The 56,169-nt window shown below is 66.6% G+C and carries 56 protein-coding genes and 1 riboswitch (2 of these 57 cut by a window edge); of the genes, 34 read left to right on the top strand and 22 right to left on the bottom strand.

Translation table 11 applies throughout. The features are described from left to right. A protein-coding gene (locus ACPXCG_RS01465; protein WP_425788416.1) for a phosphotransferase family protein crosses the window boundary here: on the bottom strand, positions 1–252 show its beginning. The gene continues 867 nt to the left of window position 1, outside the view; 252 of the gene's 1,119 nt are visible here — the first part of the coding sequence; its start codon is at positions 250–252; its stop codon lies beyond the left edge, outside the window. 189 nt (positions 253–441) lie between these two features. On the opposite strand from ACPXCG_RS01465, the gene ACPXCG_RS01460 reads away from it, so the two are divergent. The 5 genes from ACPXCG_RS01460 (at position 442) to ACPXCG_RS01440 (ending at position 7,327) form a co-directional block, all read left to right on the top strand. Continuing rightward, positions 442–1,632, top strand: a complete 1,191-nt coding sequence (locus tag ACPXCG_RS01460) for an oxygenase MpaB family protein (protein ID WP_425788414.1) — start codon at positions 442–444, stop codon at positions 1,630–1,632. Positions 1,633–1,674: 42 nt separating this feature from the next. After that, positions 1,675–3,990, top strand: a complete 2,316-nt coding sequence (locus tag ACPXCG_RS01455) for an MMPL family transporter (RefSeq protein ID WP_425788412.1) — start codon at positions 1,675–1,677, stop codon at positions 3,988–3,990. Continuing rightward, positions 3,944–4,705, top strand: coding sequence for a TetR/AcrR family transcriptional regulator (locus tag ACPXCG_RS01450; protein WP_425788410.1), 762 nt, complete (start codon positions 3,944–3,946; stop codon positions 4,703–4,705). The genes ACPXCG_RS01455 and ACPXCG_RS01450 overlap by 47 nt, the downstream gene beginning before the upstream one ends. A 34-nt stretch (positions 4,706–4,739) precedes the next feature. Then, the gene (locus ACPXCG_RS01445; protein WP_164306958.1) at positions 4,740–5,597 is read left to right on the top strand and encodes a Bax inhibitor-1/YccA family protein; all 858 of its coding nucleotides are present in this window, start codon (positions 4,740–4,742) and stop codon (positions 5,595–5,597) included. A 200-nt stretch (positions 5,598–5,797) separates the two neighbouring features. Then, positions 5,798–7,327 (top strand): MDR family MFS transporter, encoded by a 1,530-nt coding sequence (locus ACPXCG_RS01440; protein WP_425788407.1) that lies wholly within the window; start codon positions 5,798–5,800, stop codon positions 7,325–7,327. 63 nt (positions 7,328–7,390) lie between these two features. Here ACPXCG_RS01440 and ACPXCG_RS01435 read toward each other — a convergent pair whose 3' ends face one another. Beyond that, complete coding sequence (locus tag ACPXCG_RS01435) at positions 7,391–8,614, bottom strand: acetyl-CoA C-acetyltransferase (protein ID WP_425788405.1); 1,224 nt, start codon at positions 8,612–8,614, stop codon at positions 7,391–7,393. A gap of 9 nt (positions 8,615–8,623) precedes the next feature. Then, on the bottom strand, positions 8,624–9,586 hold the full coding sequence (locus ACPXCG_RS01430; RefSeq protein WP_425788403.1) for an SGNH/GDSL hydrolase family protein: 963 nt from the start codon (positions 9,584–9,586) through the stop codon (positions 8,624–8,626). A gap of 87 nt (positions 9,587–9,673) precedes the next feature. On the opposite strand from ACPXCG_RS01430, the gene ACPXCG_RS01425 reads away from it, so the two are divergent. The 3 genes from ACPXCG_RS01425 to ilvA are packed head-to-tail and all read left to right on the top strand — an operon-like array spanning position 9,674 to position 13,484. After that, the gene (locus tag ACPXCG_RS01425; RefSeq protein WP_425788401.1) at positions 9,674–11,068 is read left to right on the top strand and encodes a cystathionine beta-synthase; all 1,395 of its coding nucleotides are present in this window, start codon (positions 9,674–9,676) and stop codon (positions 11,066–11,068) included. Positions 11,069–11,079: 11 nt separating this feature from the next. Beyond that, positions 11,080–12,252, top strand: coding sequence for a cystathionine gamma-synthase (locus ACPXCG_RS01420; protein ID WP_425788399.1), 1,173 nt, complete (start codon positions 11,080–11,082; stop codon positions 12,250–12,252). Between the two features lie 32 nt (positions 12,253–12,284). Further along, entirely contained in the window at positions 12,285–13,484 is a 1,200-nt protein-coding gene (ilvA, locus tag ACPXCG_RS01415) for a threonine ammonia-lyase (RefSeq protein WP_425788397.1), read from the top strand. Between the two features lie 182 nt (positions 13,485–13,666). Here ilvA and ACPXCG_RS01410 read toward each other — a convergent pair whose 3' ends face one another. Next, positions 13,667–14,179 carry an SRPBCC family protein gene (locus ACPXCG_RS01410; RefSeq protein ID WP_425788395.1) on the bottom strand — a complete coding sequence of 171 codons (513 nt, stop codon included), beginning with the start codon at positions 14,177–14,179 and terminating at the stop codon, positions 13,667–13,669. A gap of 60 nt (positions 14,180–14,239) precedes the next feature. On the opposite strand from ACPXCG_RS01410, the gene ACPXCG_RS01405 reads away from it, so the two are divergent. Beyond that, positions 14,240–17,521 (top strand): BTAD domain-containing putative transcriptional regulator, encoded by a 3,282-nt coding sequence (locus tag ACPXCG_RS01405; protein WP_425788393.1) that lies wholly within the window; start codon positions 14,240–14,242, stop codon positions 17,519–17,521. Between the two features lie 4 nt (positions 17,522–17,525). On the opposite strand, the gene ACPXCG_RS01400 is transcribed toward ACPXCG_RS01405, so the two are convergent. The 3 genes from ACPXCG_RS01400 to ACPXCG_RS01390 are packed head-to-tail and all read right to left on the bottom strand — an operon-like array spanning position 17,526 to position 20,724. After that, positions 17,526–18,365 (bottom strand): ABC transporter permease, encoded by an 840-nt coding sequence (locus tag ACPXCG_RS01400; protein WP_425788391.1) that lies wholly within the window; start codon positions 18,363–18,365, stop codon positions 17,526–17,528. After that, on the bottom strand, positions 18,365–19,360 hold the full coding sequence (locus ACPXCG_RS01395; RefSeq protein WP_425788389.1) for an ATP-binding cassette domain-containing protein: 996 nt from the start codon (positions 19,358–19,360) through the stop codon (positions 18,365–18,367). The genes ACPXCG_RS01400 and ACPXCG_RS01395 overlap by 1 nt, the downstream gene beginning before the upstream one ends. A gap of 56 nt (positions 19,361–19,416) precedes the next feature. After that, positions 19,417–20,724, bottom strand: coding sequence for a hypothetical protein (locus tag ACPXCG_RS01390; RefSeq protein WP_425788387.1), 1,308 nt, complete (start codon positions 20,722–20,724; stop codon positions 19,417–19,419). Between the two features lie 94 nt (positions 20,725–20,818). Here ACPXCG_RS01390 and ACPXCG_RS01385 point away from each other — a divergent pair, with 94 nt between their 5' ends. Further along, complete coding sequence (locus ACPXCG_RS01385; RefSeq protein ID WP_425788385.1) at positions 20,819–21,664, top strand: phosphatase PAP2 family protein; 846 nt, start codon at positions 20,819–20,821, stop codon at positions 21,662–21,664. Here ACPXCG_RS01385 and ACPXCG_RS01380 read toward each other — a convergent pair. Then, on the bottom strand, positions 21,607–21,927 hold the full coding sequence (locus ACPXCG_RS01380) for a hypothetical protein (RefSeq protein ID WP_425788384.1): 321 nt from the start codon (positions 21,925–21,927) through the stop codon (positions 21,607–21,609). The two genes, ACPXCG_RS01385 and ACPXCG_RS01380, sit on opposite strands and share 58 nt — an antisense overlap. Before the next feature lie 125 nt (positions 21,928–22,052). Here ACPXCG_RS01380 and ACPXCG_RS01375 point away from each other — a divergent pair, with 125 nt between their 5' ends. Both ACPXCG_RS01375 and ACPXCG_RS01370 read left to right on the top strand, forming a co-directional pair. Further along, the gene (locus tag ACPXCG_RS01375) at positions 22,053–22,931 is read left to right on the top strand and encodes a hypothetical protein (protein ID WP_425788382.1); all 879 of its coding nucleotides are present in this window, start codon (positions 22,053–22,055) and stop codon (positions 22,929–22,931) included. A 140-nt stretch (positions 22,932–23,071) separates the two neighbouring features. Beyond that, a complete protein-coding gene (locus tag ACPXCG_RS01370) occupies positions 23,072–24,196 on the top strand; it encodes a nitronate monooxygenase (protein WP_425788380.1) in 1,125 nt (374 codons plus the stop codon). Between the two features lie 47 nt (positions 24,197–24,243). On the opposite strand, the gene ACPXCG_RS01365 is transcribed toward ACPXCG_RS01370, so the two are convergent. Next, positions 24,244–24,510 (bottom strand): hypothetical protein, encoded by a 267-nt coding sequence (locus ACPXCG_RS01365; RefSeq protein ID WP_425788378.1) that lies wholly within the window; start codon positions 24,508–24,510, stop codon positions 24,244–24,246. Between the two features lie 358 nt (positions 24,511–24,868). On the opposite strand from ACPXCG_RS01365, the gene ACPXCG_RS01360 reads away from it, so the two are divergent. Genes ACPXCG_RS01360 through ACPXCG_RS01345 form a run of 4 tightly spaced genes read left to right on the top strand, consistent with a single transcriptional unit; the run spans position 24,869 to position 26,364 of the window. Beyond that, entirely contained in the window at positions 24,869–25,099 is a 231-nt protein-coding gene (locus ACPXCG_RS01360; RefSeq protein ID WP_425788376.1) for a helix-turn-helix domain-containing protein, read from the top strand. Further along, positions 25,096–25,602 (top strand): HipA N-terminal domain-containing protein, encoded by a 507-nt coding sequence (locus ACPXCG_RS01355; protein WP_425788375.1) that lies wholly within the window; start codon positions 25,096–25,098, stop codon positions 25,600–25,602. Before ACPXCG_RS01360 ends, ACPXCG_RS01355 begins: the two co-directional genes overlap by 4 nt. Continuing rightward, entirely contained in the window at positions 25,517–26,131 is a 615-nt protein-coding gene (locus tag ACPXCG_RS01350; protein WP_425790421.1) for a HipA domain-containing protein, read from the top strand. Before ACPXCG_RS01355 ends, ACPXCG_RS01350 begins: the two co-directional genes overlap by 86 nt. Further along, positions 26,128–26,364 carry a hypothetical protein gene (locus ACPXCG_RS01345; protein WP_425788373.1) on the top strand — a complete coding sequence of 79 codons (237 nt, stop codon included), beginning with the start codon at positions 26,128–26,130 and terminating at the stop codon, positions 26,362–26,364. The genes ACPXCG_RS01350 and ACPXCG_RS01345 overlap by 4 nt, the downstream gene beginning before the upstream one ends. Before the next feature lie 327 nt (positions 26,365–26,691). Here ACPXCG_RS01345 and greA read toward each other — a convergent pair whose 3' ends face one another. The 3 genes from greA to ACPXCG_RS01330 form a co-directional block, all read right to left on the bottom strand. Next, the gene (greA, locus tag ACPXCG_RS01340) at positions 26,692–27,186 is read right to left on the bottom strand and encodes a transcription elongation factor GreA (protein WP_425788371.1); all 495 of its coding nucleotides are present in this window, start codon (positions 27,184–27,186) and stop codon (positions 26,692–26,694) included. Positions 27,187–27,311: 125 nt separating this feature from the next. Continuing rightward, positions 27,312–28,028, bottom strand: a complete 717-nt coding sequence (locus ACPXCG_RS01335; protein ID WP_425790419.1) for a queuosine precursor transporter — start codon at positions 28,026–28,028, stop codon at positions 27,312–27,314. Between the two features lie 38 nt (positions 28,029–28,066). Then, positions 28,067–28,537 carry a DUF4307 domain-containing protein gene (locus ACPXCG_RS01330; RefSeq protein WP_425788369.1) on the bottom strand — a complete coding sequence of 157 codons (471 nt, stop codon included), beginning with the start codon at positions 28,535–28,537 and terminating at the stop codon, positions 28,067–28,069. Between the two features lie 48 nt (positions 28,538–28,585). On the opposite strand from ACPXCG_RS01330, the gene mca reads away from it, so the two are divergent. From mca to ACPXCG_RS01300, 6 genes are all read left to right on the top strand, one after another. Next, complete coding sequence (mca, locus tag ACPXCG_RS01325; RefSeq protein ID WP_425788367.1) at positions 28,586–29,482, top strand: mycothiol conjugate amidase Mca; 897 nt, start codon at positions 28,586–28,588, stop codon at positions 29,480–29,482. After that, on the top strand, positions 29,479–29,865 hold the full coding sequence (locus ACPXCG_RS01320; protein WP_425788365.1) for a hypothetical protein: 387 nt from the start codon (positions 29,479–29,481) through the stop codon (positions 29,863–29,865). Before mca ends, ACPXCG_RS01320 begins: the two co-directional genes overlap by 4 nt. Then, positions 29,840–31,903, top strand: a complete 2,064-nt coding sequence (locus tag ACPXCG_RS01315; protein ID WP_425788363.1) for a thioredoxin domain-containing protein — start codon at positions 29,840–29,842, stop codon at positions 31,901–31,903. Before ACPXCG_RS01320 ends, ACPXCG_RS01315 begins: the two co-directional genes overlap by 26 nt. Before the next feature lie 269 nt (positions 31,904–32,172). Next, the gene (locus tag ACPXCG_RS01310) at positions 32,173–33,144 is read left to right on the top strand and encodes a GDSL-type esterase/lipase family protein (RefSeq protein ID WP_425788361.1); all 972 of its coding nucleotides are present in this window, start codon (positions 32,173–32,175) and stop codon (positions 33,142–33,144) included. Positions 33,145–33,275: 131 nt separating this feature from the next. Continuing rightward, a complete protein-coding gene (locus ACPXCG_RS01305; RefSeq protein WP_425788359.1) occupies positions 33,276–33,662 on the top strand; it encodes a YciI family protein in 387 nt (128 codons plus the stop codon). 6 nt (positions 33,663–33,668) lie between these two features. Continuing rightward, complete coding sequence (locus ACPXCG_RS01300) at positions 33,669–34,934, top strand: RNA polymerase sigma factor (protein ID WP_425788357.1); 1,266 nt, start codon at positions 33,669–33,671, stop codon at positions 34,932–34,934. Positions 34,935–34,964: 30 nt separating this feature from the next. On the opposite strand, the gene ACPXCG_RS01295 is transcribed toward ACPXCG_RS01300, so the two are convergent. Further along, positions 34,965–35,606 carry a histidine phosphatase family protein gene (locus tag ACPXCG_RS01295; RefSeq protein WP_425788355.1) on the bottom strand — a complete coding sequence of 214 codons (642 nt, stop codon included), beginning with the start codon at positions 35,604–35,606 and terminating at the stop codon, positions 34,965–34,967. Next, positions 35,603–37,708 (bottom strand): ornithine--oxo-acid transaminase, encoded by a 2,106-nt coding sequence (rocD, locus tag ACPXCG_RS01290; RefSeq protein ID WP_425788353.1) that lies wholly within the window; start codon positions 37,706–37,708, stop codon positions 35,603–35,605. Before rocD ends, ACPXCG_RS01295 begins: the two co-directional genes overlap by 4 nt. A gap of 97 nt (positions 37,709–37,805) precedes the next feature. On the opposite strand from rocD, the gene ACPXCG_RS01285 reads away from it, so the two are divergent. The 3 genes from ACPXCG_RS01285 to ACPXCG_RS01275 all read left to right on the top strand — a co-directional run bounded on the left by ACPXCG_RS01285 (position 37,806) and on the right by ACPXCG_RS01275 (position 40,068). Continuing rightward, positions 37,806–38,252: an Lrp/AsnC family transcriptional regulator gene (locus ACPXCG_RS01285; protein WP_425788351.1), complete on the top strand. Its 447-nt coding sequence runs from the start codon at positions 37,806–37,808 to the stop codon at positions 38,250–38,252. 475 nt (positions 38,253–38,727) lie between these two features. Then, on the top strand, positions 38,728–38,859 hold the full coding sequence (locus ACPXCG_RS01280; RefSeq protein WP_425788349.1) for a hypothetical protein: 132 nt from the start codon (positions 38,728–38,730) through the stop codon (positions 38,857–38,859). 138 nt (positions 38,860–38,997) lie between these two features. Continuing rightward, positions 38,998–40,068 carry a 3-deoxy-7-phosphoheptulonate synthase gene (locus ACPXCG_RS01275; RefSeq protein ID WP_425788347.1) on the top strand — a complete coding sequence of 357 codons (1,071 nt, stop codon included), beginning with the start codon at positions 38,998–39,000 and terminating at the stop codon, positions 40,066–40,068. 126 nt (positions 40,069–40,194) lie between these two features. Here ACPXCG_RS01275 and ACPXCG_RS01270 read toward each other — a convergent pair whose 3' ends face one another. Both ACPXCG_RS01270 and ACPXCG_RS01265 read right to left on the bottom strand, forming a co-directional pair. Then, positions 40,195–41,667, bottom strand: coding sequence for a PepSY-associated TM helix domain-containing protein (locus tag ACPXCG_RS01270; RefSeq protein WP_425788345.1), 1,473 nt, complete (start codon positions 41,665–41,667; stop codon positions 40,195–40,197). Positions 41,668–41,786: 119 nt separating this feature from the next. Continuing rightward, on the bottom strand, positions 41,787–42,314 hold the full coding sequence (locus tag ACPXCG_RS01265; protein ID WP_425788343.1) for a hypothetical protein: 528 nt from the start codon (positions 42,312–42,314) through the stop codon (positions 41,787–41,789). A 46-nt stretch (positions 42,315–42,360) separates the two neighbouring features. After that, positions 42,361–42,574, top strand: a riboswitch (cobalamin riboswitch). Between the two features lie 90 nt (positions 42,575–42,664). Between ACPXCG_RS01265 and ACPXCG_RS01260 the strand changes: the two genes are divergently transcribed. The 4 genes from ACPXCG_RS01260 (at position 42,665) to ACPXCG_RS01245 (ending at position 45,894) form a co-directional block, all read left to right on the top strand. Further along, positions 42,665–43,702 (top strand): FecCD family ABC transporter permease, encoded by a 1,038-nt coding sequence (locus ACPXCG_RS01260; protein ID WP_425788341.1) that lies wholly within the window; start codon positions 42,665–42,667, stop codon positions 43,700–43,702. Then, the gene (locus ACPXCG_RS01255; RefSeq protein ID WP_425788339.1) at positions 43,702–44,478 is read left to right on the top strand and encodes an ABC transporter ATP-binding protein; all 777 of its coding nucleotides are present in this window, start codon (positions 43,702–43,704) and stop codon (positions 44,476–44,478) included. Before ACPXCG_RS01260 ends, ACPXCG_RS01255 begins: the two co-directional genes overlap by 1 nt. After that, the gene (locus ACPXCG_RS01250) at positions 44,475–45,479 is read left to right on the top strand and encodes an ABC transporter substrate-binding protein (RefSeq protein ID WP_425788337.1); all 1,005 of its coding nucleotides are present in this window, start codon (positions 44,475–44,477) and stop codon (positions 45,477–45,479) included. Before ACPXCG_RS01255 ends, ACPXCG_RS01250 begins: the two co-directional genes overlap by 4 nt. Positions 45,480–45,546: 67 nt before the next feature. Then, the gene (locus ACPXCG_RS01245) at positions 45,547–45,894 is read left to right on the top strand and encodes a helix-turn-helix domain-containing protein (protein WP_425788335.1); all 348 of its coding nucleotides are present in this window, start codon (positions 45,547–45,549) and stop codon (positions 45,892–45,894) included. Between the two features lie 29 nt (positions 45,895–45,923). Here the strand turns inward: ACPXCG_RS01245 and ACPXCG_RS01240 are convergent, their stop codons facing one another. The 4 genes from ACPXCG_RS01240 to trhA all read right to left on the bottom strand — a co-directional run bounded on the left by ACPXCG_RS01240 (position 45,924) and on the right by trhA (position 49,631). Then, positions 45,924–46,514 (bottom strand): ClpP family protease, encoded by a 591-nt coding sequence (locus ACPXCG_RS01240; RefSeq protein WP_425788333.1) that lies wholly within the window; start codon positions 46,512–46,514, stop codon positions 45,924–45,926. Beyond that, positions 46,511–47,125, bottom strand: coding sequence for a ClpP family protease (locus tag ACPXCG_RS01235; RefSeq protein WP_425788331.1), 615 nt, complete (start codon positions 47,123–47,125; stop codon positions 46,511–46,513). Before ACPXCG_RS01235 ends, ACPXCG_RS01240 begins: the two co-directional genes overlap by 4 nt. Positions 47,126–47,215: 90 nt before the next feature. Next, the gene (locus ACPXCG_RS01230) at positions 47,216–48,832 is read right to left on the bottom strand and encodes an alkaline phosphatase D family protein (RefSeq protein ID WP_425788329.1); all 1,617 of its coding nucleotides are present in this window, start codon (positions 48,830–48,832) and stop codon (positions 47,216–47,218) included. Between the two features lie 127 nt (positions 48,833–48,959). After that, a complete protein-coding gene (gene trhA / locus ACPXCG_RS01225; protein ID WP_425788327.1) occupies positions 48,960–49,631 on the bottom strand; it encodes a PAQR family membrane homeostasis protein TrhA in 672 nt (223 codons plus the stop codon). 46 nt (positions 49,632–49,677) lie between these two features. Here trhA and ACPXCG_RS01220 point away from each other — a divergent pair, with 46 nt between their 5' ends. After that, positions 49,678–50,460, top strand: a complete 783-nt coding sequence (locus ACPXCG_RS01220) for an isoprenyl transferase (RefSeq protein ID WP_425788325.1) — start codon at positions 49,678–49,680, stop codon at positions 50,458–50,460. A gap of 30 nt (positions 50,461–50,490) precedes the next feature. Here the strand turns inward: ACPXCG_RS01220 and ACPXCG_RS01215 are convergent, their stop codons facing one another. After that, positions 50,491–51,969: a PLP-dependent aminotransferase family protein gene (locus tag ACPXCG_RS01215; protein WP_425788323.1), complete on the bottom strand. Its 1,479-nt coding sequence runs from the start codon at positions 51,967–51,969 to the stop codon at positions 50,491–50,493. A 97-nt stretch (positions 51,970–52,066) separates the two neighbouring features. Here ACPXCG_RS01215 and ACPXCG_RS01210 point away from each other — a divergent pair, with 97 nt between their 5' ends. Together ACPXCG_RS01210 and ACPXCG_RS01205 are read left to right on the top strand one after the other, a co-directional pair. Beyond that, on the top strand, positions 52,067–52,822 hold the full coding sequence (locus tag ACPXCG_RS01210; RefSeq protein WP_425788321.1) for an SDR family oxidoreductase: 756 nt from the start codon (positions 52,067–52,069) through the stop codon (positions 52,820–52,822). Then, the gene (locus tag ACPXCG_RS01205) at positions 52,819–53,304 is read left to right on the top strand and encodes a carboxymuconolactone decarboxylase family protein (RefSeq protein WP_425788319.1); all 486 of its coding nucleotides are present in this window, start codon (positions 52,819–52,821) and stop codon (positions 53,302–53,304) included. The genes ACPXCG_RS01210 and ACPXCG_RS01205 overlap by 4 nt, the downstream gene beginning before the upstream one ends. Positions 53,305–53,306: 2 nt before the next feature. On the opposite strand, the gene coaA is transcribed toward ACPXCG_RS01205, so the two are convergent. Then, on the bottom strand, positions 53,307–54,248 hold the full coding sequence (coaA, locus tag ACPXCG_RS01200; RefSeq protein WP_425788317.1) for a type I pantothenate kinase: 942 nt from the start codon (positions 54,246–54,248) through the stop codon (positions 53,307–53,309). 51 nt (positions 54,249–54,299) lie between these two features. Between coaA and ACPXCG_RS01195 the strand changes: the two genes are divergently transcribed. Continuing rightward, entirely contained in the window at positions 54,300–55,538 is a 1,239-nt protein-coding gene (locus tag ACPXCG_RS01195; protein WP_425788315.1) for a DUF885 domain-containing protein, read from the top strand. Between the two features lie 41 nt (positions 55,539–55,579). Continuing rightward, a protein-coding gene (glyA, locus tag ACPXCG_RS01190) for a serine hydroxymethyltransferase (protein WP_425790417.1) crosses the window boundary here: on the top strand, positions 55,580–56,169 show its 5' end (the start). Its footprint extends 688 nt past the window's final position; only the first 590 of its 1,278 coding nucleotides appear in the window; the start codon lies at positions 55,580–55,582; the stop codon falls past the right edge of the window.

The raw sequence follows: 56,169 nt of genomic DNA, 5'->3' as shown, positions 1-56,169 counted from the left end.
CGGATCGCTCACGGCGAGTGGGGCGACGCGGACCACGAGCTGGTGTTCGGTCTCATCCCACAGGGCGTCGAGGACGATCGTCTCGCTGGACATCCCGTTCGCCGACGGGATCTCCAGCCGGGTGACGGTCACCGGCGAGTCGACGACGGTGTTCAACCAGTCGTCGAGACGGGCGCGAAGCCAGTCGGGGTCGCGGCGCGACGATGTTGGGCGTGCGACCTCGTTGGGGTCTGCTGAATCGGTATCCGGCATAAGGCCATCCATCGGACGAGTGCGGGTGGGGCGGACAGAATTAGAACACGTTCCAACCCGCCTTGTCTGCCGACTCGGTGAGATCGTCACTGGAGCGGTCGACTGCACCGAGCGACCCACACGACACGCTCGTCCGCCATCGCCGGATGGTGCTTGACCTGCGCACATGCAGTGGTCACCATGGGTGGTATGGACGCCGCGTCGGTCACCGGGGCGCGCAACTGGGATGCGGTCCGGCAGCGTCACCCCGAGATGGTTGATCGCCTCGAGGTCGGTCTGTCGCGATCCGATGCGCTCGCGGATGCAGTGATCATGCAGATGCACGAACGCGGCGTCTCGTGGATGCCGTTGCTCGCGTCCGTAGAGGCCGGCGCCGACGGTCCGGAAACGTTGTCGACGCTCGCGGATCTGATGCGGTCGGCGAGTGAGCCTCCGCCGTGGTTCGACCGTGCGCTGGCGGAAGCCGGTGCGCGTGCGTGGTGGCGGTTCGGCACGCTGCAGTCGTCGACGCTGTATCAATCGCTGATCTATGGGTACAAGGCGCAGGGGTTCGTCAGGCCCTTGGCCGCCACGGGCCGGCTCGGCGACGGGACGCTCGAGCGGGTCCAGAACACGGCCCGTTGGGTGGCCGAGGCGACCGCGCCGGGGGCCATGCGTCCGGGCGCCCCCGGGTGGGTGGCGACCATTCGGATCCGCTTGCTGCATGCGTTGATCCGTGACCATCTACTGGCCGACCGGGGTGGCACGGGGGAGGTCTGGGACACCGACTCCTGGGGTGTGCCGATCAACCAGACCTATTCGGCCCTGACCATCGGCGGGGGATTTCTCGTGCTACCCCTGATCGTCGCGCGCGACCTGGGAATCCACTACAGCAGCGCCGAGCGAGAGGCGATCACCCATCTCTGGCGATGGATCGGCTGGGTGATCGGCGTCGACGACCGATGGTTGCCGGCCGACTTCGTCGGGGCCCGTGAACTGTTCGCCGTCGCGGCCCAGTTCGAGCTGGAACCCGATGCGGTCTCGAAGACCTTGACCCGTGCTCTGTTGCGGGACGGCTTCGATCTGCAGAACGCGATCCCGCTGCCCGGGCCGGTGGTGTCGATGATGGGGCTCGTGATCAAACCGGTTCTCTCCACGTCGTTCTCGTCGATCAGCACCCGCTGGATGGAACAACCGGCGGCGGGGGCCATGGGGTTGCGCCGGACTCCGCTGCACCACCTGGTGGACGTGGCCCGGCCGGCCGTTCGCCTGCGCGAGGTGTTGCGTGCGACCGGTCTGCTGGGTTCGGAGACCGCCGTCGTCCGTCGGGAACTGCGGACGGTACGCCGAGGTCTCGGGATGCCCGCTCTGGACTCCGGGCCGTTGACCGAAGTCGGTTAATGTTGATAACTTAACGCCGATAAGCGACCGGTGGGAGAGCGTATGTCGGCGGGACTGACCCGGCTGATCATCAGGGCGCCGAGGGCGGTGCTTGCCGGCGCCGTTCTGGTCTTGGCGCTTGCGGGTCTGTACGGCGCGACGGCGGCCCAGCATCTGCTGGCCGGCGGCTACAGCGATCCGAACTCGGGGTCGGCGCGCGCCGACCGCGTTCTCGACGAGACCTTCCATCGCGGCGGGCTGCAGGTGGTGATCAAACTCGACGGGCCGGCCGGGATGAACATGGCGACCGATCCGATCGCACGGGAGGTCGGCGGCGGAATCGTCGACGAGCTCGAACGTCGCGATGATGTGCAACGTCCGATCATGTCGATCTGGCAGGACCCGAACCTGGCCCCGGGGTTGGTGAGCCGGGACTCCACATCGACCCTGATCGTCGCGACCCTCGACGGCGGCGAGGAGCTGGCGCCCGAGCGTGCCGAGCAGATCGCCGACCTGGTCTCCGGTGAGCAACAGGGGATCTCCGTCCGCGTCGGCGGGCAGGGGCTGGTGTTCAGTCAGGTCAACGCACAGACCACGAAGGACCTGGCCAAGGCCGAGGCGATCGCGATCCCGATCAGTTTCCTCGTCCTGATCGTCGTGTTCGGTGGCCTGGTGGCGGCCGCGCTCCCAGTGGTCATCGGGATCGTCGCGATCGTCGGCACATTCGCATTGCTCCGCCTGATCGCGGAGTTCGCCGATGTCTCGATCTTCGCCCTGAACCTCACCACCGCGATGGGGCTGGCGTTGGCCATCGACTACACGCTGTTGATCGTGACGCGATATCGCGAAGAGGTCGCAGCGGGTGCGCGACGTCCGACCGCGATCGCGACGACGATGGCGACGGCCGGGCGGACCGTGGCGTTCTCGGCGGTGACCGTCGCACTCTCGCTCGCGGCTCTGGCGATCTTCCCGATGTACTTCCTACGGTCGTTCGCCTATGCCGGTATCGGCGTCGTACTGGTCGCCTCGCTGGCCGCGTTGATCTTGACCCCGGCGATCCTGCTGGTGCTCGGAGACCGCGTGGACGCGCTCGACGTCCGCAGGCCGGTCCGCAGGCTCTTCCGCCGACGGGAGCCGACGCCGCAGGCAATCGAGGAGACCCGGTGGTACCGATCGGTGCAGTTCGTTCTCCGGCACGCGGTGCCCGCCGCCATCGCGGTGACGGCACTGCTCCTCGTGCTGGGAGCGCCGTTCTTCGGGCTCCGCTTCGGTTTCCCCGACGATCGGGTGCTGCCCTCGTCCGCGTCGTCGCATGCGATCCAGCAGGAGATCCGGGAGGACTACCCGCAGAACCTGTCATCGTCGGTGACCGTCGTCGCCTCGGGAGTTTCCGACCGAGCCGCTCTCGCCCGGTACACCGGAGCGCTCTCGAAGGTTGCGCAGGTGAACTCGGCGATGTCGTCGGCGGGCACGTTCGTCGACGGTCGATCGGTCGCCCTCGGCAGCGCCGACGACACGCGCGGCGAAGTCTCCGTCGTCACCGTGTCGACCGATCTGGAGCCCATGCGGGACGACGGTCTGGCGCAACTCGACCAGTTGCGTGACGTCGCTGTCCCGGAAGGTGCGAACGTGCTGTTCACGGGCCTCGCGGCCACCAACGCGGACACGGTCGATGCCATCTACGATCACCTGCCGTGGGTTCTGGCGACCATCGCGATCGCCACCTTCATCCTGCTGTTCCTGTTCACCGGCAGCGTCGTCCTGCCGTTGAAGGCGCTCGTCCTCAATGTGCTGTCGCTGACCGCGACCTTCGGTGCGATGGTCTGGTTCTTCCAGGACGGGCATCTCGGCGGGTTGGGTACCACCGCGACCGGCTACCTCGTCGCGACGATCCCGATACTGATGTTCTGCATCGCTTTCGGTCTGTCCATGGACTACGAGGTCTTTCTCCTCGGACGTATCCGGGAGGAGTGGCTGGCATCGGACGGAAGTCGCGCGGCGAGCGACCATGCGGTGGCGGTCGGCCTGGCCCGGACCGGACGGGTGGTGACCGCGGCTGCGCTCCTGATGAGCATCGTGTTCGCCGGCATCGCAGCGTCTGAGGTCTCGTTCATGCGTATGTTCGGTGTGGGGCTGACCCTTGCCGTCCTGATGGACGCGACCCTGATCCGGATGGTGCTCGTGCCCGCGTTCATGCGATTGGCCGGGCGCGCCAACTGGTGGGCCCCGGGCCCGCTCCGACGCCTGCACGATCGGATCGGGTTGTCGGAATCGGTCGTTCCGCAACCATCCGACACCGATGCCTCAGGACAGATGTCGACCCAGGAGAACAGTGCACAGCTCGACGAAACGAACCCGGTCACCCCGCGGGTCCGGTGAGCTCCTCGCCGAGGAGATCATCGCCTCGGCCACCGCTCTTCTTCTCGAAGAGGGAGATGATGCCGCGGTGTCCATCCGGGCGGTCGCCGGCCGCGTGGGGGTGACCCCGCCGTCTATCTATCTGCACTTCGCCGACAAGGACGCCTTGCTCGACGCGGTGTGCGCACGATATTTCGAGCAGCTCGACGGCGTGCTGGGTGAGGCGTCAGAAGGCATCGAGGACCCGCTCGAGCGAGCTCTCCAGCAGGGGTTGGCCTACGTGCGATTCGCGGTGTCGACACCCGTTCTGTACCGGCTCGCGTTTCGGCAGGCGCCTCCCGGCGGGGCCTCGAAGGTCGACGAGGTGTTGGCGGCCTCCGCGTTCGCCCGGATGTCGGCGACCGTGACCGAACTGGCCGGCGAGGGTTTCTTCCCGATGTCCGACGTCACCGAGGTGGTGCTCGAGTTCTGGACGGCGGCCCACGGGGTGGCGTCGCTGATGCTCGCCAAGCCCGGTCTGCCATGGGGCGATGACCTGGCTCTCGCCGAATCCCTGATGCGTTCGGTCTGCCTCGGACGCGCTTCGATGGGCGTTCTGGGGGCGGCGAGCGAGCCGTGCGACGTGCGTGCATGGTTGGGCAGGCAGCGTTTCGACAATGGTGACACTGAGGCTGTCGCACGACACGAAAGTCAAGAGAAGGTAAAGTCGGAACTCGATAGCAGTCGTACCCGTTGACAGGGCAGCCACCACAAGCAAAAGGAGCACGTACGTGCGAGAGAGCAGCAATCCGGTTATGCGCGGCGTCGTCCGCGATAACCAGACCGGCTACGCCGGTTTCGGCGCCGGAGCGGCCGCCGCCGGTCAGGGTGCCATGTGGAATCAACAGGGGCAGCAGACCGATCCATACACGCGTCCGGCCGCGCCGGTCACCCGCCAGCTGACGATCGACGATGTGGTCACCAAGACCGCGATCACCCTCGGCGTGCTGACCATCTCGGCCATCGCAACCTACTTCCTGGTCGACCAGAACGTCGGACTCGCCTCCCCGCTGATGCTCGTGGGTGCGCTCGGTGGCCTCGCACTGGTGCTGGTCGCCTCGTTCGGCCGCAAGCAGGACAACCCGGCGATCGTGCTCGGGTACGCGGTCTTCGAAGGCCTGTTCGTCGGCTCCATCTCGTTCGTCTTCGCGAACATGGTGGTCGCCAACGACACCTCCGCCGGAGCGCTGATCGGGCAGGCGGTGCTCGGCACGTTCGGTGTGTTCTTCGGCATGCTGCTGGTCTACAAGGTCGGCGCGATCCGCGTTACGCCACGGTTCACCCGCATGTTGTTCGCCGGCATGATCGGCGTCATCGTCCTGATGCTGGGCAACCTCGTGATCGGGCTGTTCAACGGTGGAGAGGGCTTCGGTCTCCGCAACGGCGGACCACTGGCGATCATCTTCTCGCTGGTCTGCATCGCGCTCGCCGCATTCAGCTTCCTGCTCGACTTCGACGCTGCAGACCGGCTCATCCGGGCCGGCGCACCCGAGCGCGCTGCCTGGGGTGTCGCACTGGGTCTGACCGTCACGCTGGTCTGGCTCTACGTCGAGATCCTGCGCCTGCTCAGCTACTTCAACTCGGACTAGCCTCACAGACCGAAACCCCGCGCCGCGTACTGCGGCGCGGGGTTTTTGTGTGGGGGCCAGGATCCCGCCGAAAAAACCACTCGCCAGGCCCGATCGGCGTTGATAGCGTTCTGATCCATGTGGTGAGCAGCAGGAGCGCGGCCGATGAGTTCTGCCGCGGTACCCGGTCAAACAATCCATCGCCATCGACCCGTCGGTCGATGGCTTCTTTCCGGAAAGGACTCCCAGTGACTGCCACCGACACGTCGTCACCCACCGACGACCGACTGTCGCGTCAGAACCTGCTCCTGATCGGCGTTCTGCTGGTCGCCTCGTTCGTGGTGATCCTCAACGAGACCGTCATGAGTATCGCGATCCCGGTGCTCCAGGAGGACTTGGGCGTCGACCCCAGTGTGGGGCAATGGCTGACCACGGCCTTCCTCCTGACCATGGCCGTCGTCATCCCGCTCACCGGCTTCCTGATCCAGCGCGCGGGAGCCCGGGTGTTGTTCATCGCCGCGATGTCGGCGTTCACCGTCGGTACCTTCATCGCGTTCGCGGCGCCGGGGTTCGAGGTGCTGCTGATCGCGCGGGTGATCCAGGCGCTCGGCACCGCCATCATGCTGCCGTTGCTGATGACGACGGTGATGACCGTCGTCCCGGAGGCGCGGCGTGGCGTGATGATGGGCAACATCTCGGTGGTCATCGCGGTCGCTCCGGCGCTGGGCCCGACGGTGTCCGGTTTCATCCTGGATCACTTCGGATGGCGCTGGATCTTCGGCTTCGTCGGTCCGATCGCACTGGTGGCGCTCATCGTCGGCGGTGTGCTGGTCCGGCCCGTAGGGGAGCGGATCAAGACCCCGATCGACTATCTGTCGATCCCACTGGCGGTGCTCGGTTTCGGCGGACTGGTCTACGGGCTCGCCGGGATCGGAGAATCCGCGGAGGCGGGAACGTCGGTGCCCCTGTGGGTTCCGTTCACGGTCGGCGTGCTGGCGCTCGCCGCCTTCATCGGTCGCCAGCTCGCGTTGCAGGGACGGGATCGGGCCCTGCTCGATTTGAGGGTGTTCAAGTCCGGTCAGTTCTCGCTCGCGATGGCAGCCATGGTCGTCGCGATGGGGACCATGCTCGGCACGTTCATCGTGGTGCCGTATTTCGCTCAGACGGTCCTCGGACTCGACCCGCTCACGACCGGTCTGCTGACGCTGCCGGGCGGCCTGATCATGGGTCTCGCCGGGCCGGTCGTCGGGCGGATCTACGACATGTACGGGCCGCGGGTTCTGGCGGTTCCGGGCGCGATGATCGTGAGTGCCGCGGTCTGGATGCTCGTCTTCGTCAATCCGTCGACATCGCTCTGGTGGCTGATGGGCGCCAACGCACTGTTGTGTCTGGGACTCGCCGCGACCTTCACACCGCTGATGACGCTCGCGCTCGGGTCCGTCGAGCCGCGGCTGTATTCGCACGGCTCGGCCGTGCTCGGTACCTTCCAGCAGGTGGCTGGTGCCGCCGGTACGGCGCTGTTCATCACGGTGATGACCGTGGTGTCGACCGCCGACCAGACCGCGGGCGTCGCGGAGGCCGAGGCGATCAGCCATGGCGTGCAGCGCGTGTTCACCGTCGCCGGATGCCTGAGCATCGCGCTGATCGTCATCGTGCTGTTCTTGCGGAAACCGCCGGCGACGGTGGAGTCCGCCGAGGACACGTCCGAAGGTGCGCTCGACGCGGATGCGGTACTGCCCGAGAGGGTCTGACAGAAATGGCCCGGGGCCGCCGGATGATTCCGACGGCCCCGGGCCATTCGCTGTGAGCCGGGATCAGCTGAGGCGCTCGAGCACCATCGCCATACCCTGACCGCCACCCACACACATCGACTCGATGCCGAAGGTCTTGTCCTGGGTCTGCAGGTTGTTGAGCAGGGTGGTGGTGATGCGCGCGCCGGTCATGCCGAACGGGTGACCGAGTGCGATCGCGCCGCCCGAGATGTTCAGCTTGTCGTGGTCGATGCCGAGTTCGGCGGCCGAGCCGAGCACCTGGACTGCGAACGCCTCGTTGATCTCGACGAGGTCGATGTCGGAGATCGACTTGCCGGAGATCCGGAGGACCTTGCGGATCGCCTCGATCGGGCCGAGGCCCATGATCTCGGGCGACAGGCCGGTGGCCGCGGTCGCGACGACCCGCGCGAGCGGGGTCAGGCCCAGTTCCTTGGCCTTGGTGTCGCTCATGATCACCAGGGCGGCCGCGCCGTCGTTGAGCGGGCACGCGTTGCCGGCGGTGATCACGCCGTCCGGACGGAACACCGGCTTGAGCTGGGAGACCTTCTCATACGTGGTGCCTGCGCGGGGCCCGTCATCGGTGGTCACGCTGGTGCCGTCGGGGAGGGTCACCGGATCGATCTCACGCTCGAAGAAGCCGGACTTGATCGCTTCCTCGGCGCGGTTCTGGCTGAGCACACCCCAGCGATCCTGGTCCTCGCGGGAGATCCCGGTGAAACTCGCGACGTTCTCCGCGGTCTGGCCCATCGCCATGTAGACGTCGGGGATCAGTCCGTCCTTGCGGGGGTCGTACCAGGTCGGCGCGCCACCTTCCGCGGACTTCTCGGTGCGGGCCATGGCCTCGTCGAACACCGGGTTCTTGGAGTTCGGTGCGCCGTCTGCGCCGCCGGAGATGCCGAAGCTCGACACACTCTCGACACCGCCGGAGATGATCACGTCGGCCTCGCCTGCCTTGATGGCATGCATCGCCATACGGGTGGTCTGCAGCGACGACGAGCAGTAGCGGTTCACGGACACACCGGGCACGTGGTCGAGGCCGAGTTCGACGGCGATCACGCGGGCGATGTTGTAACCGCCCTGACCGCCGGGCTGACCGATGCCCCAATGGATGTCCTCGATGTCGGCGACATCGAGCTCGGGCACCTTCGCGAGTGCGGCGGCGACCATCTGGCGGGAGAGCTCGTCCGGCCGGACGTCTTTGAGGGATCCCTTGCCGGCGCGGCCGATGGGGGAACGGGCATGGGCGACGATGACTGCTTCAGGCATGCCGCCAGATTACCCCCTAGCAGTTGCTTGGTTCCCTGGCCGTCCCACCAGACGGCGAACCCTGCTGACCAGCCGATTCTGTTCGACCGCCTCAGAGACCTCGGGCGGCTGCGGCAGCGGCGCCGGTCCCCACTCGCCGATCGCCTCGAGGACCTCGGGCATCAGGATGTCGGCGGCGAGGGCGTAACCGGCGGCCGACGGGTGGTACTGGTCCGGCGAGAACATGTGCTCGGGCTTGGCCAGGAACTCCTTGGCGAGCAGGTCGGCCATCGGGACCGGCCGGCCACCGGCCGCACGTACCGCGCCGCGTTGCGCCGCGGCGAGTTGCAGGCCCCAGCGGCGTAACACCGACCGAAGCGGTTGTGGGATGGCCGTGATCACGCCGAAGTCGGGGCACGTCCCGACGACGACCTCGGCACCGTTCTCCTTCAGCAGGGTGACGGCCTCGCCGAGTCTTCTGGCCGACGCCCTGATGCCATTGGTGGCCGTGACGTCGTTGGCCCCGATCAGGATCACCGCTACATCGGGCCGCTCACGAGTGATCAGCATGGCGTCGACCTGTGCCTCCAGACCCTTGGACGTGGCGCCGACGATGGCCTTGTTGGCGTATCGCACGATCTTGCCGGTCTCCGCGGTCACCCGCCGGGCCAGCAGCACTCCCGGTGTCTGGTCCGCGGTCTCGGCGCCGAGACCCGCAGCGGTCGAATCGCCGAAGACGACGAGGTAGACGTCCACCGACGTGCCCCGGGCGGGACGATGCGGCCCGGTGCCGTCCGGCAGGTAGATGCCGTCGCCGTTGGGGGCGTCGTCGGTGCGGTGGGGTATCACCGTCCGCGCCTCGGTGGCCTGCCCGTTCAGGTAGTTGTATGCCGCCCACGACGCGCCCGCGCTGGCCGCAGTGGCCGCGACGGTCGCGCCGACGTCACGCAGCAGTCGGTTGTTGTCCACCGCGACCCGGCCACTCGAATCCATGTGACTCCAATTCGGACACGGCAGCCAGCTTAGTCGGAGTTTCACTCCGGGTTCGATCCGATTCCGGACCTCTGGGACCATGGGCGTATGCGTATCGCTGATCATGTCGTGGACCTGGTGGGCAACACCCCGTTGGTCAAGCTCAACTCGGTGACCAACCCAGGTTCGGGCCTGGTCGCGGCCAAGCTGGAATACCTCAACCCCGGTGGCAGCAGCAAGGACCGGATCGCCGTCCGGATGGTGGAGGCGGCCGAGCAGTCCGGCGCGTTGCCGCCCGGCGGCACGATCGTCGAGCCGACCTCGGGCAACACCGGTGTCGGACTGGCGTTGGTGGCGCAGCAGCGCGGCTACAAATGCGTGTTCGTGTGCCCGGACAAGGTCGGCGAGGACAAGCGCAACGTGCTCCGCGCCTACGGGGCCGAGGTGGTGGTGTGCCCGACCGCGGTGCCACCGGATCACCCGGACAGCTACTACAGCGTCTCGGATCGGCTCGTGCGCGAGATCGAGGGTGCCTGGAAGCCCGACCAGTACTCGAATCCGGCCGGGCCGCAGAGCCACTACGAGACCACCGGGCCGGAGATCTGGGCGGACACCGACGGCAAGATCACCCACTTCGTCGCCGGTGTCGGCACCGGCGGCACGATCACCGGAACCGGCCGCTACCTCAAAGAGGTGTCCGACGGCGCGGTGAAGGTCGTGGGCGTCGACCCGGAGGGCTCGGTCTACTCGGGCGGCACCGGTCGCCCCTACCTGGTTGAGGGTGTCGGCGAGGACTTCTGGCCGTCCGCGTACGACCCGTCGATCCCCGACGAGATCATCGCGGTGTCCGACGCCGACTCGTTCGACATGACGCGGCGGCTCGCTCGTGAGGAGGGGCTGCTGGTCGGCGGCTCCTGCGGGATGGCGGTGGTGGCCGCGTTGCAGGTCGCCGAACGCGAAGGGCCGGATGCGGTCGTCGTCGTGTTGCTGCCCGACGGTGGCCGTGGCTACCTGGGCAAGATCTTCAACGACAGGTGGATGAGCAGTTACGGTTTCCTCCGGTCCCCGCTCGACGGCAAGGCCATGGAGCCGCTCGTCGGTGACGTGTTACGTGGCAAGGCCGGAGCGCTGCCGGATCTGGTTCATACGCATCCGTCCGAGACACTGAGGGATGCCATCGAGATCCTCCGCGAGTACGGCGTCTCCCAGATGCCGGTGGTCGGGGCCGAGCCCCCGGTGATGGCCGGAGAGGTCGCCGGCGCGGTCACCGAGCGGGACCTGCTCGGTGCCGTGTTCGAGGGCCGAGCCAGCCTGGCCGACCCGGTGTCGGCCCACATGGGTGATCCGTTCCCGCTCATCGGGTCCGGCGAGCCGGTGTCAGCGGCCACCAAGGTGCTGTCGGAATCGGATGCCCTCATGGTGGTGGAGGACGGTAAGCCGATCGGTGTCATCACCCGCCACGATCTGCTGGCGTTCGTCAGCAGCAACCCCATCGTCGGATAGGAAGTCGAGCCATGAGCGAGAAGCGCAGTGCCGCGGATTCGACCCGCTGGCAAGGATTTTCCACCCAGGCCATCCATGCCGGATACGAACCGGACCCGCGGACCGGCGCCGTGAACGTGCCGATCTACGCCAGCTCGACGTTCGCGCAGGACGGTGTCGGCGGCCTCCGTGATGGGTTCGAATACGCCCGGACGGGTAACCCGACGCGGCGCGTGCTCGAGGCCAACATCGCTGCACTCGAACGCGGGGCGTACGGTCGAGGCTTCGCCTCGGGTATGGCCGCAACCGACGCGCTGCTGCGTGCGACGCTTCGTCCCGGCGACCATCTGGTGATCCCCAACGACGCCTACGGCGGTACGTTCCGGCTCATCGACAAGGTCTTCTCCCAGTGGGGGATCACCTACTCGGCGGCTCCGGTGTCCGACGTCGACGCGGTTCGGGCGGCCATCACGCCCGCCACCAAGCTCGTCTGGATCGAGACCCCGACGAATCCGCTGCTGAACGTCGGCGACATCGAGGCGCTCGCCGCCGTGGCGCACGAGGCCGGCGCAAAACTGGTGGTGGACAACACCTTTGCGTCTCCCTATCTGCAGCAGCCGATCACGCTGGGCGCCGATGTGGTGCTGCACTCGACCACCAAGTATCTGGGCGGACACTCCGATGTGGTCGGTGGTGCACTGGTCACCAACAGTGAGGAACTCGACGACGCGGTGGCGTTCCTCCAGAACGGTGCCGGTGCGGTGCCGGGCCCGTTCGACGCCTACCTCACCATGCGCGGCATCAAGACCCTCGCGGTGCGAATGGACCGGCACAGCGACAATGCCGAGCGCGTCGTCGACTACCTCTCGTCGCATCCCAAGATCGATTCCGTGCTGTACCCGGGCCTCGCAGAGCACCCTGGACATGATGTCGCAGCCAAGCAGATGCGGCGGTTCGGCGGCATGGTTTCGGTGCGGGTCAAGGGCGGACAAGTTGCCGCGCAGGAGTTCTGCGCGCGAACCGAGGTGTTCACCCTGGCCGAGTCGCTCGGTGGCATCGAGTCGTTGATCGAGCACCCCGGTGCCATGACCCACGCATCGACGGCCGGCTCGTTGCTGGAGGTCCCCGCCGATCTGGTGCGCCTCTCGGTCGGTATCGAGGACATCGCTGATGTCCTCGGCGACCTCGAAAACGCGTTGGGCTGACTTCGGGCGGTCCAGGGCCGATACTGGCGAACATGCTCCTCACCTCCGCCGAGATCGACGACGCAGGGCAGGCCTTGTCCGGTGTCATGCGCCGCACCCCGATGGTGGCCTCGCGTGTGCTGTCCGAACGGGTCGGGTGTGAGGTCTGGCTGAAATGCGAGAACCTGCAGCGCACCGGATCGTTCAAGCCGCGCGGTGCCTATCTGCGGATCTCCCGTCTGTCGGCGGAGGAACGGTCTCGTGGCGTGGTCGCGGCCAGCGCCGGAAACCACGCCCAGGGCGTCGCCTGGTCGGCAGGCACGCTCGGCATCACCGCCCGCGTCTACATGCCGCGTGGCGCAGCGCTACCCAAGGTGGCGGCAACGAAAGCCTATGGCGCAGAGGTGGTCCTCGAGGGTTCGACCGTCGACGAGGCGCTCGTCGCGGCCCGGCGCTTCGCCGACGAGACGGGCGCGGTTCTGGTCCATCCCTTCGATCACCCCGACATCGTGGCCGGACAGGCCACCGTCGGGACCGAGATCCTGACCCAGATGCCCGATGTCGATGCGATCGTCGTACCTCTCGGTGGGGGTGGCCTGCTGGCCGGCGTCGCGGCGGCCGTCAAGCCACGACGCCCGGAGGTCACCGTCATCGGGGTGCAGGCCGCGCAGGCTGCTGCCTGGCCGCGATCGCTCGCCGCGGGTCATCCGGTGGCGGCCGCATCGATGAACACGATGGCCGACGGCATCGCGGTCGCGATGCCCGGCGACGTCCCGTTCGCGCACATCAGCGAGCTGGTGGACTCGGTGGTCACCGTCAGTGAGGAATCGCTGAGCACGGCCCTGCTGCTGATGCTCGAACGGGCGAAGCTGGTGGTCGAGCCGGCCGGCGCGGCCGCGGTCGCCGCACTCATGGCCGGTGGCCTCGAGCTGTCGGGCAGGGTGTGCGTCATCGTCTCCGGCGGCAACATCGATCCCTTGCTGCTGAGCCATGTCACGACTCACGGTCTCACCGCCGCCGGCCGGTTCCTCACCGTCACCGCAACCGTCTCCGACCGCCCGGGCGGGTTGATCGCCCTGCTGGAACTGCTCCGTGACCGCGGTGCGAGCGTCGTCGACGTGGTCCACTCCCGGGTCGCCGACGACCTCTACCTCGATGAGGTACAGGTGACCGTCAGCGTCGAGACCCGCGGACCCGAACACCAGCGTGAGGTGCGTCGTGCGCTGTCGGAGGTGGGCTTCCTCCGCGAGTGAGCCCACCCACCCGCCGACAGCAACCGGAAACTCGGCGACAGCAACCACGATTCCGCCGACAGCAACACGTCACAGCGCGTCGGGGAAGCCGTCGGCGGCAAACACGGTGCTGTCGGCGGGAAACAGGTTGCTCTCAGCGAGGAACCGGTTGCTCTCGACGACGGGGCTACGGTGACCGTCGGTCAGGACTGGGGCATCAGCTTCGCGAAATGCCGCACGGTGTCGGTTTCGACCGTTTTGAACACGGTCGATGCGGTGGGACCCGAGAACGCGGTGACCGCCTTGGCCGAGGTGGAGAGCTCGAGGGCAAAGGACCAGACGAGCCGGCAACCGACCTCGGCCGCGCGCACCTCGGTGAGCTCGCCGAACCGCTTGAGTCCCGGCGTCGACGCGGAGACGGCGTAGAAGGCGTTCCGGTACTCGCCCGCGGTCTCGTCCTCATCCCAGACGAAGAAGTGTTCCGACAGCCCGGCCACCCCCAGCGAGGCCTTGCGGGTGGTGTCGACGCCATACGGCGGCGGCGACGTGAACTCGATGGATTTGATTGCGCGACACCAGTCGAGCGTGTTCTGCCGGGTGAACTCGGCCCACGCGCGCTGTGGCGTCACGGGCAGGTTCACGTCCATGCGGTAGGTGATCGGTGCGGACTCGAAGAAGTCGAGGTCGATGGCCTCGAGAGGGTAACTGCGCGCCATGGTTCCATTCATACACGTAGGGACTGATCGGGTTGCGCTGTGTGGCGCTAACCTGACTGGGTGTCCGCGTCCGAGAACATCACCGTGATCGGCCTGCTGGGGCCGGTCGCCGTGGGGCGAGGGTGCGTCGAGCCGGATGGCCTGGTGGCCGTCCCCGGGGTGCGTGCCCGCCGCCTGCTCGCCTCGCTCGCGCTGGCGGACGGGCGGACCCGTTCGGCCGAGCGCCTGATCTCCGACGTCTGGGGCGATGATCCACCGCGTTCGCCGATGCCCGCCCTGCACACCCAGGTGTCGCGCCTGCGCCCACTGCTCGGCCCCGGCCGCCTCGAAGGTGTCGGCAACGGCTATCGCCTGGTCGGGTGCCGCACCGATCTGGAGATCGTCGACGACCTCATCGACGATGGCAGCCCCGGGGCGCTCGATGCGGCGACGCATTGGTGGCGCGGTGTGCCCGGCGACGATCTGGACGACGACGGTTCCTTCGGCCTCGATGCCGACGTGCGGACGCGGGCGGAGCGGCAGCGAGACGCCCTCGACCAGCGGCGCGTCGGGACGGCGTTGGCCGCGGGTGACTTCTCGACGGCCCGGGAGATCGCCGACAGGCGTTGTCGGGCAGACCCGTTGGACGAGTCGGCGCACGTCGACCTGATGCGTGCACTGGCCGGCGAGGGGCGGACCGCCGACGCGCTGTCGGTGTTCGCGCGCCTGCGCCGGTCCCTGTCCGAACAGCTCGGCGTCGACCCGGGGCCACAAGCCGTTGCCGTCAATGCCGAACTCCTTGCGACGGAGAATGGTTCGCAATCTTCGACGGTGAGATCCGATGAACCGGCTCCGCCACCGGTGGTCAAACGCGGCCGGACGGTCGGGCTCATGGTGGAGGCGTCGGACCTCATCGGCCGCGATGACGACATCGCTGCCATCGTCGGGTCGTTCGACGACCACCGGTTGGTGACCATCCAGGGCGCCGGCGGTGTGGGCAAGACCCGCGTCGCACACCGGGTGGGTGACGCGCTGGCGCAGTCGGGGAGGCCGGTGTTCTACGTCCCGCTGGCGCCGGTCCGCAACGAGGACGACGTCGTGGCATCGATCGCCGCATCCCTCGGGGTCGGCGAGACCGATATCGGCAGCGGCGCGCGACCCCGGATGGCGGTCGGCGACCTCGCCGACCGCCTGGTCGACGCTGTGCGTGGGCAACGCGCGGTCATCATCCTCGACAACTGTGAACAGGTCATCGAACGGTGTGCGCGCGTGGCCGCGGACCTCTTGGCGGCCGAGCCTCAGCTGTCCATCCTGACCACCAGCCGCTCGCCCCTCATGCTCGCCGCCGAGCGCATCTATCTGCTGCCGGTTCTCGATGTGGGAGTGCACGGTTCGGCGGTCGAACTCTTCGAGCGGCGGGCGCGGGCGATCCGGCCCGACGCGCAACTGCCCCGGCCCGCGATCGCCGAACTCTGCCGGCACCTCGACGGACTGCCGTTGGCCATCGAGCTCGCCGCCGCCCGGATTCGCGCCATGACCGTTGCCGAGATATCGAGGCGACTCGAGGAGCGTTTCGCGCTCTTGCGGGGCACCGATCGAACAGCCCCCGATCGTCATCGCACCCTGTACGCGGTCATCGAATGGAGTTGGGATCTGCTCGAGGCAGACGCACGGACGGCGATGCGCCGACTGTGTCGCTTCCCGGCCGGATTCACCACCGATGCCGCGTCGGTCGTGGTCGGACAGAGCGGATTCCGGCTCGCCGACACTCTCGAGGCGTTGGTGAATCAGTCATTGCTCACCGTGACCGAGACCGACGGCCACATCCGGTATCGGATGCTGGAGATGGTCCGGGAATTCGGTGAACAGATGCTGACCGCCTCCGACGATCCGACGGAGTCGGACGACGTCGACCGCGCCATGGGCCACTGGGCGCGTGAATTCGCCGAGGTGGCCGAGGCGAAGTACGAGATCGCCGTGGACGATCGGTTGTTCACCTGGATCGCCGCGGATGTCGAAAATCTGGTCTGGGTGTTGCGTCGCTGCGCCACGACGGCCGGCGAGACCGGCGAGCCCGGCGCTGTGGACACTGTCGTCACGGTCTTCCCGGTGTTGAGCGCCTTCTGGATGGTCCGCGGCTTGCATGGCGAGATTATGTCCTGGGGTGCAAGACTTCTCGCGGTCCTGCCGAAGCCGCCCTCGGTTCTCTCCGATGCCATGCGACGCCGCTGGCAGTTCACCGTGCTCGTCTCGATGGGGCACCTGGCGATGCAACAGGACTTCCGGGGGGTGGCCACCGGACGCCACCACATCCGCATGATGCACCGACCTGAACGGACCTTCGACGAACCGACGGAGCTGATATCGGCCTGTGTGTTGTGCCGAACCCCGCAGGCCGCGATGCGGTACATCTCGCGTGGGACGCGTGCGGTCGACGAGCAGGTGCGAACGGCCGCGCTGTCGATCCGGATGAACACCCGGGAGAACTTCGGCGACCTCGATCGGGCGCTGGCGGACGGCTTCCTGCTGCGCGAGATCGCGCGGCGGCACGACAACGCCTGGATGTCCGGGATGGCCCAAGTGACCATCGGCAGTTTGCACGGACAACAGGCTCAGTGGGACCGGGCGGTCGGTCATTACCGCAGCGCCATCATCAATCTCGTCCGTCTCGGTTCACGCGACGACGAGTTGCAGACCCGGTGCTATCTGGTGGTGACCCTGGTCGCGCTGGGGCGACTCGACGAGGCTGAGCGCGAATTGCTCGTGGCGGCCGAGGGATGGACACCCGACGACCCCAATCCGCAGGGCAATCCTGAGGTCATCGGCGCGATGATGCTCGGCTACGCCGAACTGGAATTTGCCCGTGGTCATGTCGATTCCGCAGGTGAGATCTTCTGGCGTGCTGCCGATCTCATCAAATCCAATCATCCGCTGGGTGCGCAGGACCCGGGCATGGTGATGCTCATCAGCGCAGCCGTGGCCGGCATCGTGCGGGCGGGGGATCTGGCGCGGGCAGAAGAGTTCCTGACCTTGCTGGCCGACGGTATCAACGATACGTTCGGACTGGCCGGCTGGCAGGACCAGCCGCAGGCGGGTGCGATGGCGATGGCCGCCGGGTACCTGATATGCGAGACCGACGGCCGCGACGAGGACGGCGCGTGGCTTCTCGCGCTGTCCCGGCGATTGGGCGCCCGGCAGGACTATCCGTCGCTTCATCACATCTATGTCGGGATGGCGGAGATCTGCGGGCTGCCCACCGCGCAATGGGATTCCCTGGTCGAGGAAGCAGCAAAACGGTCGCGACGCCAGGCGGTGGACGAGGTCCGAACCCGCCTGGCGTCGCGCACCAGCACTCAGGCGTGAATTCTCACGCGTTTCGCATGTAGGCACGCACGGCCAGCGGCGCGAAGATCCCGGTGACCACCACGGCGCCGATGAGCGCGTACACGACGTGGATTCCGATGTGCCCGTTGGCGGTGAGTTCACGTACGGCGGACACCAGTTGGCTGATCGGATTGATCTTGACGAACGCCTGCAGCCAGCCGGGCATCGTGTCGACCGGGACAAAAGCATTCGACATGAAGGTCAGCGGAAACAGGATCAGCATCGAGATGCCCTGTACCGCAGAGGCCTTGCTCATGATGCAGCCCATCAGGGCGAAGATCCACGAGACCGCAAAGCTGCACACGATCACCAGCGCCGCGGCCCCGATCGTTCCCCAGACGTCAGGTCGCCACCCCATGATCAAGCCCATGACGATGGTCAGCGTCGTCGCGATGAAATAGCGGATCATGTCGGCGAGCAACGCGCCCGCCAGCGGACTGATCCGGGCGATGGGCAGTGACCGGAATCGGTCGAACACACCCTTGTCCATGTCCTCGCGCAACTGGGTGCCGGTCACGATCGACGTGGTGATCACCGTCTGCACCATGATGCCGGGAATGATGACCGGCAGGTAGGAGCTGATGTTCCCGCTGATCGCGCCACCGAAGATGTAGGTGAACATCAGGGTGAAGATGATCGGTTGCAGCGTCACGTCGAACAGCTGTTCCGGGTTGTGCCGGATCTTCAACACGCCTCGGTAGGCCATCGAGAAGGACTGTCGGACGGTCTCGGCGAGGCCGACCGACCGTTTGGCCACGGGCCGAGCGTCTTTGGTGGTGATCGCGGTCGATGACGGGCCGCGGTCGATGGTTGTGGTGGTCATCAGGCCACCTCCTCCTTGATGGTGTCGGTGTCGGTCTGATCGTCGGCAGGCCGGCCGGTGATGGTGAGGAAGACCTCGTCGAGACTCGGCTTCTGGACGTTGATCTCATCGATGGCGATCTGGTTCTCGCGCAGGGCGATCAGGACGTCCGGCACCAGATCCGGCTTCTGCAGGCCGACGGAGACGCGGGCGGCCTCGGGGCTCAGGGTCGCGGTCTCGCCGAGTACGGACTCGACGATCTGGCACACTTGCTGTGCGTCCGTCCGGTTCACCGGGACGAGTTGCAGCGTGCTGGCACCGACCGACTGCTTGAGTTCGTCGGCGGTTCCGTCGGCGACCACGATCCCGTGATCGATGACGGCGATACGGTCGGCGAGTTGGTCGGCCTCATCGAGGTACTGGGTGGTGAGCAAGACGGTCGCGCCCTGCTTCACGAGGTTGCGGATGGTGTCCCACATCTGAGCCCGGGTACGTGGGTCGAGGCCGGTCGTGGGCTCGTCGAGGAACAGCAGCGGCGGGGTGTCGATGAGGCTTGCCGCCAGATCGAGGCGTCGCCGCATGCCGCCGGAGAAGTTCTTCAGCGGCCGATCGGCGGCCTCGGTGAGTGAGAACTCCTCGAGCAGTTCGTCGGCCCGGGAGCGCGCCGCGGGTCGCGACAGCCCCAGCAGCCGGCCGAACAGGACGAGGTTCTGTGTCGCGGTGAGGTCCTCGTCGACCGAGGCGTACTGCCCCGTGACGCCGACGAGGGAACGGACCGCGACGGCGTCGTCGACGACGTCATAGCCAAAGACGGTCGCGTGGCCCGCATCGGGACGCAGCAGTGTGGCGAGCATGCTCACCGTGGTGGTCTTCCCGGCCCCGTTCGGTCCGAGCACGCCGTACACCGAACCGGTGGGGACGGCCAGATCCACGCCGTTGACGGCGCGGGTCGATCCGAAGTGTTTGACCAGCCCATGCGCATCGATCGCCAGGCCGGCGGAGGTGGTTGTTGTCATGCCGCCGAGAGTGCCCGGTGCCTCTGTCGTGGGTCTTACACCGGCTTGCGCGGCGGTTACAGCGGCTGGACGGCCGCTGACGTGGGTCGCGGTGAATGTGGGGCACGGTTCAGTTCGACGCGCGGCGGTTCGGGAGAGCGGAGTTCGGCGGGGGTGGGTTCGACGCGCGGGGGTTCGGCGAGGGTGGGTTCGGCGCGGTGAGCGATGTAGGCGAGGCCGAACAGCAACATCGGGATCAACAGGTAGCCGAACCGGCCGACCGGCGCGAGCAGGAAGAAGCACGAGAAACCCGCGCCGATGAAGGTGGCTGCGGCGGCGAAGGTGGCCGGCGGTCGACGGACCAGGCAGATCGACAACACCGCGGCACACACCGCCAGCAGTGCCATGTCGATGACTCGGCCCGCCGGGCCGAGTGATGCGAGGAGCACCCCGGGCATGGGGCTACGCGCAGGTGTCGGGGTACTGCCATGGCCGGTGGGGAACTCGACGACCTGGGCGATCGTGTCCGACAGGGACAGAACGGCCGGGATGACGAAGACCGCCGATGCGGCCACGAAGAACGCGACGAATCGCGCTGCGACGGCGCGGCCGTAGCGGGTGATCAACAGCGCCAGGATGATCGGCAGGCTGAGCAGTGCCACCCATTTGATTGCGAAGGCGGCGGCGATGAAGACCGCTCCCAGCGCGGGACGACGGGTGGCGGCGAGTGCTAGTCCCAGGAGGAGGAAACCGGCGAGCGGGAGGTCGACACCGCTCGCGCACATCTCCAGGGCGATCGTCGGCGATGCGACCAGCAGGATTGCGGCATTGGTCGCCCATCCCGACCGCGCGTGGAGCACACGCATCGACCCCCACACGCCACCGATCGCAATCGCCGCACACCAGATCCGCGGATCCCCGACGACATTCCACGCGCTCTGCGGATCGATGCCGGTGCGTGCGATGAGGGCTGCGGGGATGCCGAACAGGGCCATCACCGGGAGGTAGGGGTTGATGTCCGCAAGGTCGGTGGCGTGGTGGACGTACGGGATTCCGCTGGTGATCAGCAAATTGCCGGACCGCGAGATGACACCGATCTCGTCCTGCATCTGGTGATGGCCGTTGAGCAGCATGACGAACGGCACGACGAGGGCGCCGGTGACCGCGGCCATGCGGGCGAGGCGACCGCGTCGGGTACCGGCCGGCAGCGGAGCGATCGAGATGAGAGCGGCGACGCCGTAACCGATGACGGCCGAATGCGCCCAGGTGATGTGGGCATCGAGGCCCGAGATCCGGAACAGGAAGTACGCTCCGGCGCCGAACACGAGGTACGCCACGGCCTCGACGTGATGCCGCCGCACCTGTGGGTGCTTCCGTAAACCCACGATGACCATTCGATTGCCCCCGGTCTACTGTGGAGTGAACACTTAGTTGAACGTATCAACCACGTCGTTCCGAATTTAATCCGGTGGGGGACGTATGGCCATTGCATGGCGGGATCAGCCGCCTCATCAGGGGCACACGCGTGTTGCCCGAGTGTCGGCGGCCACGCGTGCGCGGTTGGCCGGCGTGATGGCATATCTGGCGCAGCCGCGATGGTGGGTGGAGATCCTCCTCATTTGGGGGATCTACTCGGCCTATTCGCGGGTTCGCAACATCGGCGGCAAGGACGTCGACCGTGCCTTCGGCAACGGACGATCGATCGCGCAGATCGAGCAACACCTGCACATCGCCTTCGAGCCGGCGCTCAATCGCTGGGTGCATGTCAATGGCTGGGTGGCCGATCTCAGTGCGCTGCACTATCACACGCTGCACTGGTGGATCACGATCGGCGTGTTCGTCTGGCTGTTCTGGCGGCGACGCGAGAGCTATCGACGGGCCTCGCTCGTGTTGGCGCTGACAACCCTCATCGCGCTGGCCGGCTTCTTCCTGATCCCGACCGCGCCTCCGCGGATGTACCCGGGTTATGTCGACATCATGGCTCAGACGGCGTCGTGGGGCTGGTGGGAAGGTTCCGGCTCACCCGGGCCGGAGTCGGTGACGAATCAGTTCGCTGCGATGCCGTCGCTGCATTGTGGGTGGGCGATCTGGTGTGGCGTGATGATCGCGATGTACGCGCGCCGAACGTGGGTGCGCGTGCTCGGGGTGCTCTACCCGATCAGCACCGCCTTCGTGGTGATCGGGACGGCCAATCACTATGCGCTGGACGTGATCGCGATCGTCGCGGTGATCGCCGTGTCGATGGCAATCGTGTACATGCCGTGGCGTCAGGCCGCCGATGCGGTCGCGCGCAGATCGGCGGTGTCGGGCAGATCCGTCGCGTAGCGGATGACCGAGGTCACGCGGCCGAGGCGACGCTCGACGAGGACGATGGCCTCGGCCAGCTGATCCGGATCATCGACGTCGGCGACGAGGGCGGCCGTGTGGCCGTTGTTGCCGAGCATGAACGGCACGGCGGCCGAGTACTGGCTGCTGACGACACCCAGCGGGATGTCGCGACGGAACAGCGCGCGGGCGTAGTCCAGGACAGCGGGGTCGTCGTCGAGGACGATCAGGGGAACGGTGGGGGTACGTGTGCTCTTTCTCATGATCCAAGGATGATGCCGCAGGTTGGAGACGGTCTGAGGCGTTGCTGTGGGTTGGCTGTGGATGCTTTTGTGGCCTGTGGATGAATCTTCGGTGCCGGCGTCGAACGGGTTTACTGTTCCTGGCCATGGGACGACGCCATCGGAAACCAGAACCCTTGTGGACGCCCCAGAATGTGGCTCGCATCCGGGCGGAGCTCGCCCACGGATATCGACGGAGGATCGACGACGAGACCCAACAGATCGGCCGCATTCGAGCGCGGGTCGATCAGCTTTCGACGATCATCGACGACGGGGTGCTGCTGGACCTGCGTCCTGAATTCCACGACGAGCTCGTCGAGGACCTGGAGGAATATCAGGAGGACCTTCCCCGTCTCGCCGACGCGCGGGCGCACGCGTGTATCGCCGCAGATGTGGTTGCGGAGTTCACGCCGACGTGGTTGCTGCCGTCGTCGGTCACCGCAGTGCGTTCGGTGGCGGTGGAATCCCGCGATACCACTCATCTGACCGGACTGACCTACGCCGGATGCATTCTGTTCGGGGAGCCGATCGCGCAGATCGGTGCGTACCTGGATCCGTTTCGGCTGGAGTGGAAAGAGGTGGACGTCGACGGTGTCCTGTGGTGGTCCTATGCCGACGATCGGGACGAGGATGAACGAGGCACCCGCGAGGACTCCGAACCGTCACCGTCGCTCGCCGTGATCTTGCACATCCTGACCCGTAGTCGGACGACGACGGAGCCTCACTGGTTCCGGAATCCGTGGGACGCATCGAGTCTCGCCGACGTGTCATCGTGCGTCATCCCCGTGCGCGTGGACGCCGATCTGCCGGCCTCCGACGACATCGTCCCGGTGGTGAACTTCCTGCAGCGACTCGGCGCCGCGGTGAAGTCGGACACCGTCCGGGTGAGCGAGCACGCGCTACCTCCGAGCAAGCGCGAGTACGTGAGACCAGGCTGGCCCGAGTTGGCGCCACTCACTTCGCTCTCGGTTGTCTCGGCCGCATGACCAAGTCACGCGGAACGTAGATCCGCGATCAGTCGGGCGGCCGCTTGTTCTCTGCTGCCGTTTCTAGTATCCAGGGTAGAACATGTTCTAGTTCTGCCCGCTGTTGTCGATCTTTCTGTCTGGCGTTGAGGAGCCCCCAATTGCACACCCCGATCTGTGACGAGCTCGGTATCGAGTTCCCCATCTTTGCGTTCACCCATTGCCGAGACGTGGTGGTCGCCGTCAGCAAGGCGGGTGGTTTCGGCGTGCTCGGTGCTGTGGGGTTCACACCCGAGCAACTCGAGATCGAACTGAAGTGGATCGACGAGCACATCGGCGATCGGCCCTACGGCGTCGACATCGTCATCCCCAACAAGTACGAGGGGATGGATGCCGACATGTCCACCGAGGACCTGACGAAGATGCTCCAGGACATGGTGCCTGCCGAGACGCTGGATTTCGGGCGCAAACTGCTGCTCGATCACGGTGTTCCCCTCGGTGAGGACGGCGACAACTCGCTTCAGTTGCTCGGCTGGACGGAGGCCACTGCGACCCCGCAGGTGGAGATCGCCCTGCAGCACCCGAAGGTGAAGCTGATTGCCAACGCTCTCGGTACACCGCCCGTCGACATGATCGAGAAGATCCACGCGTCAGGCCGCAAGGTGGCCGCGCTATGTGGTTCACCCCAGCAGGCGCGTAAGCATGCGGACGCCGACGTGGACATCATCATCGCGCAGGGCGGCGAAGGCGGCGGTCATTGCGGCGAGGTCGGTTCCATCGTGCTCTGGCCGCAGGTCGTCAAGGAGGTTGCACCGCGTCCGGTGCTTGCGGCGGGCGGCATCGGCAGCGGCCAGCAGGTCGCAGCGGCCCTCGCGCTCGGTGCGCAGGGCGCGTGGAGTGGCTCGCAGTGGTTGATGGTCGAGGAGGCCGAGAACACCCCCGTTCAACAGGCCGCCTATGTCAACGCCGGCAGTCGCGACACGGTGCGCAGCCGATCGTTCACCGGCAAACCGTGCCGCATGCTCCGCAACGATTGGACCGAGGCGTGGGAAGACCCGAACAATCCCGAGCCGCTGGGAATGCCGTTGCAGTACATGGTCTCCGGCATGGCCGTTGCCGCAACGCACAAGCATCCCGACGAGAGCATCGACGTCGCGTTCAATCCGGTTGGCCAGGTTGTCGGTCAGTTCCAGAAGGTGGAGAAGTCCGCCGCGGTGATCGAGCGCTGGGTGCAGGAGTACATCGAGGCAACCGGCAGCCTGGAGAGCCTGGCGAACGCGACCTGAAGTCGCTGTACCACAACATGATCGGTGGACAACGCCGGTAGGTCACGTCAGGCTGCCGCCCAGTTCCGTGAAACGGGGCGGCAGCCTGATGCCATGGGACGTCGGAATCGCGCACAAGATCCGGTGTGGAGTCCGCAGTACGCGGCCAGGTTCCCACGGTGGACGACGATGAGCGCGAACTCCTCGGCGAACTCAGCGGACACGCCCTCGACGCGCTCGACGAGAGCGCCGCGCTCGCGACGGTGGAAGGTGAACTCGTCGGCGGGAGTGCGGTCGTCTGGATGGACCGATCCGCGATGGATGGATGCGATCAAGCTGGAGCCGTTGACCGCCGGAGCCCGGACTCGTTGTTGCCGGAGGTGGGCTTCGGTGTTGCATTGTTCGAGAATCCCTTGGGCACCTGGGTATTCCCACCTCTCGACGTCGATGTGGAGGAGGGCAATGCGGTTCGGCAGTCCGCGCGGTGCGGCGAATCGAACTGGGCGCCGTCCTCATGTGCGGACGAAAGAAGTAACTGCATGGCGGCCACTGTAACGATCGGGTGTGTCACGTTGCGGCGACTGAAGGGCTCAGCGACTCAGGGGATGATAGGTGCACGCACGTGCGCTCCAACGGTTGTGCATGTTCGTGCACCTTTGGTAGGGTGCACGAACATGCACCTTGGAGGCGACGATGTTTCGAACACCGCGTGAAGCCGGCATCGTCCTCCGACACCTCCGTGAAGAGGCTGGGCTTTCCCAAGCCGTCCTTGCGGAACGTGCCGGAGTCTCGAAGCGATGGCTCGTCAACTTCGAGAACGGCAAGCCATCGGTCGACATGTCGTTGGTGATGGATGCGTTCGCCGCGCTCGGAACCGCCTTCGATGTCGTGATGGACTCAGCCGCCCAAGGCGAGCAACGATGACCGACATCCTGCAGGTGTACATGGACGGGGCCCGGTGCGGGGAAGTTCGCCAGACGACGCGTGGGGACCTGCGGTTTGTTTATGACGAGGAGTATCGGAACACACGCGATGCGACGCCCCTGTCGCTCTCGATGCCCCTGGCCATATCCGAACATCGGAAGCGCGTGATCGCACCATTTCTCGACGGGCTCATCACCGACAACGAAACAGCGCGGCAATCACTCGCACGGCGCTTCGGCGTGAGTCCGAACAACAGGTCCGCGATTCTGTCGCATATCGGTGCAGACGTCGCAGGTGCACTGCAACTGTTACCCGAAGGGGTCGCGTCCACGGATGCGTTGCCGCGCGGTGTATACCACGAACTCGCCGACCAGCAGGTAGGGGAGATGCTGCGTGGCATCGTCGACGAATACCGAGATGGTCGAGCTGCGACCGCGAACGTGGGGCAGTTCAGTCTTGCTGGGGCGCAACCCAAGATCGCTCCTTCGTACATCCGATGGTGACTGGGCGACTACGGACGGAGGTACGCCCACGACGCACATTCTCAAACCGGTGGCGGGCGATTACCGCCGCATCGACATCGTGGAACACATGACGATGCGCGCGGCGGAGATGATGGGGTTGTCGGTCGCATCCACGTCTCTGGACTCTTTTGACGGCGTGCGGACATTTGTCGCTACTCGTTACGACCGCGAGTACGTCGACGGTTTGTGGCGCCGATTGCATCAGGAAGATCTCGGACAATCGTTGGCTGTGCCTCCAGCCAAGAAGTACCAGCGCCTGGACGGTGGACCAGGCGTAGCGGACGTCGCCAGACTCTTTCGCGGTCTGAGTCGACCCCGAGATCGTTCCTCTGCAGCGTGGGCGTTCTATCAGGGTTTGATGTTCAATACGGTGCTGGAGTGTACTGACGCGCATATCAAGAACTATGCGGTGATGCTGTCCGGCAACGCGGTGACCTTGGCGCCGCTGTATGACCTCGCCACCTTCGCCCCTATCGGACGGCCAATGGCCCGACGCGCTCCGCGATGAAGATCGGTGGCGAGTACAGGTTCGCTGCGATCGGGCAGAAGCACTGTCTTGCAGCAGCCGCAGCACTTCGGGTCGGCGCCGATCGAGCGCTCGACTTCGTGAACACACTCCGCAACAACGTGACCGGAGCGTTCGAGGCCGCGAGAGACGAACTTGCAGATACCGATCGGGACACTTCGAGGTTCGCCGGCGAAGTCCTTGCGAGCGTTGCGGCTTTACCGTTGGTCCGGTGAATAATGACGACTCCGGTCGTCAGTGCCAGGGGCAATCCGTAGTCCGGCGCCTTCTTCCAATCGAGCTGATCGCCTGGGACTTGGTGTCGCCGACGCCGATACCCGGCAAGTAGGTGGTGAGACAATGCACCTGATCGAATTCCGGCCCAGGGTTTTCGGGGCGAGTAGCACCTTGTTGTAGGTGCCGCGGACGTACTCGCCTCGACCTTCCCCCTGACCTCGAGTCCCGAGCAATCTCCACCGACTGTACTCGGGGCCGACACCGAGTAGCGGCCGAACTCGGAACCTCCGAGAGCGACCGCTACATCAGTGTCCGAACGACGAGGCTCAGCTGTGGTACGGCTCGGCGCTGACGAGGGTGACCTTGATCACCGCGCCGCTGGGCACGGAGTATTCACGGGTCTCGCCGACCTTGGCATCGATCAGTGCCGCGCCGAGCGGCGAACTCGGGGAGTAGGTCTCGATCGACCCGTCCCCGGCACTCTCCTCGCGGGTGGCGATCAGGAAGGTCTCGGTGTCGCTCTCGTCGCCGTCGTAATAGACCTTGACCACCGAACCCGGCAGGGCGACACCCGACTGTGTGGGTGCTTCGCCCACCTTCGCGGTGTTCAGCAACTCCTGGAGCTGGCGGATACGCGCTTCCTGCTGACCCTGCTCTTCGCGGGCCGCGTGGTAGCCGCCGTTCTCCTTGAGGTCGCCCTCTTCGCGACGCTCGTTGATCTCCGCAGCAATGACCGGTCGGTTGGCGATCAGTGAATCCAGTTCGCCTTTGAGGCGGTCATGCGACTCCTGGGTCAGCCACGTCACCTGTGTGTCGGTCATCGGTCACTCCTTTGTGTTGTCCGCGCCCAGGCGGATTCTTCAACTGGGCATATGGACTGCTCAAAATGCAGCAACACGACCCCTCGCGGAGCCGTGTATCAATTGAGGATACCAGTCACTGAGAGCTAAAGCACATCAGAGTCGTCCGACGGGGCCTGTCGGAGCGCTTCGGCGTAGCTGGGTTCGGCCCTCTTGAGCCATCCGACGACCAGGTAGGTCACCGGCATGATCACTATCTCCACCAACGTTTTCCAGACAAATCCGACGACCGTGTAGTTGATGAAGTCACCCCAGGTGGAGATGCCCAGGGCTGTTGCTGCGATCGAGCAGAAAACGAGGGTGTCGGCGAACTCGCCGACCACCGTCGAGCCGATGAGGCGCGCCCACAGGTGACGTTCACCGGCGCGTTCCTTCATCTTGACGAGGACGAACGAGTTCAGGAATTCGCCTGCGAGGTAGCCGGCCAGTCCGGCCAGCAGGAACTGGGGAACCACACCGGCGACCGTCCGGAACGCCTCTTGCCCGTCGTAGAAGTCCGCCGCCGGTAACTCGATCGTCAGCCAGAAGCAGATCGACGCGATCAGCAACACCGCGAATCCGGCGAGGATCGCACGTCGCATCGCACGGAATCCGTAAACCTCGCTGATCACGTCGCCCAGCACGTAGGCAAGCGGGAACAGGTAGAACGCGCCGTCGGTGACCAGGCCGTTCATCTGGATGGGACCGAGCGAGACGTTCAACCAGTCGTCGAACAGGACGACACCCTTGGTGCCGGTGATGTTGCTGATGAGCATCACGCCGACGAACAACGCCATCAGGTACGCGTAGTAGGGAGTCGACACGGTCGCGAAGACCGCGCGGCGATCGCGCCTTGTGGTGGTCACGGTTCGGACGGTGCGGTCAGGTAGGCGGGCACATCTGTGGTGCAGCCGAACACCTCGCCGATCACGGGAGGCTTGGACGTGCTGACCTCGGTGTGCACGCCGACCTGGGTCTGTGTGCCCGCCGGGATGAGGATCTCCCGACGGCCCGTCTCATCGCCGTCGGCGGAGCGTCCGCGCACCACACACGCCGCGGGTTGTCCCGGGTCCCGCCGCGTCACGGTGATCTGCACCGCAACCGTGGCGGGGTTCACGATCTGATAGCCGGCCGCTTCACCGGACACCACCGGATTGGCGAACTTCGAGTAGCCGAACGCCGCGAGCGCGAGGCCGACAACCACCACCAGGGCAGACAGTCCGATGAACCAGCGTCGCCGACTGGTCGACGACTGCGCAGACGGGTACGTCGCCCGAGGCCCGCTGCGCGGTGCATCCTCACCGGCGTCGGTGCCCCCGTCTGAACTGTTCACGCGTCAATACCTACCATGGGAGCAGTACCTATCCGAAGGTGAGGAAGCGTGACCGAATCTCACACAGGTGGACCGCATGCAGGTCTCCGTCTGATGGCGGTGCATGCTCACCCGGATGACGAGTCCAGCAAGGGCGCCGCGACGACCGCGAAGTATGCGGCCGAGGGCCATGACGTGCTCGTGGTCACGCTCACCGGTGGTGAGCGTGGCGACATCCTGAACCCGGCGATGGACCGTCCGGGGGTGAAGGAGCGGATGAGTGAGGTCCGCAAGGAAGAGATGGCGAACGCGGCCGCGGCGCTCGGCGTCGAGCAGATGTGGCTCGGCTTTGTCGACTCCGGATTGCCGGAGGGCGATCCGCTCCCTCCCGTGCCCGAGGGTTCGTTTGCCGACATCCCCATCGAAGACGCCGTCGAAGCACTCGTCCGCGTGGTTCGGGAGTTCCGGCCGCACGTGATGATCACCTACGACGAGCGCGGCGGTTACCCGCATCCGGACCACATCCGGGATCATGAGGTGTCGGTCGCGGCATTTGAGCGGGCCGGCGATCCGGACGCATATCCCGGCACCGGCGAACCGTGGACCGTGTCGAAGATCTATTACACCCACGGCTTCATCCGCGATCGGATGGTGCTGTTCTCCGACGAGTTCGAGCGGAATGGGCAGGAGAGTCCGTTCACCGAGTGGCTCAGCAAGTGGGAGCCCGGTCGTGGAGACCTGATGGGTCGGGTGACCACCCAGGTCGAGTGCGGCAAGTACTTCCCGCAGCGCGATGATGCGTTGCGATCACACGCGACCCAGATCGATCCCAACGGGGTGTTTTTCGCAGTGCCGCTCGAATGGCAGCAGCGACTGTGGCCGACCGAGGAGTTCGAACTCGCGCAGACACGAGTGAAGACATCGATCCCGGAGACCGATCTGTTCGCGGGAATCGAGGAACCATGAGCCCGCTGAACCCGATGCACGTAGCGGCCGGCTATCAGGTCCTGGCGGATCAGCAGCCCGAAGGCCCCGAGTTCGGCAAGGCCTCACCGCTCGCTCTGCTGATCATCATCGTCCTGCTCGTGGCCACCGCGCTGCTGATCCGGTCGATGAACTCACAGCTGAAGAAGCTGCCGAAGACCTTCGACGCCGAGCATCCGGAACCGGATCAGGCATTCGACGACGGAACCGATTCGGTCGTCGACGGAGAGGGCGATCCCGAGACCCCAGACCCGCAGACCCCAGGCCCGCAGACCCCAGACCCGGAGACCCCAGGCCCGCAGACCCCAGACCCCGACACCACAGGCAAGGTGCAGGCCGATGAACGGAAGTCCGCCGAAACCTGAACCGACCGAAACGGGTCGTGACAGGGATCTGCAGCGCAACGCCCTGGATCAATCCACGAGCCCGTATCTCCGTCAGCACGCTGCCAACCCGGTGCACTGGCACGAGTGGGGGACCGACGCCTTGGCCGAGGCAGTCCGCCGAGAGGTCCCGATCCTGCTCTCGGTCGGCTACGCGGCCTGCCATTGGTGCCACGTCATGGCGCACGAGTCCTTCGAGGACGACTCGACTGCCGCAGTGATGAATCGGGATTTCGTGTGCATCAAGGTGGACCGGGAAGAGCGGCCCGACATCGACGCGATCTACATGAACGCGACGGTGGCGATGACCGGGCAAGGCGGCTGGCCGATGACGTGCTTCCTCACCCCATCGGGCGACCCGTTCTATTGCGGCACTTACTTCCCTTCGTCACCGCGTGGCGGTATGCCGTCCTTCATCCAGATCATGGGTGCGGTCACCGAGGCCTGGACACAGCGACGCGATGAGATCGACGCCATGGGGCGCCGGGTCCGTGAACACCTCGAGGCCAACACCGCGGCGTTGCCGGTCGCCGACGTCGGCGTGGACGACCGGTTGCTGACCCATGCGGTCACCGCGATTCTCGACGACGAGGACATCCGATCCGGTGGATTCGGTGGCGCGCCGAAGTTCCCGCCGTCGGCCTTACTGGCGGGGCTGATCCGCGCAAGCGAGCGGACTGCCGACCGACGGCCGCTCGACGCGGTGATCCGGACCGCCTCCGCGATGGCGCGCGGCGGCATCTACGACCAGCTGGCCGGCGGATTCGCACGCTATTCGGTCGACAGCGACTGGGTGGTACCGCATTTCGAGAAGATGCTCTACGACAACGCACAGCTACTCCGAGCCTATGCACATCTGGCGCGACGCACCGGTGATCCGCTGGCGACGCGGATCGTCGAGGAGACCATCGAGTTCCTCGACCGGGATCTGCGTGTGTCGGACGGGTTTGCATCGTCGCTCGACGCCGATGCCGACGGTGTGGAGGGGTCGACCTACGTGTGGTCACCCGCGGAGCTGACGGAGGCACTCGGCGAGAGCGATGGACGTTGGGCGGCAGACGTTCTCGGGGTGACGGTGGAGGGCACCTTCGAACACGGTCGGTCCACGTTGCAATTGCCTCACGACCCCGACGACCCGGTCCGGTTCGCGCAGATCCGAGGTCGCCTGCTGGTGTCGCGTGGCGGGCGGGTGCAACCGGCGCGCGATGACAAGGTGGTGACCGGATGGAACGCGATGGCGGTCACCGCTCTGGTCGAGGCCGGTGCCGGTCTGGGACGCCCGGACTGGATCGACCTGGGAGTCTGGTGTGCGCGGGCGCTGCTGGACGGGCATGTCGTCGACGGGCAGGTGCGGCGTTCGTCGCTCGGTGGGGTCGTCGGGCAGCCGGCCGCGGCGCTCGACGATCATGCCGCACTCGTCACCGCCCTGCTCGGTCTCCATCAGGTCACCGGTGACACATCGTGGCGGGAAGAAGGGTTGGCCGTTCTCGATACGGCGATCGAGCTGTTCGCCGATCCCGAACAACCCGGCACCTGGTTCGACGCCGTCGGCCACGGGCTGATCACCCGGCCGCGTGATCCCGTCGACGGGGCCACACCCGCCGGTGCGTCGCTGATGGCCGAGGCGTTACTGGCCGCGTCGGCACTCGCGCGATTCGGTCCGGCGACGCGATATGCGGAGCTTCTCGATCAGACGCTGGCGCGCGCAGTGGTGCTCCTGGCCAAGGTGCCCCGATCGGCCGGACACTGGCTCGCGGTGGCACAGACCCGTGTGTCCGGTCCGCTGCAGATCGCGGTCGCCCAGGGTCCGGACAGCATGGGCGAGCTCGCCGCACACGCGCGCCTGGTTGCCCCCGGCGGCACGATCGTCGTTGCCGGGGAACGTGATTCGATCCCGCTGCTGGACGGGCGCGGTACGGTGGACGGTGCGGATGCCGCGTACGTGTGTCGTGGCACGGTGTGTGGATTACCGGTCACAGATGGCCGGGCACTCGAGGAGGCATTGGCGGCGGCCGGCTGACGCCGCCTGGCAACACCCCGAATTACGCCGCGCCCCTTCGTCGAGCGGGCGCAGAACTCACGCGAGCGGGCGCAGAACTCACGCGAGCGGGCACTGCGATGGATCGTCGGTGAGAATCGGTCGGAGAGTGCGCACGATCGGCGCGAAACTGCGCACGGTCGGCGCGAAATTGCGCACGGTCGTCGAAATGGTGCGCCTGATCGATGAGTGGGCGTGTCGTCCGGGCGGACCATTGCCCGTGACGTGGGGCGATCAGTATCGTCACTGCAATGCCGCCTCTACCACGGCGTTCGGTCGTGTCGTGGACCGCGATCCGAGTGGTTCGGATCGCCGTCATCGTCGTGTTCGCCCTGGCCGGACTGAGCGTCGTCGTGCCGACCGTGCATGCGGCGGCGCCGCTGCGCATGTTCGCCATGGGCAACTCGTATATCTCGGGTCAGGGCGCCGACAACTACCACACGATCCCCGCCGACATGACCTCGTATCGCGCCGGGACGACCGGGCCGCAGAACTATTGTTTTCGTAGCAGACATGCTGCAGTGGAGATCGTCGCGAAGCGACTCGGCGCCCGGTTCACCAACATGACCTGTGCGAATTCCCAACCGCGACACATCGATCAGGACGCTCAGTTCGACGAGGGGCGCCAGATCGAGCACCTTCCCCGTGACGCCGACGTTGTCGTCATGCAGGTGATCGGCAATCCGGAGTTCATCAAGGTGGTCGAGTGTGTGCAGCTACGGGAGTGCGATCGGCGGACCGTCGAGCGATCGCTGCGGGTTCTCGACGACGACCAGCGATTCCACGAGCGACGCATCATCCGAGAGGCCCGGGCCCACGCTCCTACCGCACATGTCTACGTCCTGGGTGCACCGCAGGTGGTTCCGCGCGTGGGCCAAGACCAACGCAGTCGCTGCGGGTGGTTCATGTCCGATCCCGAGGTCGGGATGCTCAACGACTTCATCGGCAAGATCAACGAGATCTCGCGGGACAACGCCCGTCGTGCCGGCGAGACATTCGTCGACCTGGCTCGTCCGGGATCGCCGTGGAATCAACGCCACGACCTGTGCAGTGCCGATCCTTGGGAGTGGGGACCGCGGGTGGCGGCCCCCCAGTACGGACCGGACAACGCGAAGTTCCGGAACTGGATCCTGGGTGGATATCACCCGACGCAGGCCGGGCAACGTGCCACCGCTGTGGTGCTGGAACAGGTCATCCGCGAACGTGAGAGCCTGCGCGGGTGATCCCGACCGCAACGTTCTCGAGAAAATTCCTCGGGTGGGCTGTCGATCCGTGATGATTGCTTCGTCATAGGGGCAGATGGCGGCAGTGGGCCGGCATCACCTGCCATTCGGCATCCGAGAGAGGACCTGACATGCAATACCTGTTGGCGATCACCATTGACGAATCCGTGCCCATGCCCGAGGAAGGCCAGGAGGGCTCCGAGGAGATGCGCGCGGCGTGGGCCGGCTATGGAAAAGCCCTCGCCGCGGCAGGCCTGCTGGTCGAGGGCGCCAGCCTCACATCGAGTGCATCGGCCACCACCATGCGACTGACCCTCGGGCAGAGCCCCACCATCACCGACGGCCCGTACGTCGAGGCCAAGGAACAGCTCGGCGGGTACTACCGGATCGACGCACCGGACCTCGATGTCGCGCTCGAGTGGGCGGGTCGGATTCCGCTGCCGTTCGGAGTGGTCGAGGTTCGGCCCGTGCAGCTCTTCGCGGCCGACGACGGCACCCCGACGCCGGTCGAGGCCTGACTGTCTGTGGCCGACACCGTAGGAGCGGCCATTGCGCGTCTGGCGCGTGAGGAGAGCGGGCGTGTGCTCGCTCTCCTCGCTGCCCGCTTCGACGACGTCGACCTCGCCGACGACTGCGTCCAGGATGCGCTGCTACAAGCCGCCGAGACCTGGCCCACCCGCGGTATCCCCGACAATCCGCCCGCCTGGCTGTACACCGTCTCCCGCAATCGGATCGTCGACCAACTACGTCTGCGCGCGTCGCGCCGTCGTCGGCTCACTGCGGCCGCACCCGAGCTGCTGACGGAGAGCGAGCCGTCCACCGGTCCGGAACTGATCATCGATGGCCGCGAGCTCGGCGACGAGCGTCTCCGGCTGCTGTTGCTGTGCTGTCACCCGGCACTGGATCGCGATGCGCAGGTCGCGTTGACGCTACGTCTCGTGGGCGGTCTCACCACCGCCGAGATCGCAGCCGCCTTCCTCGTGCCGGAACGTACTCTCGCACAACGGATCGTCCGTGCAAAGCGTAAGATCCGTGACGCCCGGATCCCGCTCACCATCCCGGCCGACATCGATGGCCGCGTCGGTGTGTTGCTGGGGGTGCTCTACCTGATCTTCAACGAGGGGTATCTGTCGAGGGGCGCAACGTCGTCACTCGTCCGGCTCGACCTCGCGGACGAAGCGATCCGGTTGTCCGGTCAGTTGATCCAGCTCATCCCGGAAAACGGTGAGGCGCATGGCCTCCTAGCGCTCGAGCTGTTCCATCGGGCTCGATTCGGAGCGCGGCTGGACGTCGCCGGAGACCTCGTCGTGCTGTCAGAGCAGGACCGAAGTCACTGGGATTCAACGATGATCGACCGTGCGCGCACCGTGTTGCAGGCGGCGGTGGCACGTCCTGGTGTCGGCGTCTATCGCATCCAGGCGATCATCGCCGCGTTGCACGCCGGAGCCCAGACAGCGGCCGACACCGACTGGGAGGCCATCGTCGACCTCTACCGCATCCTGGAGCGGATCGGTCCCGGTCCGGTGGTTGCCCTCAATCGGGCGATAGCGGTGTCGATGGTCGACGGCCCGGAAAGGGGACTGGCCGAAGTCGATGCGATCGACGGACTCACCGACTATCACCTGTGGCATGCCGCGCGGGGCGAGCTCCTCTATCGGGCCGGTGATCGGGAGGCGGCCGGTGCGGCGTTCCGCCGCGCGCTCACGTTGGCGGACAACCCGGTGGAGCAGCGTCACCTGCGGAGTCGCATCGAAAAGTGCGTGGTGACGGGAGGGCGGTCGGGCGAGTGAGTGGGGTATCAGATCGCTACCGACGAGTGTTCAGAGCGCGAGGTGGGTGGCCGCGGCACCTTCCGGACCGACCAGCGCGCAGAGTCGTCGATCCCGGCCCAGCTGCATGAGCAGCGCCGCGCCCGCGGGTCGGAGATCGATCTCGGCGCCCTGGCCGATCGGCCAGCCCAAGAATCGGCAGACGAACGATCGCGAGAAGTGCCCGTGGGACACGATGATCGCGTCGGACTCCGTCAGGCGTTGCTCGACGAGCTCGACCGCGCCATCGACCCGGCGGGTCATGTCGTCGACGGATTCGCCGTCTGGCCCGCCGCGTGTCCAGATCGTCCAGTCGGGATCACCGTCGGCGTGGATCTGTGCGCGGGTGAGACCCTCGTAGTCCCCGTAATCCCATTCGGCGAAGCGATCATCGACCTTGTCGACAGCAAGCCCGCCGAGTTCCGCGGTCCGTTGAGCGCGGCGTCGAGGTGAGGCGAAGACATACGGGGTGACGAGGCCGAGGCGGTCGGCGATGCCGGCCAGTGCGCGAGCGTCCTCCTCACCACGTGCGGTGAGATCGATGTCGGTGCGCCCGGTGTGCCGGTCGGTCAGCGACCATTCGGTCTGCCCATGCCGGATGAGGAGCACTCGTCGGTTCGTCGGGATGTCGGCAGCACCTGGGTCGTCGGTCACCCTGCCGAGCTTACGACCTTCGCCAGCTGATCGACCGCCCACTCGATCTCCGCCTCGGTGATCACCAACGGCGGCGCGAGTCGAAGTGTCGCGCCGTGGGTGTCTTTCGCGAGCACCCCGCGCTCGGCCAACCGAAGACAGATGTCCTTGCCGGTGCCGAGCGACGGTTCGACGTCGATCCCGGCCCACAGGCCGAGGCCGCGTACTGCGACCACGCCGTGCCCGATCAGGTCGTGCAGCCGGGCGTGCATGTGGTTGCCGAGGTCGGCAGCGCGTGCCTGCCAGGTGCCCTCGGCGAGCATGTCGACGACTGTGTGACCGACGGCCGCGGCGAGCGGGTTGCCGCCGAACGTGGAGCCGTGCTCGCCGGGGTGCAGGACGCCGAGGACGTCCCGGTCGGCCACCACGGCGGACACCGGCAGGATGCCTCCGCCGAGAGCCTTCCCCAGGGTGTAGAGGTCCGCCTCGACGCCCCAGTGCTGTACGGCGAGGGTCTTTCCGGTCCGGCCGAGCCCGGACTGGATCTCGTCGGCGATCATCAGGACATCGTGCTGGGTGCAGAGCGCGCGCACGCGCGGCAGGTAGTCGTCCGGTGGCACGATGATCCCGGCTTCCCCCTGAATCGGTTCGACGAGGACGGCCACCGTGTACTCATCGATGGCAGCAGACATCGCTGCTGCGTCGCCAAAGGGCACCCGCACGAACCCCGGTGTGTACGGCCCGAATCCGTTTCGTGCGTCCGGGTCGTCGCTGAAGCTCACGATGCTGATGGTGCGGCCGTGGAAGTTGCCGTCGACGACCACGATCTTCGCCTGACCGTCCGGTACGCCCTTGACGTCGTAGCCCCATTTGCGCGCCACCTTGATCGCCGACTCGACGGCTTCGGCGCCGGTGTTCATCGGCAGGACCATCTCTTTGCCGCAGAGTGCTGCGAGCGAGGCGCAGAAGGGCTCGAGCCGGTCGGACCGGAACGCACGGCTGGTCAACGTGATGCGTTCGAGTTGGGCCGTCGCGGCGGCGACGATCCGGGGATTGCGGTGACCGAAGTTGACGGCCGAATACGCGCCGAGACAGTCGAGAAAACGTCGTCCGTCGACGTCGGTGATCCAGGCGCCTTCAGCGGTCGCCGCGGTGACCGGCAGCGGTGAATAGTTGTGCGCGACATGGGGCTCGGCCGGGGGAGGCACAGCAGAGGGACGCTCAGGGGGAGGGGACACAGGGGGAGGGGACACAGGGGGAGGGATCGCCAGGACCTCCTTGTCGGTGGCCCTCAATTCCAGGGTGCAGCACTTGATGCCGCCGCCGCCTTTGCGTAGTTCGGAGAGATCGATCGCGATCGTGTCGTAGCCGGCGGCGCGCAGCGACTCCGCGAGATGTGGTGCCGCATCGGTCATCACGACGCGGTGGCCGTCGGAGACGAGGTTCAGGCCGAGGACCGCAGCGTCGGCATCGGTGGCGACGATGGCGCTCGGGAACAATGAGGTCAGCCGCGCTCGCGAGGCGGGGGAGAACGCGGGCGGGTAGTACGCGATGTTCTCGTCGTCGAGCACCCCCAGAGCCGTGTCGAGGTGGTAGTACCGCGGATCGACCAGCTCGAGCGTCACGACCGGCAGACCCGTGATCGCCGAGACCTCGTCGTGGGTGTCACGGTGGCTCCGAAAGCCGGTACCGGCGAGGATGCGGTCCCCGACGACCAAGAAGTCGCCCTCGCCTTCCTGGATGCCGACCGTCCGATGAACCGGACCGAGGCCGTTCCCGTCGAACCAAGCCGCGTAGAGATCGCCCTCGGGTCCGCGTTCGGGAAAGGCGAAGCGGGCCGCGATCGTGTGTCCGCCGATGCTGAGACCGCCGTTGGCGGCGTAGACCATGTCGGGTAGGCCCGGGTGCGGATCGACAATGTGGACGCGATGACCGAGCGATTCGTAGGTCTCGCGCAGGCGGAGCCACTGAGCGATCGCGAGGTCGGTGTCCACGGGTGTCGACGGATCCATCCACGGATTGATCGCGTAGCTGACCGTGAAGTGAACTGGCGGCGTCATGGCATAGGTCCGTAGCCGGGGTACCCGGGCGACCGGAGCGAGAGCAGGGCTCGTCAGCGTCATGAATCGACGCTATGCTCCCTTTGTCGCGCAAACAATCAACGCCCGTTGCGTATCAGCGCAACAAAGGATGGCGGCAGTGGCATGAAACGGAGATACATTGCGCCAGCTGGATGATCTGGACGAAAAGGTGCTCGCCTGCCTGGCCAGGGGTGCCCGTGCCACCTTCGCGCAGGTCGGTGACGAGGTGGGCCTGTCGGCGCCCGCGGTGAAGCGACGCGTCGATCGGCTTCTCGGCGACGGCGTGATCAAGGGGTTCACCGCCGTCATCGATCCGCAGGCGATGCAGTGGACCACGGAGGCCTACGTCCAGGTCTCCTGCCGAGGCAACATCTCGCCGGAGTCGCTGAAGGCGGCGTGGGAACCGATTCCCGAAGTCGTCAGCGCGGCAACCATCACCGGTCAGGCGGACGCGATTCTTCGGGTCCGCGCTCGCGACGTGCGCCATCTGGAGCAGGCGCTGGAACGGATCCGCGGCGCGGGTCCGGTCGACCATTCCGAGTCCATCATCGTGCTGAGTCAGCTGATCGATCGCGGGCACCCGTGAGAGTCGGCGGGAGTCGGTTCGCGATCATGCGGGCGATCGCCTTGTTGCCCGCCAGGTTCGGATGGAATCCGAGTTACTCGCTCGACGTCACGTAGCCCTCGAACCATTTCTTGTTGCCGCCGATCGGATGGTCGCGAGGTCGGTGTCGGGGCGGAGCGCACCGATCTGCGGTGGAGCGAAACCTTGTGACCGCAGCTGAGGTGTGGTGGTGATGTTCTCGGCCTTTGCTCCCGCGACCGCCGCCTATCGGAAGGCCGCGGTCCTGATGAGGCCCGCCAGCTATCCGGATAGGTGACTGGTGATCGGCCGCAGCCGATGATCTCGGTCGGGCCCGCGGTCCTCGAATCACCCTGTGTCACATTGTGTACCGGCTCACGGGCATCGGCCGGGACGGCTGGACGACCGCGTGGAGGAGGGTGAGGAAAGCGATGCCGAGTGCTGTGAACGTGCGAATCGAGGTCGCACGACGCGGTGCATGAGCGCACGGTATGCGGCGGCGCAATTGGTCGCGGTGCGGGGTCGTGCTAGCCTGGTCGCCGTGATGACCACCGTGCGCGCCTATTGGCGCTTTATCGAGGCTCCGGGTGGGGCCGCGATGAAGCGCTGACATTGCCGCGCGCGCAAACACCCGGAGCCCGAGCAGCGACCGCAAGGTTGCTGCTTTCGTCATTTCAAGGGCCTCCGGTGATCTATGAGCAACCAGGGGCACCCGACAACGACCGGGCCAGACCCCGAAAGGCACGACGTGACCACCATTCCCGACTTGACTGCCGAAACGACCTCCGATCGTCGGATCAAGTCCTTTCGTGCCATCCCGTCACCGGACACGATTCGCAGTGAACTGCCGCTGACTGCACGACGTGCCGTCACCGTCCAGAATGATCGCGACGAGATCGCCGACATCCTCGCCGGCCGTGACAACCGTCTGCTCGTCGTGGTGGGACCGTGCTCGGTGCACGACCCGGTGGCCGCGCTGGACTACGCACGGCACCTGGCGCCATTGGCGAAGGACTACGCCGATCGGCTGAAGATCGTGATGCGCGTCTACTTCGAGAAGCCCCGCACCACTGTCGGTTGGAAGGGACTCATCAACGATCCCGGGATGGACGGCACCTTCGACGTCGAACGCGGACTGCGGACGGCTCGCTCGCTGCTGCTGGACATCATCGACCTCGGACTGCCCGTCGGGTGTGAGTTCCTGGAACCGACCAGCCCGCAATACATCGCAGACACCGTCGCCTGGGGCGCCATCGGGGCGCGCACCACGGAGTCGCAGGTCCACCGACAGCTCGCATCGGGGCTGTCCATGCCGATCGGGTTCAAGAACGGCACCGACGGCAACATCCAGGTCGCGATCGACGGCGTGAAAGCCGCAGCGGCGCAACATGTCTTCTTCGGAGTTGACGACTTCGGCCACGGATCCGTGGTGGAGACCGCGGGTAACGACGACTGCCACGTGATCCTGCGTGGTGGCACCGCCGGGCCGAACTTCGATGCCGAGTCCATTGCGACTGCCGTCAACTCTCTCGCGAAAGCCTCACTGCCGCAACGGGTGATGATCGATTGTTCGCACGCAAACTCCGGCAAGGATCACGTTCGCCAGGCCGCAGTCGCCGACGAGATCGCCGCTGCGATCCGCTCGCTTCGGCGCGCGGATGAAACGGTGCCGATCAGTGGCGTCATGCTGGAGAGCTTCCTCGAGCCGGGTGCGCAGTCGCCCGATGCCCGACCGCTGACCTACGGCCAGTCGGTCACCGACAAGTGCATGGGCTGGGAGGCCAGCACCGCCGTGCTGGCGACGCTGGCCCAGAGCTGACCGGCCTATGCCGGACGCCTCCGGACCTGCTGTGTCGCGTCATCCAGATGCGCACACTCGGCGCGAAAGTGTGCCCGGTCGGCGACGTCGCGGTGGGACCGGCCCGATCCGGTCCCACCGCAACGCTCAGCTCCGCTTGCGCCGCAACTGGTTCGCGTATCCGACGGCTCCGTCGACGAGGATGAACGCAGCAAGACTGATGCCGAGGAGCGGGATGAACCACCCGACCGCCGCGACGATCACGATGACCGCCGCGATCGTCGTGACCGGCACCCCTCGCCACGCGCCACGCAGCGGTGGCCGCCCCACAGCGAGGAAGCGGTGCGCTCGCCGGGGTCGGCGTTGCCACCACATCTGATAGCCCCGCACGATCACTGCGAGAAGGCCGATCGCCAACAGCAGTAGCGCGATCTGGTTGACGAGACCGAACAACAGACCCATGTGCAGGGCGATGCCCCACGTGGTCAGTTGTGCGGCCAGGGGCCAGTCGGCGAACCACGAGGCATCGACGACATGTCCGGTCGCTCCGTCGATGGAGACCGAGTTCGGCGAGAACTGCCATGGCCGGCGCGTCTCTGCCACCGTGAATGCGGTCGCCGGACCTGTCGGTACGGACACCTCGACGTCGTCGGTCACCCCGATCCGATCGGCAACTGCCAGAACCGAGTCCACCTGTCCGACGGCATCGGCGACGGCAGCACCCCCGGCGCCGTCATGCCCGGCCGTGTGGTCGCCGTGTCCGCTGTGTGCACCGGCGGACGTGGCGGAGTCGTCAAGGGAGGTCGACACACTCGGGGTCGTCCAGCTCAGTGCCTGACGCAGCTCGCCGATGTTGTCGCCGGCGAAGCGCGACCAGGTGAGGCCGGTCGCCGACAGGAACAGCACCCCCACGACGATCCAGACACCCACGGCACCATGCCAGTTCAGTGTGCGGGCCCGGCCCTCGGTTGAACGGTCGACGCTGATCAGCCGAGCCTTCCGGTCACGCCTCATCCGGCGATACCGCGCAATCCACAACGCGAGACCCGCCAGTGCGATCACCCACAGCCACGACGCCGCGAGTTCGCTGTAGACGCGACCAGGTTCTCCCAGATGGAGGTGACGATGCAACTGGCTGATCCAGGTCCGCAGCGGTAAGGCCCCGGCACTCCCGTAGCTCACCAGCTCGCCGACCGGGCGCGCGGTGACCGGATCGACGAAGACCGCCATCCGCTCCGATTCTCCGAGCGACTCGTCGTCGAACAGCACGCGCGTGGTGTCACCTGGCGCGGCTGCCGGACGCACGGCGGAGAGAGCGAGATCCGGTCGGGTGGCCATGGCCGCGCGGATCTGATCGGCCACGGGGCGGGCCTGACCCGTGCTGTCGGTGTGCAGTTGCTCGCGGTAGACGACCTTCTCGAGACCGGGTGCGAGTGCGTAGAGGCCTCCGCTGACGACCGCGACGATCAGAAACGGTGCGATCAGGATGCCGGCATAGAAGTGGAGTCGTCGCACCAACGGTTCCCAGCCGATGTGGCGCCCACCGGGCCGGCGATCGGCCGGGTCGGTCGGTGGCGAGGAGTCGAGCGGCTGTCGGGGTGGTTCCTGGGTGAGGGACACAGAGGTCCGCCTTTCGAGAGCTGGATGCGCCGCACGACAGATGAGGTCGTGCGCATACGCAGAGAGCCGACCGCCGCGCGTGGTCGACACGCGAGCAGGTCAGCGAGGGTGAGGAATGGTCACATCGCCGGGATCGGGGGACCCCGGGTACCCACCGGGCGGACACACCTGCGGCCGGGCCGCAGGCGGTCGTCGGTCGCGGGCAGCACGCTCCAGGACATCGAGACGTCGACTGGCGCCGAGATGAGCGTGAGAACGGCCCGGATCACCACCGACAGGGCGGCGATCACCGCGGTCTCCAGACCGATCGCCAGGGCGACCGCCACCACGGTGGCGACGATGTGAAAGGTCGCCATCGAGGGAGTCAGCAGCGTGGCGTGGTGATGAGAAAGGGCGGCGAGTGCGAGGTGACCCACGAGCTGTCCGCCGACGAGCATGCCGACGAGGCCCGGCCATCCGGCGCGCGGCGGGGAGGCGGCGGTGGCGGTCCAGCCGAGCCCCGCGCACACCGCGACCAGAAGAGTGAGGGCCGTGGAGTCGGGCAACCCGCCGCCCGCGGCTGCGTGCGCGATGGTCGAGGTGACCCCCGACGACGCGCCGACAACGCAACCCCGAACCTTGTCGAGGGCGCGTGCCTGCGGATGCATGGCCCGCATCGTATGACGGCGCTGCGGGGCCGATCGAGTCGGCTGCTAAGTTCGGTGCTGCGTCGGTCTTCGTCCGGTTCGTCCGGATCGAGCGTAAGAGGGAATCTGGTGCGAATCCAGGGCTGCCCCGCAGCGGTGACCGGAAACGACAGCGGCCAGGAGCACTGGGTCAGCGATGACCTGGGAAGCGGCCGTCAGTAGGTGGCACGAACTGTGCCGTGTCCGGGAGTCCGAAGACCTGCCGACGTGACCGCGGCGGCGTGCCGCGGTCGACATCGACTCCGTGGGACATGGTCGGTGCCGCCGACCTGTCGGCGTCGTCGTGTGTCCTCGGTGAGTGACGAGGTGGGATGACCGGGCAGTGGTTGCGCGTGAGCGTGCTGAGTGTGCTCTGCGTGTCGGGGCTCCTGACGATCTCCGTGCTCGGGCTCATCTTCGGTACGGCACACGTCCCGTGGCGCGATGCCGTCGGCTATGTGTGGGCCGACCTGACCGGCGGCGTGGTCACCGCCGGGGATGCCGCCGACTACCGGATCGTGGTCGATTCGCGACTCCCTCGCGTTCTCACCGGTGCCCTGGTCGGGGCGGGACTGAGCACCGTCGGCCTCGTGGTGCAGGCAATGGTCCGCAACGCGCTGGCCGACCCGTACGTGCTCGGTATCTCGTCGGGAGCGTCAGTGGGCGCCACCGCGGTGGTGCTGTTCGGTGTCTTCGCCGGAGTCGGTGTCTACGCGCTCCCGGCCGCTGCGTTCGTGGGGGCGTTGGTCGCCACCGTGATCGTTTTCGCAATCGCGAGATCGGCCGGCGGTCTCACACCGCTGCGGCTGGTGCTCACCGGAACCGCTCTGGGTTACGGGTTTTCGGCATTGACCACAGTGCTGGTCTTCCTCGCGCCCGCCGGAGATGCCGCTCGCAGCGTGATGTTCTGGTTGTTGGGCAGTCTGGCCGCGACGAGCTGGCACACCGCAGGGCTCGTGGCGGCGGTGGTGCTGGTCGGCCTCGTGGTCGTCGCAGGATTGGCCCGCCAGCTCAACGCGTTGGCAATGGGCGACGAGGTGTCCGCGTCACTCGGCTTGCGCGCCTCACGATTCCGCATGCTGCTGTTCATCGTGGCCGCGCTCATGACCGGCGTCATGGTCTCGGTGTGTGGGGCGATCGGGTTCGTCGGGCTGGTGGTGCCGCATGTGGCGCGACTTCTGGTGGGCGCCGACCATCGCCGGTTGGTGGTGGTCACCCCGCTCATCGGCGCGGTGTTCCTCGTCGCCGCGGATCTGCTTGCCCGAACGCTCGTCCCACCGCAAGAACTCCCGCTCGGTGCGATCACGGCCGCGGTCGGGGTGCCGGTCTTCCTGCTCCTGATGCGCCGGCGCGGTACGGAGGCGGGGTGATGCGGGGGGTCGACTACGACGAAGTGGGTGTCGAGATCGGACATGCGACGATCCTTCGTGACGTGACCGTCCACGCGCCGCCGGGCAGTTTCCTGGGCATCATCGGCCCCAACGGCAGCGGCAAGTCGACGATGCTGCGTTGCCTGTATCGCGCACTCGACCCGACTCGGGGGCGTGTACGGGTGGGCGACCGCGACATCACGTCGATCAGCATGCGGGACAACGCTCGTCAGGTGGCAGCCCTCACCCAGCGGATCGCGCTCGACTTCGACTTCACGGCAGCGGAGGTGGTCGCGACCGGTCGTCTGCCGCACCGATCGCTGACGGCCTCGACTGCCCGCCGCGACCGGGAGATCTGTGCCCAGGCGATGCACGACGCGGGCGTCACCCATCTCGTCGACCGAGCTTTCACGTCTCTGTCGGGCGGGGAGGCCCAGCGGGTTCTGATCGCCCGCGCATTCGCGCAGGAGCCGGAGGTCCTGGTTCTCGACGAACCGACGAACCACCTCGATGTCCGACATCAGTACGCAGTGTTGCGTGCGGCGCGCGATCGAGAGGTCACAGTCGTCGCGGCGTTGCACGATCTGAACATCGCCGCGCAATTCTGCGACCGGCTCGTGGTCCTGGCGGCCGGTCGGGTCGCCGCGGCCGGCACACCACGCGAGGTTCTCACACCTGCGGCGATTCACCGCTTCTTCGGCATCGGCAGTCATGTGTTCGACCATCCACGCCTGAATGTTCCCCAAGTCATCTTCGACGAGAAAGAAGCGGAATGAGAACGAGATCGGTGATCACGGGTCTGTCGGCATTGCTGGTGTTGTCGGGCTGTGGTGCGCAGGTGGAGGGCGCCGCGCCGAAGGAGGCAGGCGGAGAGGTCAGCGTGGAGAACTGCCGTGCACCGCTGACCGTGCCCGGACGTCCCGACCGGGTGGTCACGAACGACACCGGTATCACCGAGATCATGTTCGCGCTCGGCCTGTCCGACCGAATGGCCGGATACACCACATATGCCGGCAAAGAACGGGACATCGAATCCTCGCCGTGGCGGGCAGATTTCGAACGGACCACTTTCCTGGGGGACGGATTCACACGTGAGGTCATCCAGTCGGCGAATCCCGACTTCGTCTTCGCGGGGTGGAATTACGGGTTCAAGGAGTCGACCGGGGTGACGCCGGAATGGATTCGCAGTCTGGGCGCGACGCCGTACCAGTTGACCGAGGCATGCCGTCAGCCGGGGACCACCGAGCGCGGCATAATGCCGCCCCTCGACGCGTTGTATTCCGATCTGGCGAACATCGGAGACATCTTCGGCGTCCGCGACCGTGCGGATGCCCTGGTCACCGACTATCGGGCCGAGGTGACGAAGGCCAACGAGGAAGCGCCGCCTGCCGACCGCCGGGCACGGGTGTTCCTCTTCGACAGCGCTGATCCCAACCCGTTCACCTCCGGGAAATACGCCGCACCGGAGCAGATCATCTCGGTGGCCGGTGGTACGAACATCTTTGGCGACCTGGCGAATTCGTGGACATCCACATCATGGGAGGCGGCCGCACAACGTGACCCGCAGGTCATCCTGATCGTGGACTACGGTGCGGGGCCGCAGAACACGGTCGCGGCGAAGATCCGGCAGCTGGAGACCCATCCACTGATGTCGCAGACCGATGCCGTACGCCACAAGCGGTTTCTCGCGCTGCCGTATGCGGCGCTCGTGGAAGGCCCGCGCAATCCGAGCGCGATCACCACGGTCGCCCGTTACCTCCGGTCGACGGGGTTCTGAGAACCGCGGGTTCTGCTGACAGCAGAACCCGCGGTGCCAACGCTCGGTGGCGACCTACCATCGGCCCATGGACGCCGGACCGCAGACAGCCGAACCCCTGTGGCGCGAGGTCACCGGACGCGTCATCCGACGACATCGCCACGACCGCGGCGAACGCCTGGTGGAGACCGCGCGGCGGGCAGGTGTCTCGAGCCAGTATCTCTCCGAGATCGAACGGGGCCGAAAGGACGCATCGTCGGAACTGCTCGCCGCGGTCGCCGGCGCTCTCGGACTGTCGCTGCTCGACCTCACACGCGAGGTGACCATCGAGTTGTCGCGGATGACCGCGGTGCCCGTGCTGCGGGCCGTGTCCGTCCCGGCGTCCGCGACGGCACCGATGCGCACACTCCGGCGGCCGATCGCGCTGGCGGCCTGAGCTACCCGACGTCGTGGGTGATCGGTCGGCTACCCGCGGGTATCGATGATCCGATCGGCCAGTCCATAGGAGACGATCTCTTCGGCCCGAAGCACACGGTCCCGGTCGGTGTCCTGTCGGAGCGTCTCGACCTCCTGACCGGTGTGGCGGCTCATGGCCTTCTCGATCTCTTCGCGCACCCGCAGGATCTCCTCGGCCGCCAGGATCAGGTCGGGGATGGTGCCCCGTCCCTGACCCGAAGGCTGATGCAGCAGCACCCGCGCGTGCGGGAGCACCGACCGCCGCCCGGGACTCCCCGCCGCCAACAGCAGCGCAGTCGACGAGAGTGCCTGCCCGACACAGGTGGTGGCGATCGGGGCGTGGCAGTACTGCATGGTGTCGTACAGGGCGAAGGTCGCCATCACCGAGCCGCCCGTCGAATTGATGTACAGGTCGATCGGCGCGTCGGGGTTGTCGGAATCGAGGTGGAGGATCTGCGCGATCAACGCGTTCGCGACGCCATCGTCGATCTCCGTGCCCAGATAGATGATCCGCTCGTCGAGCAGATGGCTGTAGACATCCATCACCCGTTCGCCGTTCGGCGTCCGGCTGATCACGTTGGGGATCGTGTAAGTACTCATCGTGCCACCCCGAATCCTGTCGAAGCCGGTGTCAGCGGGCGGATCTGCGCCAGATCGTCGACGACATGGTCGATGAACCCGTACCGGACCGACTCCTCGGCGGTGAAGACGTGATCACGCAGCGAATCCGCGAAGATCTTCTCGACCGGCCGGCCGGTCTGCTCGGCGATGATCGTCAGAACGGTGTCGCGGACGTGTCGAAGGTCGTCGGCCTGGAGCTCGATGTCGGGCGCATAGCCGCCGATGCCCGCGGACCCCTGGTGCAGCAGGACTTTGGCGTGGCGGAGTGCATACCGCTTGCCGCGTGTCCCGTTACAGAGCAGGAATTGCCCCGCACTGTAGGCCATTCCGAGGTTCACGGTGCTCACGTCGTTGGGTATCAGGCGCATCGTGTCCATGATGGCGAGCATGGCCGGGACGGATCCACCCGGCGAGTTGATCCACAGCCCGATGTCGGCCACCGGATCCTCGGACGCCAGCATGACCAGCTGCGCACACAGCTGGCTGCCGATCTCGTCGTCGAGTGCCGTGTCGAGCATCAGGATGCGTTGACTCAGAAGGTTTTCCGCGGTCCGCTTGCGAAGTGGGAGAAAGCGTTGTTCGTCACTCATGCCCCGATCCTGCGCCGCTCCCGTCGGTCTCGCATCGGCGCGCTGCCGCACGCAGAACGATGCTGCCACGAGCAGCGTGCGTCCGCGCGATCAGACCACGTCGACGGTCGGTCGGGCATTCGGGATGGTGATGAGGGCACGACGACGCAGCCGGGCCGACGGCGCCGCGATCGAGTCGGCCACCCGGTACTCGGCCTCCCATCGATCCGGCCGCAGGCGGTTGAGGACGTAACCGCGCTGGGCGTTCCCGAATCGGACGTGTGGTGATGCCGCCTTGATCGCACGGTCGGTTTCGTCACTGTCCTCGCCGTCGCCTCCCGACGAGATCGACGTCCCGGCCAATTCGACGCCGACGGTGGGTGATTGGTGTCGATAGGTCGATCGGAGCTCGGACACCGCGTTGCGGTGGATGTCACCGACGATCGACACGAGATTGGTCACCCCGCGATGACGCGCGCCGTCGAGTACCCGGGCCCGGGAGGCCTCGTACCCGCTCCACCCGTCCATGCTGACCTCGCGGACGCCGTTCTCCACGTGGGCGAGGTCGGCGATGGTGGTCTGATGTGCCAGTACATTCCACCGATGTCGACTCCGCGAGAATCCGTCGAGCAGCCACCGTTCCTGCGCGGCGCCAGTGATCGTCCGGTGGGGATCGGCCGTGGGGCCGTTCTGCGCGGTGTCGTCGTCGCCGTTGGCCTGATCACTGCGGAACGTACGGGTGTCGAGGACGTTGAACTCCACGAGGTCGCCGAAACCGAAGCGCCGATAGGCGCGGACGTCGGCCCCGTGAGCCTGGTGCGCGGCGCGCACCGGGGTGTTCTCCCACCACGCCTTGAGTCCCCGCGCCCGCCGGAGCAGGAAGGCGGGAATCGGCTGATCATCCTCGGGAACCGTTGCCGCCCAGTTGTTGTCCACCTCATGGTCGTCGAAGATCGTGACGAACGGGCTGGTCCGGTGGATCTCGCGCAGGTGTGGGTCGAGCTTGTAGAGAGCGTAGCGATCGCGGTAGTCGTCGAGGTCCATGGCCTCGCGGTGGGCGGATTCCGGCATGGCACTGGTCCGGCGGCGCCCGCCATTGCGGGGTATCGGTTTCTCGTAAATGTAGTCACCGAGGTGAAAGACCACATCCGGGGCATGGGAGGCCATGTCGGCGTAGGCGACATAGTGACCGTCGGCCCACGACTGGCAGGAGGCGAAGGCGAACGTCAGCGCGTTCGCGCGGCCGGTTGAGGCGGTGCGGGTCCTACCGACCTCGGAGATATCGCCTGCCGCGCGGAACCGATAGAAGTAGTCCCGCGCCGGCTCGAGCCCGCGGACATCGATGTGGATGCTGTGCCCGTTGTCGGCGGTGGCCGGGGCCGACCCGCGCCGGAGGATGCGGCGCATCGTCTCGTCGGTGGCGACCTCCCATTCGACGGGTACCGGGGCCGCACCCATTCCGCCACCGCGCGCGAGTGGGTTCCGGGCCAGCCTGGTCCACAGCACCACTCCGTCCGGAAGTGGATCGCCGGAGGCGACCCCGAGGGTGAACAGGTGGTCGCCGAGGCGGGGCGCACCGGACGACGCAGGTGCGTCCCCGAGGAGACCAGGGATGACGGCCAATCCGCCGGCGACGCCGGTCCAGGTGAGGAATCTGCGACGTGTCATGCCGACACGCAGCGTCTTGTCGCGGGTGATCGAGACGTCCGGCAGGTGGTTGCTGGGCATGGGGTAAGCCGACCAATGCCGACTGACCGGATGTCGTCCGGCGGCTTGATGTCGGATGATGCTCGGATGAAGACGAGGTCACCACGGTCGACGTGGATGCGCCGCGGCGGTGTCGCTCAGAACTGGATCAGGCGGTGAGCACGAGCCAGACGGCGATGTAATGCATGAGGGCAGCAACCGCGGTGCATGCGTGGAAGACCTCGTGATGTCCGAACGTGGTGGGCCACGGGTTCGGCCAGCGGGCGGCGTAGAGGATGCCACCGACGGTGTAGAACACACCGCCCACGGCGAGCAGCACGATGACCATCCAGCCGACGTGACTGACCAGGGCGGGAGCGACGGCGATGATCACCCAGCCGAGCAGGATGTACAGCGCGACGCCGAGCCAGCGTGGTGCCGACGGCCAGACGAGCTTGAGAGCAACGCCGGCGATCGCGCCGATCCAGACGATGCCGAGCACCCACCATCGGACCTCCGCGGGTAGGGCCAGCGCGCAGAACGGGGTATAGGTTCCCGCGATGAACAGGAAGATCATCGAATGGTCCGCACGCTTCATCCGGACCTGTGCGCGCGGCGTCTTCCAGGGGATGCGGTGGTAGCTCGCGCTCACCGCGAAGACGCCGAAGACCGTCACCGCATAGATCGCGCAGGCGACAGCCGCGCCGGGCCCGCGCAGCACACCGGCTCCGATCACCACCGCGAGTCCGGCGCAAGCGGCCACCCACGCGGAGTATTGATGGATGACGCCACGCAGTCGGGGCTTGATGGCCGCGATCGGGTCGTCCGTCAGGGTGCTCACGCAACCTACGGTACCGTAACTTTTGAGCCGATAGGATCAGGCAGCGATGAAACTACTTCCCGATCGGCTCCGGCGACCGATGCTGAGCGTCTACGAACGCCGGCTCGTTCAGCTCATGGATGTGTCGCGTCTGCCGCGCCACGTCGCGATCATCTGTGACGGCAACCGGCGATGGGCACGGGATGCCGGGTTCGAGGATGTCAGCCACGGTCACCGTGTGGGTGCGCAGCGAATCGCCGAGATGCTGTCCTGGTGTGCCGAGCTGGGGATCTCGACGGTCACGATCTATCTGCTGTCCACCGAGAATCTGCAGCGCGCTTCCGATGAACTCGATGCCCTCATGGAGATCGTGCCCGACATCGTCGAGGAGATCTCCGGGCCGGAGGGGGATTGGCGGGTCCGCATCGTCGGTTCACTGGCGCAACTCCCGGATGAGGTGGCCGCTCGGTTGCAGACGGCGTCGGAGCGGACACGCGAGCGCGACGGGATGAACGTCAACGTCGCGGTGGGATACGGCGGTCGACAGGAGATCGTCGATGCCGTGCAGTCGCTGTTGCGTGAGAGTCTCGCCACCGGTGACAACCCGGAGGAGATGATCGGCGCCGTCACCGTGGATGCGATCGACCGCAACCTCTACACGAAGGGTCAGCCCGATCCGGATCTGGTCATCCGCACCTCCGGTGAACAGCGCCTGTCCGGGTTCCTCCTCTGGCAGAGTGCCTACTCGGAGATCTGGTTCACCGACGCCTACTGGCCCGAGTTCCGCCGGGTGGACTATCTGCGCGCGCTCCGTGACTACTCGGCGCGGAGCCGGCGCTTCGGCAAGTGACCGGCTCGCCGGTTGCTCTCATCGGTGGACTCATCCCGCGGGGATGAGGTGGTCGGTGATCAGGGTGACGAGGGCATCGACGTCGGCCGCGAAGGTGGAGGCCGCCGGAGTGCCGAACCCCACGACGATGCCTCCTGTTCGGGAATTGTCGGAGTCACCGACTCCGGCGGGGACCGGTGCGGCGGGGTGACGGAACAGTGACAGCGGCGCCAACGCGAATCCGCGTCGCCCGGCGGCGTCGGTGACGATCGGTTCCGACTCGGCGGGGATCGGGATCACCGCGTGCAATCCGGCGGCGATCCCCGGCAGTCGGAGGCCGGCCTCGGCGAGGCGTGCGGTCAGTCGATCGCGTCGCCGCCGATAGTGCTGCCTGCTGCGCCGGATGTGTCGGTCATAGGCACCCGAGTCGATCAGATCGGCGAGGACGAGCTGGTCCACGACACTGGCGTCCGGTTCGCGAATCCCCTTGGACCACACCACCGTGTCGACCAGATGTGGTGGCAGGACCAGCCACGCGATGCGCACGGCGGGGGAGAGGCTCTTGCTGACCGAGCCGGTGTAGATCACCACATCGGGACCGAGCGACTGGAGGGCGCCGATCGGCTCACGGTCATATCGGAGTTCGCCGTCGTAGTCGTCCTCGACGATCAGCCTGCGGTGGGCCCGTGCCCAGTCGATGACGTCGGCTCGTCGGGTCGGCGACAGCGGAGCACCGGTCGGGAACTGATGACTCGGCGTCAGGAGCACTCCGCAGGCGTGGGTGGGAAGTTCGTCGATGATCGCACCTCCCGCATCGATCGGTATCGGGGTGGTCGCCGTCCCGCCACGCTCGATCACGGCCCGGTGAAATGGGAGGCCATGGCTCTCGACGGCCAGTGTTTCGTCGAAGATGTTGCGGGACAGTAACTCCAGGGCATGCATCACCGACGTGGTGAGGACGATCTGCTCTGGGTCGGCGTGGACCCCGCGCACGCGGGACAGGTAGGCCGCCAGCGACCGGCGCAAGGGAGCGCTGCCCTGCGGGTGGCCGGGACCGAAGGCCTCGTCGGGGGCGGCCATGATGGCCCGTCGCGTGGACGCCACCCAGTCGGTGCGCGGGAAGAGGGACGGATTCGGTTGGCCGAGTGCGAAATTGTGAATCGGGATCGGTGTCGGTGACCGCACCGTGGCGGCCGGCCGGGATTCCGGCCGCCGTGCGGTGTCGGCCACCCGGGTCCCCGAGCCCTGGCGGGCCACCAGCCATCCCTCGGCGATCAACTCCTGGTAGACCGCGGAAACCGTCCCGCGTGCGAGTCCCACGTCGGCGGCGAGGGACCGGTACGGCGGCAGTCGGGTGCCGGCCGGGAGACGCCCGTCGTCGATGGCGGCGCGCAGGGCCCCGGCCAGCGAGCGGCGTAGCCGCGCACCTCTGCCACGCGCGCTCGCCGAGGGATCCGGTTGCAGGTCGAGAAACAGATCCGTGCCGAGTCGTTGGGCGACCTGTTCCCAGGGGTCCGAATTGGCCTGCATATCCACTATGGGATTGAACCACTTTTGTGATGCAATCTGCTCCTAATCTGGACATCGACAACTTCGGATGGTTCGACGGTCTCGAGAGGAACAGGACATGAAAGTGGTCGTACTCGGCGCGAGCGGCGAGATCGGCAGGTCGTTGAGCGGCCGGCTTCGGGACCGGGGCGTCGATGTGCTTGCGGCACAACGGTCCAGTGGCGTCGATGCGTATGCGGGCACCGGCCTGGTGGAGAGCTTCGCCGGAGCCGACGCGGTGGTGGACTGCACGAACATCGTGACGACCAAGGCGAAGGCGGCAATCGACTTCTACGCAACGGTGGCCGCCAACGTGGCCGCCGCGGCGATCGAGGCCGGTGTCGGCCACGTCATCTGTCTGTCGATCATCAACGCCGCCGACCCTGCGGTCAACGCGAAGTTCGGCTACTACCAGGGGAAGGCGGCCCAGGAGGCGACCTACCGCGCTGCTCTCGGCGTGGATCGGCTCACGGTGGTGCGATCGGCGCAGTGGTACGAGCTCGCGCGGCAGATGATGAGTACGTTGCGCCTCGGTCCGCTGGCGGCCGTGCCACATATGCGTTGCCGGCCGCTGTCGTCGGCGGATGCGGCGGCGGCGGTGGCCGATGTGGTGATGGCATCGGACGGCCCCGACGTCGAGGTGGCGGGACCCGAGGTGCTCGATCTCACCGACATCGGCAAGGCCATCGCCCGGCGGGCGGGGGCCCCGAGATGGGTGGTCGGCGTGAAGATCGGCGGAAAGGCGATCCGGGACGGTGGTCTGGTACCCGACGCCCCCACGGTGGTCGCATCGACGACTCTCGACCAATGGTTGGACAAGGAGTACGCGGCATGACGACCCTCTCGGACAACATTCCCGATACCCGACGGATGTGGTTGCCGGGCAACAATCCCGGTGTCTACAAGGCGCTCGTCGCGCTGCAACGTGCGTCGTCGGAAGGACTGGAGTCCACCGTCGGTGAACTCATCAGGATCCGGGCGTCCCAGCTGAACGGCTGCGCCTACTGCCTGCACATGCATCTCTCCGATGCGCTAGCGGCCGGTATGGAGCCGATCACCCTCGGGATGGTGTCGGTATGGGCCGAGGCGCCGCATCTGTTCTCGGAGCGAGAGCGGGCGGCGCTGGAGCTCACCGAGGCGGTTACGCGACTCGGTGAGCACGGTGTCCCGGATGCCGTGTTCGGCAGGGCCCGTGACCTTTTCGACGAGTTCGAACTCGGTCAGGTGGTGGCCTCGATCGTGATGATCAACGCGTGGAACAGGATCGCCGTGACGGGTCGGTATCCGGCCGGGCTCGATGAGCGTCGGACCCGGTGAGGCTACAACTTGCGCAACCGGACTCGGTTGATCGAATGATCGCGATCCTTGCGCAGGACGAGTGTCGACCGCGGCCGGGTCGGCAGGATGTTCTCGATCAGGTTGGGCCGGTTGATCGACATCCAGATGTCGTGGGCGGCAACGGTGGCCTGTTCGTCGGTCAGCGATGAGTAGTGGTGAAAATGTGAATCGGGATCGGCGAAGGATGTTGTTCGCATCTGCAGGAACCGCGAGATGTACCAGTGCTCGATGTCGGCCGTCTTCGCATCGACGTAGATCGAGAAGTCGAAGAGGTCCGAGACCATCAGCGTCGGGCCGGTCTGCAGCACGTTGAGCCCCTCGAGGATGAGGATGTCCGGTTGGCGAACATAGTGCTTCACGTCGGGAACGATGTCGTAGGCGATGTGGGAATAGACCGGCGCGGTGACCTCGCGGGCACCCGACTTGACCTCCGTGACGAACCGGAGCAGGGAGCGACGGTCGTAGGACTCAGGGAATCCCTTGCGGTGCATGATCCCCCGGCGCTCCAGTTCCGCGGTCGGCAGGAGGAAGCCATCCGTGGTCACCAGGTCGACCTTGGGATGCGACTCCCAGCGGGCGAGCAGGGCGGCGAGGACGCGGGCCGTCGTCGATTTCCCGACGGCGACGCTGCCGGCGATCCCGATGACGAACGGCACCTGGCGGTTGGTCTGGCGCTCACCGAGGAATGTCGACGTCGCCGCGAAGAGTCGCTGCCGTGCGGCGATCTGCAGATGGATCAGACGGGAGAGCGGGAGGTAGACATCCGCGACCTCGTCGAGGTCGACCTGCTCACCGAGTCCCACGAGTTGCTGGAGCTCGTTGTCGTTGAGGACCAGTGGCATCGATTCGCGCAGTTCACGCCACTGTCGACGGTCGAGCTCCAGATACAGACTGGGATCGCGCCCGGTCGTGTCGCGTGCCATGGTCCTACAGCTTAGGGCGCACTGTTTCGGCCCGGTCGGTAGCCTCCGTTCATGGCCCAGTCATCTGCCGCTCGTTCCGCCGCGTCACCCGCACCGGTGACCGAGTATCTGCGTCTCGGACTCGCCTTCGACCGCCTCGAGGAAGGTTTCGTCGACGCGTACACCGGGAACCCCGCGCTGCGGGCCGACGTGGCGAACGGCCTGGCCCCTGAGCCGTCGACGCTCGCGGACCGCGCGCGTGGTCTGCGTCGCGAACTGCCCGGTGATCTGCCATCCGACCGGGCCGACTTCATCGGGGCACACCTGTCGGCGCTCGAATGCTCGGCACGAAAGTTCGCAGGCGAGGAGATCGGTTTCGTCGACGAGGTCCGTGCGTACTTCGATGTCGACATCACGATGGGCGATCCGCAGACCTACCACGAGGCGCACGCCGCGATGGCGGTCGAACTCGGTGTGCCCGACGCATCGGGCGGTGCGCTCGCTGACGCGTATGCGGCACACAGGCGCTCCGACGAGATCCCGGCCGATCGCGTCGATGATTGCGTGCGGGCCTTCAGCGGGGCACTGCGTGAGCGTGTGCGGTCGGCGTTCGGACTCCCGGACAGCGAGCTGGTCGAGTTCGACGTGGTCACCGACAAACCATGGTCGGGTTTCAACTACTACCTCGGCGATTACCACTCCCGCGTCGCGATCAATGTCGATCTCACGCAGTACATGTCGTCGCTGCCGCACCTGATCGCGCACGAGGCATACCCGGGCCACCACACCGAGCACTGCCGGAAGGAGGAACTCCTGGTCGGCGGTGGACAGGAGGAGCAGAGCATCTTCCTGGTGAACACACCGCAGTGCCTGATGGCCGAGGGGCTCGCCGACCATGCGCTCGTCGCCGCGATCGGACCGGACTGGGGACTGTGGGCGCAGGAGATCTACGCGGATCTGGGCCTGCGTTTCGACGGTGAGCGGGCCCAGCGGATGTCGCGCGCGTCGAGCGGTCTGCTCGGAGTGCGTCAGGATGCGGCACTGCTCCTGCACGACCGGCACGCTGACCAGAACGAGGTGGCGGACTTCCTGCAGCGATGGCTCCTCGCGCCACCCGCGAGGGCCCGTCAGATGTTGCGATTCCTCACCTCGCCGCTGTGGCGGGCCTACATCTCCACCTACGTCGAGGGCTACCGGTTGCTGGGTACGTGGCTCGATGCGGTACCCGATCACGACCGCCTCGTCCGGTTCGGCCGGCTACTCGACGAACCGCTCACCCCGTCGCAGCTGAGAGCCGAACTCGGAGCCTGAGCGTGGGGCCCATAGACTTGTCGACCATGAGCCTGAATTCGATGTCCCTGGCCGAACTCGACCCGGACGTTGCCGCTGCGATGAACGGCGAGCTGAGCCGCCAGCGCGACACGCTCGAGATGATCGCCTCGGAGAACTTCGTTCCGCGCGCGGTCCTGCAGGCGCAGGGGAGTGTGCTCACCAACAAGTACGCGGAGGGATACCCGGGCCGCCGCTATTACGGCGGGTGCGAGTACGTCGACGTCGTCGAGGACATCGCGCGCGATCGTGCCAAGGAACTGTTCGGTGCCGACTTCGCGAACGTTCAGCCGCACTCGGGCGCACAGGCGAACGCCGCGGTGCTGATGGCCCTGATGAACCCCGGTGAGAAGCTGCTGGGACTCGATCTCGCCCACGGCGGTCACCTGACCCACGGGATGCGGTTGAACTTCTCCGGCAAGCTCTACGAGAACCATTTCTACGGGGTCAGCAAAGAGGACTTCCGGATCGACATGGACGAGGTGCGCAAGATCGCGCTGGACGTCCGGCCGAAGGTGATCTGCGCGGGTTGGTCCGCCTACCCGCGGACCCTCGACTTCGAGGCGTTCCGGGCGATCGCCGACGAGGTGGGCGCTTACCTGTGGACCGACAT

It is taken from the genome of Gordonia sp. DT218 (assembly GCF_049847105.1).
GTDB lineage: Bacteria > Actinomycetota > Actinomycetes > Mycobacteriales > Mycobacteriaceae > Gordonia.
The sequence above is the reverse complement of the archived record's forward strand: the minus strand, read 5'-3'. Positions and strand labels throughout refer to the sequence as shown.

Bases quoted from the DNA above. Each gene is read 5' to 3' on its own strand.
- ACPXCG_RS01460 (WP_425788414.1), top strand. From the start codon at position 442: ATGGACGCCGCGTCGGTCACCGGGGCGCGCAACTGGGATGCGGTCCGG.
- ACPXCG_RS01455 (WP_425788412.1), top strand. From the start codon at position 1,675: ATGTCGGCGGGACTGACCCGGCTGATCATCAGGGCGCCGAGGGCGGTG.
- ACPXCG_RS01440 (WP_425788407.1), top strand. From the start codon at position 5,798: ATGGCTTCTTTCCGGAAAGGACTCCCAGTGACTGCCACCGACACGTCG.
- ACPXCG_RS01435 (WP_425788405.1), bottom strand. From the start codon at position 8,614: ATGCCTGAAGCAGTCATCGTCGCCCATGCCCGTTCCCCCATCGGCCGC.
- ACPXCG_RS01430 (WP_425788403.1), bottom strand. From the start codon at position 9,586: ATGGATTCGAGTGGCCGGGTCGCGGTGGACAACAACCGACTGCTGCGT.
- ACPXCG_RS01425 (WP_425788401.1), top strand. From the start codon at position 9,674: ATGCGTATCGCTGATCATGTCGTGGACCTGGTGGGCAACACCCCGTTG.
- ACPXCG_RS01420 (WP_425788399.1), top strand. From the start codon at position 11,080: ATGAGCGAGAAGCGCAGTGCCGCGGATTCGACCCGCTGGCAAGGATTT.
- ilvA (WP_425788397.1), top strand. From the start codon at position 12,285: ATGCTCCTCACCTCCGCCGAGATCGACGACGCAGGGCAGGCCTTGTCC.
- ACPXCG_RS01410 (WP_425788395.1), bottom strand. From the start codon at position 14,179: ATGGCGCGCAGTTACCCTCTCGAGGCCATCGACCTCGACTTCTTCGAG.
- ACPXCG_RS01400 (WP_425788391.1), bottom strand. From the start codon at position 18,365: ATGACCACCACAACCATCGACCGCGGCCCGTCATCGACCGCGATCACC.
- ACPXCG_RS01395 (WP_425788389.1), bottom strand. From the start codon at position 19,360: ATGACAACAACCACCTCCGCCGGCCTGGCGATCGATGCGCATGGGCTG.
- ACPXCG_RS01385 (WP_425788385.1), top strand. From the start codon at position 20,819: ATGGCCATTGCATGGCGGGATCAGCCGCCTCATCAGGGGCACACGCGT.
- ACPXCG_RS01380 (WP_425788384.1), bottom strand. From the start codon at position 21,927: ATGAGAAAGAGCACACGTACCCCCACCGTTCCCCTGATCGTCCTCGAC.
- ACPXCG_RS01375 (WP_425788382.1), top strand. From the start codon at position 22,053: ATGGGACGACGCCATCGGAAACCAGAACCCTTGTGGACGCCCCAGAAT.
- ACPXCG_RS01360 (WP_425788376.1), top strand. From the start codon at position 24,869: ATGTTTCGAACACCGCGTGAAGCCGGCATCGTCCTCCGACACCTCCGT.
- ACPXCG_RS01355 (WP_425788375.1), top strand. From the start codon at position 25,096: ATGACCGACATCCTGCAGGTGTACATGGACGGGGCCCGGTGCGGGGAA.
- ACPXCG_RS01350 (WP_425790421.1), top strand. From the start codon at position 25,517: ATGGTCGAGCTGCGACCGCGAACGTGGGGCAGTTCAGTCTTGCTGGGG.
- ACPXCG_RS01345 (WP_425788373.1), top strand. From the start codon at position 26,128: ATGAAGATCGGTGGCGAGTACAGGTTCGCTGCGATCGGGCAGAAGCAC.
- greA (WP_425788371.1), bottom strand. From the start codon at position 27,186: ATGACCGACACACAGGTGACGTGGCTGACCCAGGAGTCGCATGACCGC.
- ACPXCG_RS01320 (WP_425788365.1), top strand. From the start codon at position 29,479: ATGAGCCCGCTGAACCCGATGCACGTAGCGGCCGGCTATCAGGTCCTG.
- ACPXCG_RS01315 (WP_425788363.1), top strand. From the start codon at position 29,840: ATGAACGGAAGTCCGCCGAAACCTGAACCGACCGAAACGGGTCGTGAC.
- ACPXCG_RS01310 (WP_425788361.1), top strand. From the start codon at position 32,173: ATGCCGCCTCTACCACGGCGTTCGGTCGTGTCGTGGACCGCGATCCGA.
- ACPXCG_RS01305 (WP_425788359.1), top strand. From the start codon at position 33,276: ATGCAATACCTGTTGGCGATCACCATTGACGAATCCGTGCCCATGCCC.
- rocD (WP_425788353.1), bottom strand. From the start codon at position 37,708: ATGACGCTGACGAGCCCTGCTCTCGCTCCGGTCGCCCGGGTACCCCGG.
- ACPXCG_RS01280 (WP_425788349.1), top strand. From the start codon at position 38,728: ATGAGCGCACGGTATGCGGCGGCGCAATTGGTCGCGGTGCGGGGTCGT.
- ACPXCG_RS01265 (WP_425788343.1), bottom strand. From the start codon at position 42,314: ATGCATCCGCAGGCACGCGCCCTCGACAAGGTTCGGGGTTGCGTTGTC.
- ACPXCG_RS01260 (WP_425788341.1), top strand. From the start codon at position 42,665: ATGACCGGGCAGTGGTTGCGCGTGAGCGTGCTGAGTGTGCTCTGCGTG.
- ACPXCG_RS01255 (WP_425788339.1), top strand. From the start codon at position 43,702: ATGCGGGGGGTCGACTACGACGAAGTGGGTGTCGAGATCGGACATGCG.
- ACPXCG_RS01250 (WP_425788337.1), top strand. From the start codon at position 44,475: ATGAGAACGAGATCGGTGATCACGGGTCTGTCGGCATTGCTGGTGTTG.
- ACPXCG_RS01245 (WP_425788335.1), top strand. From the start codon at position 45,547: ATGGACGCCGGACCGCAGACAGCCGAACCCCTGTGGCGCGAGGTCACC.
- ACPXCG_RS01240 (WP_425788333.1), bottom strand. From the start codon at position 46,514: ATGAGTACTTACACGATCCCCAACGTGATCAGCCGGACGCCGAACGGC.
- ACPXCG_RS01235 (WP_425788331.1), bottom strand. From the start codon at position 47,125: ATGAGTGACGAACAACGCTTTCTCCCACTTCGCAAGCGGACCGCGGAA.
- ACPXCG_RS01230 (WP_425788329.1), bottom strand. From the start codon at position 48,832: ATGCCCAGCAACCACCTGCCGGACGTCTCGATCACCCGCGACAAGACG.
- ACPXCG_RS01220 (WP_425788325.1), top strand. From the start codon at position 49,678: ATGAAACTACTTCCCGATCGGCTCCGGCGACCGATGCTGAGCGTCTAC.
- ACPXCG_RS01215 (WP_425788323.1), bottom strand. From the start codon at position 51,969: ATGCAGGCCAATTCGGACCCCTGGGAACAGGTCGCCCAACGACTCGGC.
- ACPXCG_RS01210 (WP_425788321.1), top strand. From the start codon at position 52,067: ATGAAAGTGGTCGTACTCGGCGCGAGCGGCGAGATCGGCAGGTCGTTG.
- ACPXCG_RS01205 (WP_425788319.1), top strand. From the start codon at position 52,819: ATGACGACCCTCTCGGACAACATTCCCGATACCCGACGGATGTGGTTG.
- coaA (WP_425788317.1), bottom strand. From the start codon at position 54,248: ATGGCACGCGACACGACCGGGCGCGATCCCAGTCTGTATCTGGAGCTC.
- ACPXCG_RS01195 (WP_425788315.1), top strand. From the start codon at position 54,300: ATGGCCCAGTCATCTGCCGCTCGTTCCGCCGCGTCACCCGCACCGGTG.